Consider the following 57,671-nt stretch of genomic DNA (forward strand, 5'->3'; position numbering starts at 1 on the left):
CGCCCAAGCATCTGGTGAGCACGGTGTTCGGCTTCGGCAGCATGTGCGCGGCCATCGGCGGCATGTTCATGACACAGATCGTCGGCAGCGTGCTGACGGTCACCCACAACAATTATGCGGTGCTGTTCACCATGATTCCGGTGATGTACTTCATTGCCCTGGTGTGGATGTACTTCATGGCACCGCGTGGGATCGAGGCCGCGTAAAGGCCTTTCAGGTTTCCTCTATGGGGCTCTTCGGAGCCTCTTTTTTTGCCTGCAGACAGGCTATTGGACCTTTGCCCTAACTTGGACCGGCCTTGAGGTTTACTGTCATGCGCTGCTTTGCAGCCCTTGCCTGGCAAGCCAGCTTTCACAGAACAACACATACCGAATAGATTTAGCAGGGACCTGTGGGAGCGGGTTTACCCGCGAACACCGGCGAAGCCGGTGCCATACACCGCGGCGCCTGCATCGCCGGCAAGCCGGCTCCCACAGGAGTGGGGACTCGCTTTCGATCTTTGTTCTCTGCGCCGCATAGCGGCCCTTGAGCTCAAACCCGCGCCAATACCGCCTTGGCTTTCTCCAGCGCCATCCGCGCACGCTGCTCGCCGCTCACGCCCTGCTCCAGTAACTGCCGCGTCGGAATCTCCAGGCTCAGCGGTACGGTGGCCGGCAAGCCACGCAACAGGCCGATCAAATCAGCATCGCCATCACCCGGGAAGCGCCGTTCGTTGCGGGCCTGGCGCAGGATCTCGTCCATGTCGTCCGGCACCGGGCCGGCCACGTCGCACAGCTGCGCATAGCGCATGCGCTGCGGTGCCAGGTGGGCCAGGTCGTCGAGTGAGGAAGCCGAGCGGTTGAAATGGAAGGCGTCCACCAGAACGCAGCCGTTTGCCCGGTCAGCGTTGGCAACCACCCGCATGGCCTGGCGCAGGTCGCGAACATCAGTCCAGGGCATGAACTCCAAGTGCGGATGGATGCCATAGCCCGCCGACAGGTCGCACAGTGCGGCAAAGCGCTCCGTGAGGCGTGCCTCGTCCGGGTCGTTACCGGCCACCAGCAGTTCGGTCCCGCCCAGCTCGGCACCCACCGCCAGAATGGCTTCGAAATCGGCAACACAGGTTTCGGGCTTGAGGCGCAGGATTTCCAGGTCGAGTACCTTGATGCCGGTATCGCGCAGGCGCGCCTGGGTCTGCCGGCGCAGCTCAGCGTCGGCCACCAGCGGGAAGTGCTGTTCCTCTGCGGTAGCCGGCACCAAACGCAGGCCCACGTGGCTGTAGCCGGCACGGGCAGCGGCCTCCACCATGGCCGGCGGCGAAAGCTCGAGCACCGTCAGCGCGGCAAGGGAAAAAATACGGTCAGTCATGTTCGTTACCTGAAGGCAATTAAAGGTGTGAAGGGGGCTCGCGTCAGGCGATCGTCTCGGGGGCACAGGCCCGGCCGCTTTCGGCTGCCTGGCGGATCGCCTCGACCAGGGCCAGCGTGCGGCCACCATCTGCAGCGTCGGTCAAGGGGGCCTCTTCACCGCGGGCGACGCGAATGAAGTGCTGCAATTGCAAGGTCAACGCTTCACCTGCCGGCGTTTCGGCGCCACTTTGCAGCAAGGGTGTGTGCCAGCCGGAGCCTGCTTCGCCGTACTGCCAGTGCTTGAGCTGCGGAATGCTCAGCGCGCCGTGGCTGCCGGCCAGCAGGTAGCAGGGCTGGCCGTCCTGACGCGGGTAGATCGGGCTCTCGCCGGACGTCAACTCCCAGCTCCAGGGGGCAGCCACCGCGTCCGAACCCGTCAGGCTGCCCAGCGCCCCGTTGGCGAACTGCAGCAGCACAGCGGCGCTGTCTTCATTGGCATACCCACGCACATCGTTGCGGGTGAACGCCTGCACCTGCACGACCTCGCCGCACAGGTAGCGCAGCAGGTCGAGGTCGTGAATCAGGTTGGTCAGCAAAAAACCGGCGCCCGGCTCGCGGCGCCAGGGGGTGTCGAAGTAGCTGTCGGGCTTCTGCAACTGCCACAGTGCAGTGACATTGATCAGCCTACCCAGCGCCCCCTCGGCGATCAGGCCGCGCGCGCGGGCGATCAGCGGGTTGTGCCGACGATGGTGGCCGACCAGCACTGGCACGCCACAGCACTTGGACGCTTCGACCAACGCACGGACTTCGTCCAGGTGCACGCCCACAGGCTTTTCCACCAGCACCGGCACGCCGGCTGCGATGCAATCGAGCGCGGTGGCCACGTGCAGGTTGTTGGGGTTGGCGACGATCACGGCCTCGGGTTTGACGCTGGCCAGCATCTGCCGGTGATCGGCGTAATAGGCCACCCCGCATTCGGCGGCGAAAGCCTCAGCCTGCGGGCCGGGGTCTGCCACCGCGCACAACTGCGCTTGCGGCAGCTGGCGCAGGTGCTGGTAATGCTGGCGGCCCATGATACCGGCGCCAATCAGGGCGATACGAAGCGGTGCATTCAACGGACTGTCCTCTTGTCATTGTTGTCGGGCACAAATTACGGAACAGTGTTCCAGAATTCATGATCGACAATTTAGAACTCGGGTCCGCTTTACAAAAGCGCCGCCTGCACAGACTGTGCGGTTATCGACCACTAATGAACAGGCGGCGCTTCAGGCAAACAGTTCACTGGCCTGGCTTGCCGCCGACAGTTCGCCCACTGCCGCCAATAAAAGGCTAGCCAGTTCAGGCAGGCGCGCTTGCGCCAGCCGGGCACTGGGGCCGGCAATGCTCAGCACTCCGATCACCTCGTCGGTACGTGGGCGCCGCACCACGGCGGCCAACGCTGACGTGCCCACCGCTGAGGTCTGCTCGACCCAGGCATAGCCACGCTCCCGTGCACGCTGTAGGTAGCCCAGCAGTTCATCCGTGGAACGCGGCGCATTCGGGCCGAACTGTGCCGGGTCGGCGATGCCTTGGCGCAAGACCATCTGCAGCGCCTCGTCGTCGCTCAAGCTGGCCAGCCAGGCATGCCCGGAGGCGGTGTAGAACAGCGGGGCATCGCGGCCCATGTCGGGGTCGTAGCGCAAGCCGGAGCGCGCGCCCTGGGACTTGGCGATCCAGGTCTGGCGGCTGCCTTCGATCACGCCCAGGCGCACCAGCTCACCGCTGTCCTGGGCAAGGCGGTCAAGAATCGGCTGAATGATGTCGGCGCCACTGCTGGACAGGTAGCGAAAGCCCATCGCCACCAGCTTGGCAGACAGCTGATAGCGGCTGTTGTCGCGGTTCTGCCGCACGTAGCCCAGGCGGATCAGCTCGGCCAGCATGCGGTGGGTGGCGCTTTTGGGGATCTCCAGGCGCTCGGCCAACGTCTGCAGGGCAAGGCCCTCAGGCTCTCCGGTCAGGCTTTCTACAAGACTGAAGGCACGTTCGATCTGACTACCAGCCATGGCTAATGTCCCTGAAAAATGGATGAATTCTGGAAGATGATTCCACAGCCACTGCCATCGGCGCAGCAGGCGGGCGTTGAAGTGTCCGGTTATCGACCAGTTCTGCACGGCCTCACTTGCATCCGGCACCGTCTCACATAAAGAATATGGAATCACGTTCCAATAATAATACCGGAGACCCTGCGATGCCTACCGACACCTTGCAAGCCGAATACGACGTTCTGGTCATTGGCTCAGGCGCAGCCGGCCTGGCCGCAGCGGTAACGGCAGCCTGGCATGGGCAGCGCGTGATGCTGGTAGAGAAAGCGCCGGTGTTTGGCGGTGCCACGGCCTGGTCCGGAGGCTGGGCCTGGGTACCCCGCAACCCGCTGGCCCGCCGCGCCGGCATCGTCGAAGACATCGAACAGCCTCGCACCTACCTGCGTAACGAATTGGGCACGCATTACGATGCTGAACGGGTTGATGCCTTCCTCGAGGCCTGCCCCCACATGGTCGCCTTTTTCGAGGAACACACTGCGCTGCAGTTTGTCGACGGCAACGCCATCCCCGACATGCATGGCGACACACCCGGCGCCGCCACCGGTGGGCACCAGGTGATCGCCGCGCCCTATGATGCCCGCGAGGTCGGCGCGCTGTTGCCCCGCCTGCGCAAGACCCTGCGCGAGACCTCGTTCATGGGCATGCCGATCATGGCCGGCCCTGACCTGGCCGCCTTCCTCAACATGACCCGCTCGCCACGGGCCTTCTTGCATGTGTGCAAGCGCTTTGGCCGCCACCTGTACCACCTCGCCCGCCATGGCCGGGCCATGCACCTGGTCAACGGCGTGGCTCTGGTGGCGCGCCTGGCCAAATCGGCCGAAGACCTGGGCGTGCGGCTGCTGGAATCTGCCCCGGCCAAGCGCCTGCTGATTGAGCACGGTCAAGTGCGCGGCGCCGTGATAGGCACACCGCAGGGTGACCTTACCGTCCGCGCGAAAGCCGTGGTGCTCGCCGCCGGGGGCTTCCCCAACGACAGTGCGCGGCGCCGGCAGCTGTTTGCGCGTGATGCCAGTGGCCATGACAACCTCGCCCTGCCCCCGCAGTCCTGCTCGGGCGATGGCCTGCGCCTTGGCGAGTCGGCAGGCGGTGTGGTGGCTACCGACCTGAAATCTGCAGTGGCCTGGGCACCGGTCTCCAAAGTGCCGCACCGCGACGGCAGCGTCGGCCACTTCCCGCACATCATTGAACGCGGCAAGCCCGGCGTTATTGGCGTGTTGGCCAGCGGTAGGCGCTTCGTCAACGAAGCGCACGGCTACTACGACTATGTGTCAGCCATGCTCGAGGCGGTGCCGCCGGGCGAGGAAGCCTGCTCGTGGCTGATCTGCGACCACCGCTTCCTGCGCCGTTACGGCCTCGGTCACGCCCGACCTGCGCCGTTGCCGGTATGGCCGCACCTGCGCAGTGGCTACCTCAAGCGCGGTGCCAGCATCGAACAATTGGCCCGCGCCTGCGGCATCGACCCTGTCGGCTTGAGTGCCACCGTCGCGGAGTACAACAGCCACGCGCGCCATGGCCAAGACCCGGCTTTCGGCCGCGGCTCCACGCCGTTCAACCGCAAGCAGGGTGACCCGGCGTACAGCGGGCCGAACCCATGCGTGGCGCCGATCGAACAAGGGCCGTTCTATGCTGTGAAGGTTCAGCCCGGTTGCTTTGGCACCTTTGCCGGCTTGCGCACCGATGGCCATGCACGGGTACTGGATGAGCAAGGCCAGCCGATTGGCGGGCTTTATGCCGCCGGTACCGACATGGCCAGTGTGTTTGGCGGCTGGTACCCCTCAGGCGGCATCAACCTGGGCCCGGCGCTGACGTTCGGTTACGTGGCCGGGCGGCATATTGCCGGGGCGCAGGCACCGGAATAAGGCCACCGTTTGGCGGTCACCGGGTAAAAACTGTACAAAAAAATCATCCTGTATAGCTTTGCGGCGAAAGCTAAACTATACCTGTACAAGAAAACTTTTTTGTACAGGAAAGTGCATGCACAGCTACCTGCAAACCTTCGCCGAACGCTTTGCCAGCCTCGATGCGCACACCCTCGACATGCTCGGTGACCTGTACAGCGAGGACGTGACCTTCCGCGACCCCCTACACCAGCTCAACGGCTTGCCTGCGCTGAGGGGGTACTTCGCGCAGCTGTACGCGAATGTGCAGGAGGTTCGCTACACCTTCGAGGGTTACGACGAAGTGCAGCCGGGCCACGGGTACCTGCGCTGGACCTTGCATTTTCGCCACCCTCGCTTGGGCAATGGCGCGCTGATCAGCCTGCAAGGCTGCAGCCACCTGCGTTGGCACGAGCGGGTTCACTTTCATCAGGATTACTTTGACGCCGGTGCGCTGCTTTACGAGCACGTCCCGATCATGGGCAGCGCGGTCCGCTGGCTCAAAGGGAGGCTGGCATGAGCCGCTGCTGGGTGACCGGTGCCAGCAGTGGCATCGGCGCGGCGCTGGCCCTGCGCTTGCTGGAGCAGGGGCACCAGGTGGCCTTGGGTGGCCGTCAGGCCGAGCGCCTGGCACCTTTAGCGTCGCGGTTTGCGCAGCAGGCCATGCTGGCCATCGGCGATAACGACGAACCGGGCCAGGTCGCCAAGGTCGCCGAGCAGATCGAGCATGCCTGGGGTGCACTCGACCTGGTGATCCTCAACGCGGGCACCTGCGAATACCTGGAGCCGGGGCACTTCGACCCGGCGCTGGTCGAACGGGTGATGCGCACCAACCTGATCGGCACCAGCCACTGCCTTGCCGCTGCCCTGCCCTTGCTGCGCCGTGGCCAGCGCCCGCACCTGGTGGTGGTGGGCAGCTCGGTGAACTGGCTGGCCCTGCCCCGTGCCGGCGCCTATGGCGCGTCCAAGGCGGCCCTGCGTTACCTGGTGGAGTCGCTGCGCATCGACCTGGTCCGCGAGGGCATTGATGTCACCCTCGTCAGCCCTGGCTTCGTCGACACGCCCTTGACCCAGCGCAACGACTTCCCCATGCCACAGCGCTGGAGCGCCGAGCGCGCCGCCGGGCACATCGTCGCGCGCCTGGCCAAACGCCCGCTGGAAATCAACTTCCCCGGCGCTTTCACCTGGGTGTTGCGCCTGCTCGGCGCATTGCCGGTGCGCTGGCGTCTGCAGCTAGGCCAACGCCTGGCACGAAACCCACGGGAATAGCACGCCATGCGCATCGCAATCATCGGCAGCGGTATCGCTGGCCTCACCTGTGCCCACTTGCTCTCACGCCAGCATGCGCTGACGGTGTTCGAGGCGGCTGACTGGGTGGGTGGCCACACCCACACCGTCGACGTGAACTGGGGCGGCCAGCAGTATGCGCTGGACACCGGGTTCATCGTCTTCAACGACTGGACTTACCCGCATTTCATTCGCCTGCTCAAACACCTGGGGGTGGCTTCGCGGCCGACCCAGATGAGCTTTGCGGTGCATGACCCCGCCAGTGGCCTGGAGTACAACGGCCATGACCTCGACACCTTGTTCGCCCAACGGCGCAACCTGTTGTCACCTGGGTTCTGGGGCATGCTGCGCGACATCCTGCGCTTCAATCGCCAAGCCCTGGCCGACCTGGACAACCGGCGCATCGAAGAAGACACCACGCTGGGCAGCTACCTGCGCACACACGGCTATGGGCGGCGCTTCATCAACCACTACATCGTGCCCATGGGCTCGGCGATCTGGTCGATGTCACGCGCCGACATGCTGGGCTTTCCGTTGCAGTTTTTCGTGCGTTTTTGCCGCAACCACGGTTTGCTGTCGGTCAACCAGCGCCCGCAATGGCGGGTGATCGAAGGTGGCTCGCGCAGCTACGTGGCACCGTTGTGCCAGCCCTTTGCCGAGCGTATCCGGCGCAACTGCCCCGTGGCCCGGGTGATCCGTGACGCCGACGGCGTGACTGTGATCAGCGCTGCCGGTACCGAGCGCTTCGACAAGGTGGTGTTCGCCTGCCACAGCGACCAGGCCCTGGCCCTGCTGGCAACACCCAGTGCGGACGAGCGTGCGGTGCTGGGTACCCTCACCTACGCCAGCAACGATGTGGTGCTGCACACCGACACTCGCCTGCTTCCGCGTCGGCGTAAAGCCTGGGCCAGCTGGAACTATCGGCTGGGCGGCGCCGAGCAGGCACCTGCGGCACTCACCTACAACATGAACATCCTGCAGGGCATCGACGCCCCGGTCACCTTCTGCGTGAGCCTCAACCAGACGGCGCAGATCGACCCGGCCCAGGTGCTCGCCCGCTTCAGCTACAGCCACCCGCAGTACAGCCTCGCGGCCTTGGCTGCACAGGCCCGCCAAGGCGAACTGCAGGGCCGCCAGCACAGCTACTACTGCGGTGCCTACTGGGGCAACGGCTTCCATGAAGACGGCGTGCTCAGCGCGTTGAAAGTGGCAGAACACTTCGGAGAGTGCTTGTGAACAGCAGCCTGTGTCATGGCTGGGTCAGCCATCGGCGGCTGACCCCGCGGCACCATGCATTCCGCTACCGGGTCGGCATGTTCTACCTGGACCTGGACGAGCAAACACACTGGCGCGGCCTGTCGCGCTGGCTCGCGCGTTCGCGGCTGGCGCCCTTGTGCTGGCGGGAAACCGACTACCTGCCCGCACTGACCGCGCGTGGCATACCGTTGGCCCAGGCCGCCCGCCAGCTGGTCGGCCAAGCAACCGGGCACGCACCCGAAGGCGCGGTGCACCTGCTCACGCAACTGCGCTGCTGGGGGCTGTCGTTCAACCCGGTGAGCGTCTACTTCTGCCATGACCGCGACGGCCACCTGGTGGCGATACTGCTGGAGGTCCGCAATACACCTTGGCGGCAGCGCCACCACTACGTGCTGCCGGTGCAAGACGGCCAACCCGACGCATTTAGCCTGGCCAAGGCGTTTCATGTATCGCCGTTCATGCCGCTGGACATGGACTACCGCCTGCGCTTCGTGCTCGACGGCCAGCGCGTCCACGTGCACATGGCGAACTGGCGCGATGGGCACAAGGTATTCGAGGCCCACCTGGCGCTGCGCCGCGAACCGCTGGACCGGCCCGCCTTGCACCGCTACATCCTGAGCTTCCCGTGGATGAGCCTGCGCACAGTGTCTGCCATCTACTGGCAAGCCCTGCGCCTGCTGCTCAAGCGCACCCCTGTCTACAACCACACCGCCTGCCAGGGCAACCTGAGCCTTGGCCACGCCTGTAAGGAACCTGATCATGTCCGACCCCACACTGAGCGTTAGCAAGTCGGCCGGCCTGACGCCGGTGCTTGGCAGCCTGGCCCGGATGGCCGTGCTGGCGCAATTGCGGCGCTTGAGCCAAGGCTGCCTGCGTTTGATTTGCAATGACCAGCACTGGAACTTCGGTGACGCCGGCAGCGCGCTGTATGCCGAAGTCGAGATCGTCGATGATGCCGCCTGGAGCCTGATCGCCGGCAACGGTTCGATCGGTGCTGGGGAGGCTTATATCCATGGCTACTGGCGCACCCCCGACCTGGCGGCGGTAACCCGCCTGTTCGTGGCCAACCTGGACGTGCTGGATGCCCTTGAAGGTGGCCTGGCGCGCTTCGGCCGCCCCGCCCTGCGCCTGCTGCATCGCCTTAACCGCAACAGCCGGCGCGGTGCGCGGCGCAACATCCTGGCCCACTACGACCTGGGTAATGCGCTGTTCGAACGGCTGCTCGACCCAACCCTGATGTATTCCGCGGCACAGTTCGACAGCCCCGAGCAGAGCTTGGAGCAGGCCCAGCTGAACAAGCTGGAGCGCATCTGCCAGAAGCTTGAGCTCAAGCCCCACGAGCACCTGCTGGAAATCGGCAGCGGCTGGGGCAGCCTGGCCATCCATGCCGCTACCCGCTTCGGCTGCCGCGTGACCACCACGACGCTTTCCGAGGCGCAGTACGCGCACACGCTGCAACGTGTGCAGGCGGCAGGCCTGGAGCAACGTATCACGGTACTGCGCGAGGACTACCGCGACTTGAAAGGGCGCTTCGACAAGTTGGTGTCGATCGAAATGATCGAAGCCGTCGGCCATCGTTACCTGCCCCTGTACTTTCGCCACTGCGCCGCGCTGCTAAAGGACGACGGCCTGATGCTGTTGCAGGCCATCACCATTCGTGACCAGCGCTACGAAAAGGCCCGGCGTTCGGTGGACTTCATACAACGCTACATCTTCCCCGGCGGCGCCCTTCCCTCACTAAGCGTCCTGCTCGACACCGCCAGCCGCCAGACGGCGCTGAACCTGGTGCACCTGGAGGACTTTGGCACCGACTATGCGCGCACCCTGCGCCATTGGCGCGACAACCTGCGCCATGCGCGCAACGCGTTGATGGAGTTGGGCTATGACGAAACCTTCCAGCGCCTGTGGGAGTTCTACCTGTGTTATTGCCAGGGCGGTTTCGAAGAGCGCGCCATTGGCGTGGCACAGCTCCTATGGGCCGCGCCCCAGGCCCGCCGCGCACCCCTACCAGGCGCCTGACCAGGCAGGCAAAGGCTGCACACTTCCCGGTAGGAGCAGCCTTGTGCTGCGAAGAGGCCAGTGAACATTGCGAAGATCAACGGTGCTGTCGCCGGCCTCTTCGCAGCACAAGGCTGCTCCTACAAAGGGCGGGTCATGTGATCACTGCGGTATCGGCATCGCCAGGTTGATTCAGAAAACAGGCGCCTGACCAGGCAGGTAATGGCTGCACACTTCCCGGTAGGAGCAGCCTTGTGCTGCGAAGAGGCCAGTGAACATTACGAAGATCAACGGTGTTGTCGCCGGCCTCTTCGCAGCACAAGGCTGCTCCTACAAAGGGCGGGTCATGTGATCACTGCGGTACCGGCATCGCCAGGGTGATGCAGAAAACAGGCGCCTGACCAGGCAGGCAAAGGCTGCACACTTCCCGGTAGGAGCAGCCTTGTGCTGCGAAGAGGCCAGTGAAAATGACGAAGATCTACAGTGCTGTCGCCGGCCTCTTCGCAGCACAAGGCTGCTCCTACAAAGGGCGGGTCATGTGATCACTGCGGTACCGGCAACGCCAGGTTGATGCAGAAAACACGTGCCTGAGCCTGGCAGGCAATGGCTGCACACTTCCCGGTAGGAGCAGCCTTGTGCTGCGAAGAGGCCAGTGAACATTACGAAGATCAACGGTGTTGTCGCCGGCCTCTTCGCAGCACAAGGCTGCTCCTACAAAGGGCGGGTCATGTGATCACTGCGGGAGCGGCATCGCCAGGGTGATGCAGAAGGTAGTACCCGCCTGCTCGGTCGATGTGACCGAAACTTCACCTGCATGCGCCTGGGCTATCTGCCTGACAATAAACAGCCCCAGCCCAATGCTGCCGGCCTTTGCAGCCCGTTGCTGGCCGCGTACCAGCGGCTCGAACAGGCGCCCAAGCAGCTCGGCAGGGATGGGTACGCCCCAATTGTGTACGCTCACGGTAGCTGCACGCCCATAACTGCGCGATGTCACTTGTATGGGCGCACCGCGCTCGCCATAGGCGACGGCATTGGCGACCAGGTTGCCTACGGCTTGATGAAGGCGGTCCTTGTCGAACAGGGCGCTGCGCTCGCCCAGGTGCAGGTGAATCAAGGGGTAATCGGGGCAGGTCAGGCGCAGCTCTTCCACGCACCTCGCAACAGCCTCTGACAGGTCGCACAGCACAGGATGCAGGGCGATGCCTCGCCCTTCTTGCAGCAACGTGTAGTCCAGAAGGTCCGCCACCAGCCGCTGAGCCCGCGCCACCGAATCGCTGATGGTGCCCAGCAGCTTGAGCGTATCGGCAGTGTGCTGGCGACGCGACAGCAGCTCTGCAGCCATGTCACGGCCTGCAGCGGTGTACGCAGGTCATGGCAGACCATGCCCAGCATCTGCTGGGGCGACACGGTCGGCTTGTACATCGGCGCCGGTAAAGGGGGCATCAGGGCGAGGGAAAGCACGGGGCAAACTCCTATGGCGGAACAGGTTCAACGGGAGGCAGGAGCAGCATGTGCCCGCTACCCGGGCGGGTCTGTTCGCTACCGTACAGACCCAGCCTGCCTGCCCCACGCACACTGCTTATCTACCGGCCAGCTCACGGCACCCGACACCCATGGACAACCCTTGGCTTCGCGCACTCAGCTACGTGCAACGCCTGGCCAACCGTGCCCGGCGCTGGCGCGCGCCACGGCACGCGTTCACCTACGAAAGCCTGCTGCGCTCGGAGCTGTACAGCGCCAAGCAACTGGCCGAGCACGGCACCTGGCTCGCCAGCCAGCACCGCTTGAGCCAGTTGCCTGCCGACGATTCGCTGCTCGACCGCCTGGCCGATAACGAACGCATGCTCTACGCAAGCTGCACCGCCCTCGCCGCCGCCCCGCCCGACTCACGCCCGACGCTGCCTGCCGCGCAGTGGCTGCTCGACAACTTTTACCTGGTCGAAAGCCATATCCGCATCGCCAAACGCCACCTGCCCAGCGATTACAGCCTGCAACTGCCCCGGCTAGACAATGGCGCCTCTAGCGGCTTGCCGCGGGTCTATGACATTGCACTGGAAACCATCTGCCACGGCGATGGCCGGGTCGACGTCGAGAGCCTGAGCCACTTTGTCGAGGCCTATCAGCAAACCGCCACGCTGACCCTGGGCGAGCTCTGGGCGATCCCGATCATGCTGAGGCTGGCGCTGATCGAGAACCTGCGCCGTGTGGCCGCCCGGGTCATGGCCAACGGGGCGGACCGAGACCTGGCCAATGGCTGGGCCGACACCCTCAACGAAACCGCCGAACGCGATGCCAAAAGCGTGGTACTGGTGGTGGCCGACATGGCCCGCTCGGAGCCACCGATGACCGCCGCCTTCGTCGCCGAGCTGGCCAGGCGGCTGCAGGGCCACAGCAGCGCGTTGACCCAGCCACTGGCCTGGATCGAGCAACTGCTGGGCGAGTCGGCAATGAGCATCGAGCGCCAGGTGCAGCTCGATGCGCAACAGCAGGCCATCGACCAGGTCTCCATCAGCAACAGCATCGGCAGCCTGCGGCTGCTGTCGACCGTGGACTGGCGGCTGTTCGTCGAACACCTGAGCCATGTCGAGCAAGTACTCGGCCAAGACCCAGCCGCCGTGTACGCAGCCATGGACTTCGCCAGCCGTGATCACTATCGGCACATCGTCGAACGGCTCGCGCGGCACAGCGCCTTCAGTGAAGAACAGGTGGCGCATACCGCCATCGAACTGGCGCGTGCCGCAAGCGCGACGTCGCACTCACAGGCAGCCCACGTCGGCTATTACCTGGCAGGCGCTGGCCTGGCGTTGCTGGAACAGCGCCTGGGGGCGCGGGTGGCGCTTGCCGAGCGCTGGCAGCGCCTGTTGCACCGAGCACCGCTGGCGTTCTACCTGGTGCCGTCGGCACTGCTCTCGTGCCTGCTGGCCTGGGGCTTTGTCGCGGGCATGGCCGCCGAGGGCTGGCCTGCCTGGGCAGTGGCGGCCATGGCCCTTCCTGTGCTGCTGACCACCAGCCGGCTTGCCATCGGCCTGGTCAACTGGCTGGTGACCCTGACCGTGAAGCCTGCGTTTCTGCCACGGCTGGACTACGCCGCGGGGATTCCCGTCGAGGCCCGCACCCTGGTCGTGGTGCCGAGCCTGCTGGGCAACGCGGCCGACGTCGAAGAGCTGGTCGAAGGCCTTGAGGTGCGCTACCTGGCCAACCGTGATGACCACCTGCATTTCGCGCTGTTGAGCGACTTCATGGACGCCGCCACCCAAACCCGCGCCGAAGACACCGCCCTGCTCGACCTCGCCAGTGACGGTATTGGTGCACTGAACAAAAAATACGGTGAGCGCTTCTTCCTGTTGCACCGGCCGCGGCTGTGGAACCCCACCGAGCGATGCTGGATGGGCCACGAGCGCAAGCGCGGCAAGCTCGCAGCGCTCAATGCCCTGCTGCGCGGACGCGGCGCCGAGTGCTTCATGCGCATCGTCGGCGACCTGCGCACGCTCGATCGGGTGCGCTACGTCATCACCCTGGACACCGACACCCAGTTGCCACGCGATGTGGCGCAGAAGTTTGTCGGTGCCATGCAGCACCCCTTGAACCGCGCCTGCTTCGATGCCGACAGCGGCCGCATCCAATCAGGCTACGCGATCCTGCAACCACGGGTCGGCATCAGCCTGCCCAGCGTGTCGCGCTCCCCCTATGCCCGCCTGTTCGGCAGCGATGCCGGGGTGGACCCTTACACCCTGGCGGTGTCGGACGTGTACCAGGACCTGTTCCTCAGTGGCTCCTTCATTGGCAAGGGCATCTACGCCGTGGATGCCTTCGAGCGGGCCCTGGACGGGCGCTTTGCCGACAACCGTGTACTCAGCCACGACCTGATCGAAGGCTGCTACGCCCATGCCGGCCTGCTCAGTGACGTGCAGTTGTTCGAGGCGTATCCGGCGCGTTACAGCGCCGATGTAAAGCGCCGCCACCGCTGGATACGCGGCGATTGGCAACTGCTGCCGTGGCTGGTGCCGTGGCTGCGCACCGGCGTCGAAGGCCAGGCGCAGCGCCCGCTGAGCGCGCTGTCGCGGTGGAAGATCTTCGACAACCTGCGCCGCAGCCTGGAGCCGGCAGCGCTGCTGACGGCATTGCTGTGGGGCTGGTTGGCCAGCACCACGCCGCTGCTATGGACCGTCGCGCTGCTGGGCCTGCTGCTGACCCGCCCACTGTTGGACACCCTGCTCGAACTGGTGCGCAAAACCACCGATGTGCCGCTGGCCGAGCACCTGCTTGCCGCCCTGCACACCTCGGGCATCTACTTCGTGCGGGCCGGGTTGTCGCTGGCCTGGTTGCCGTTCGAGACCCGCTACAGCCTGGATGCCATCGCCCGCACGCTGTGGCGGCTAACCGTGAGCAAACGCCGGCTGCTGCAGTGGAACCCCTCGCGGGAGGATGAACGCAACAGTGCCGATACCCTGCAGGCGGTGTATCGCGAGCAATGGGTACAGCCCGCCCTGGTGCTGCTGCTGACGGGCGCCTTGGCGCTACACCCCAGTGTCCTGCTGCTGGCGTCGCCCATTCTCGCGCTGTGGCTGCTTGGCCCGGCCCTGGCCTGGTGGCTGAGCCGCACGCGCGGGCGCAGCGTGTTTGCACCGCAGGCCCAGGACTTGCGTTTTCTGCACCGGCTGGCCAGGCGCAATTGGGCCTTCTTCGACCGCCATGTAGGCCCTGCCGACAACTGGCTGCCGCCCGACAACCTGCAGGAGCAGCCCTTCCCCAACATCGCCCACCGCACCTCGCCTACCAACATCGGCATGGCCCTGCTCTCGCACTTGGCCGCCCATGATTTTGGTTACCTGACGGCCGGCCGCCTGCTCCAGCGCCTGACCCCGATGCTCGACAGCCTGGACCACCTGGAGCGCTACAAGGGGCACTTCTACAACTGGTACGACACCCAGACCCGCGCGCCCTTGCACCCGCTGTACATTTCTGCGGTGGACAGCGGCAACCTGGCGGCCCTGCTGCTGACGCTCAAGCCCGGGCTGCTGGCGATGGCCGATACCCCCGTGCTTGACCGCCGCCTGAGCCAGGGCCTGCTGGACACGCTCGATATCCTGCACGAAACGTTCGCCACCGCAGGCCGGGCTGGCGAACCGCTGGAAGCGCTGGGCAAACAGCTGCGGCAAGCCCATGAGCAACCGGCCCCGTTGCCTGCCTCGTTGATGCAACAGCTCACCGAGCAAGTACAAGGGCTGATCCAACAATACGCCCCGCCCGCTACCGAGGCCGACGATTGCCTGTTCTGGCTGGAGGCCCTGCATCAGCAATGCCTGGACCTGGCTGGCGAGCTGCACGCCTTGCAACTGCCACCCGGCAATGCGCCGGCGCTTCAGGCAGCGTTGAGCTGGCGCCAGCTTGCGCAGCTAGAGCCGGACCACTGGCCCGCCGACGAACGCCTGGCCGTGGCCACCGTCCGCACGCAGGCCTGCCAGCGCATCGAGCAAGCGCACAGCCTGGCGCAGCGGATCGCCGCCATCGCCAGCATGGACTTCAGCTTCCTCTACGACACCCAGCGCGACCTACTCGCCATCGGCTACAACGCCGATGAACATCGCCTGGACACCGCGTTCTATGACTTGCTGGCCTCGGAAATGCGCCTGACCAACTTCGTGGTCATCGCCCAGGGCCAAGTCCCCCAGGCAAGCTGGTTCGCCTTGGGCCGGCTACTCACCAGCAATGCCGGTGTGCCAGTGCTGTTGTCGTGGTCGGGGTCGATGTTCGAGTACCTGATGCCGCTGCTGGTGATGCCGAGCTACGAAGGCACCTTGCTCGACCAGACCTGCCGCGCCGCAGTCGAACGGCAGATCGACCACGGCAACCTGCTGGGCATCCCCTGGGGCGTTTCTGAGTCGGCCTACAACGCCCTGGACGCTCACCTGAACTACCAATATCGGGCGTTTGGGGTACCCGGCCTGGGCCTCAAACGCGGCCTGGGCGAAGAACGCGTGGTCGCCCCCTACGCCAGTGCGCTGGCCCTGTTGGTAGCGCCGGGCGCCGCCTGCCGTAACTTGCAGCGCCTGAGCACACTGGGGCTGGCTGGCCGCTTCGGGCTGTACGAAGCCATTGACTACAGCGAGGCGCGCCTCCCCCCGGGCCAGAGCGCCGTGGTGATCCGCTCGTTCATGGCTCACCACCAGGGCATGAGCCTGCTGGCCCTGACTTCCTTGTTGCTGGACAAACCCATGCAACGGCGCTTCACCTCCGACCCGCAATGCCAGGCCAGCCTGCTGCTGTTACAGGAACGCGTGCCGAAAACCGCCGCGCCGTACCTGCATACCCTGCAGGCACCGGCCGTGGACGCGGCAGGCCACACAGGCGAAACCCGGCTACGGGTGTTCAGCGAACCGAATCGGCGCCACCCCGCCGTGCAACTGCTTTCCAATGGCCGCTACCACGTCATGGTCAACCATGTCGGCAGTGGCTACAGCCAGCGCAATGGCGTGGCCGTGACCCGTTGGCGCGAAGACGCCACCCGCGATGACTTGGGCAGCTTCTGCTACCTGCGGGACGTCGCCAGCGGTGCATTCTGGTCAACCACTTACCAGCCCACGCGGCACCGCGGCAGTAATCAGGAGGCTATTTTCAGCGATGGCCGCGCCGAGTTCCGCATCCGTGAAAACGACTTCGACTGCCATACCGAAATAGCCGTGTCCCCCGAAGACGACATCGAACTGCGGCGCCTGCACCTGACCAACCACAGTGACCAGCCGCGCACCCTGGAGCTGACCAGCTACGCCGAAGTGGTGCTGGCACCGGCGCTCAGCGATGCCCTGCACCCGGCATTCAGCAAGCTGTTCGTGCAGACCGAACTGGTCCGCCCGCTGCAGGCCATCATCTGCACCCGGCGGCCGCGCTCGCAGCAGGACGCGGTGCCGTGGATGTGCCATGTGCTGGCCGTGCATGGCGCCGACATCGATGCGGTGTCTTACGAAACCGACCGTGCGCGTTTCATCGGCCGTGGCCGCACACTGGTGGCCCCGGCGGCACTGGACCGCCACACCGAGGCCTTGTCCGACAGTGCCGGGGCAGTGCTCGACCCCATCGTGGCGATTCGCTGCCGCATCAGCCTGGCGCCTGGCCAGAAGGCCACGGTCGACCTGGTCACCGGCGTGACCGACAGCCGCGACGCCTGCCTGCAGCAGATTGCCAGGTACCGCGATCGGCACTTGGCCGACCGGGTGTTCGACCTGGCCTGGCCACACAGCCAGGTGCAGTTGCGACAGCTGAATGGGTCGCTGAACGATGCCCGGCTGTTCGAGCAGATGGCCGCGTCGGTGCTCTACCCCAACGCGGCGCTGCGGGCCAGCGGCGCCCTGCTGGCCAGCAACCGGCGCAGCCAGTCGGGCCTGTGGGGCCAGGGTCTGTCGGGGGACCTGCCGATCGTGCTGGTGCAGATTGCTGACCCAGCCAACCTGCACCTGGTGAAGCAAATGGTGCTCGCCCATGCCTATTGGCGACAGAAGGGTTTGGCGCTGGACCTGGTGATCTGGAACGAAGACCAGGCCGGCTACCGCCAGCAATTGCAGGAGCAGATCATGGGCATCGTCACCTCCGGCAGCGAGGCGGCGCTGCTCGATCGCCCCGGCGGGATCTTCGTGCGCCCGGCGCAGCAACTGTCGGCAGAGGACCGCGCCCTTACCCTGTCGGTGGCGCGGCTGGTGCTCAGCGACAGCCACGGCACGCTGGCCGAGCAATTGCATCACCGCCACGCGCCGCCAGCCCCCGCCGTGTTCGAGGCGACCCTGGCCTACCCCCCGAGCAAACCCGATAGCCGCTCGCTGGCAGAAGCACCGGCGCGGGTGCTGGGCAATCGCTACGGCGGTTACAGCGCCGATGGCCGTGAGTACCTCATCGCCCACGCTGATGGCCTGCCACCCCCGGCGCCGTGGGTCAATGTCCTGGCCAACCCGCAGTTTGGCAGCGTGTTGTCGGAGGCCGGCAGTGCCTATACCTGGTACGAGAACGCCCACGAATACCGCCTGACCCCTTGGCACAATGACCCGGTTTGCGACCCCAGCGGCGAAACCCTTTACCTGCGTGACGAAGACAGCGGGCAGTGTTGGTCGCCCACCCCGATGCCTTGCCCAGGCCCTGGCCGTTATCGCACCCGGCATGGCTTTGGCTACAGCGTTTTCGAATACGCCGACGACGGCCTGGACAGCGAGCTGTGGGTGTATGTCGCGCTGGATGCGCCGATCAAGTTCAGTCGGCTCAAGTTGCATAACCGCTCGACGCAGGCGCGACGGTTGTCGGTGACCTGCTTTGTCGAGTGGGTGCTGGGCGACCTGCGCAGCAAGTCGGCCATGCACGTGGTGACTGAAATCGACCCGGCCAGCGGCGCCGTGTTTGCCCGTAACCGCTATGCCGAGGCGTTTGCGCGGCATGTGGGCTTTGTCGATTGCGACCTGCCCTTGTATGGCATTACCTGTGACCGCAGCGAATTCCTCGGGCGCAATGGCGATTGCCAAGCCCCGGCAGGCCTGCGCCAGGCGCGGCTGTCAGGGCGCACGGGCGCCGGGCTGGACCCGTGCACGGCCGTGCAGGTCAGCGTCCTGCTGCAAGCGGGTGAAAGCCGCGACGTGGTGTTCCGCCTGGGTGCCGGGCCAAACGCCGAGGCCGCCAGCCACTGCGTGCAGCAATACCGAGGGCTGCGCGCGGCCCTGGACGCTCTGGCAAAGGTCCAGGCCTACTGGCGCGACACCTTGGGCAGCGTGCAGATCGAAACCCCCGAGCCGTCCCTGGATGTGCTGGCCAACGGTTGGTTGCTGTACCAGGTGATTGCCTGCCGTTTCTGGGCGCGCAGCGGCTTTTACCAGTCCGGCGGCGCCATCGGTTTTCGCGACCAACTGCAAGACAGCATGGCCATGCTCCACGCCACCCCAGCCCTGGCCCGCCAGCACCTGCTGGCGTGCGCTGCGCACCAGTATGCCGAAGGCGATGTGCAGCACTGGTGGCACCCACCGCTGCAGCGCGGGGTGCGTACCCGCTGCTCCGACGACTTGCTGTGGCTGCCGCTGGCAACCAGCCGCTATGTGGCACTGACAGGCGACCACGCGGTGCTGGACGAGCCGGTCGGGTACCTGCAAGGGCGTGCGCTGAATGCCGGCGAAGAGTCCTATTACGACCTGCCCACCCAGGCGAACCTGGTCGAGAGCCTGTACCAGCATTGCCAACGCGCCCTCGGCCATGCCCTGCAATATGGTGCCCACGGCCTGCCGTTGATGGGCAGCGGGGACTGGAACGACGGCATGAACCGCGTCGGTGAACAAGGCCTGGGCGAAAGCGTGTGGCTGGGGTTCTTCGGCCACGAGGTGTTGCGGGCGTTCGCCAGCGTCGCCCTGGGCCACGGCGACAGCGCCTTCGCCCTGCAGTGCAGCCGCCAGGCCGCCACCCTTGCCGAGCACCTGGAGCAGCATGCCTGGGACGGTGGCTGGTACCGCCGCGCCTGGTTCGACGACGGCCAGGTGCTCGGTTCGGCCAGCAACCTGGAGTGCCGCATCGACTCGCTGGCGCAGAGCTGGGCAGTGCTGTCCGGGGTTGCCCCGCATGGACGGGCACGGGCCGCCATGGCCGCGCTGGACAAACACCTGGTGCGCCGCGACATCGGCATCGTCAAGCTGCTCGACCCACCCTTCGACCACGGCGATCTCGACCCCGGCTACATCAAAGGCTACCTGCCCGGCGTGCGCGAAAATGGCGGGCAGTACACCCACGCGGCCATCTGGGCGAGCATGGCCTATGCCAGCCTGGGCGATGCCGCCAAGGCCTGGGAACTGCTGCGCTTGATCAACCCGGTGCGCCAGGGCAGCAATGGGTTGATCGAAACGTACAAGGTCGAGCCCTATGTGATGGCCGCCGATGTCTACGCCGTCGCACCCCACGCAGGGCGCGGCGGCTGGAGCTGGTACACCGGCTCCGCTGGCTGGATGTACCGGCTGATTTTGGAGAGCCTGCTAGGCCTGCAACGCTGCGGGGACACCCTGCGGATTCAGCCGCTGCTGCCAGCGGACTGGCCCGGTTACACCCTGCACTACCGATTCGGCAGCACCCCGTATCGCATTGAAGTACGCAACGGCGCTAATGCCGAACTGACCCTGACCCTCGACGGCCAGCGGCTGGCCCAAGCGGTACTGCCGCTCAAGGATGATGGCGTACTGCACCAGGTGATCGCCGAGTACCAGCCGTCCCCTTTGCCCATTAACTGAGGGCCGACGGGTATGCAGCACGTGCCAGTGGGGGCTAACCTTGTTGCGACAACCGCTGCCCCCGACGGTCCCGCGCATGCAACCCACCTCCAACCCCCGGCAAAATCACCTGTTGGCCGCGCTGACCGCGGACACGTTCGCCCGGTTGGAGCCGCACCTGGAACGGGTCAGCCTGCCCCTTGGCAAAGCGCTCTACGAGTCCGGCGACACCCTGCGCCATGTCTACTTCCCCACCGATGCGATCGTCTCGTTGTTGTACGTAATGGAGAACGGCGCCTCGGCGGAAATCTCGGTGGTGGGCAATGAAGGGCTGGTTGGCATCGCCGTGTTCATGGGCGGCGAAAGCACCCCCAGCCGCGCGATCGTGCAAAGCGCCGGGCATGCCTATCGCCTGCCATGTCAGCGTTTGAAGGACGAGTTCAACCGCCATGGCGAGCTGATGATGTTGATGCTGCGCTACACCCAGGCATTGATCACCCAGATGGCGCAAACGGCGGTGTGCAATCGGCACCATTCCATCGACCAGCAACTGTGCCGCTGGCTGCTGCTGTCGCTGGACCGCCTGCCGGGCGACCGGCTGTGCATGACCCAGGAACTGATCGCCAACATGCTGGGCGTGCGCCGCGAAGGGGTGACCGATGCCGCTGGCAAACTGCAGCGGCTGGGCGTGATCGAATACAACCGGGGGCATATCAGGGTACTCGACAGGGCACACCTGGAGCAGCTCAGTTGCGAGTGTTACGCGGTGGTCAGGAAAGAGACCGAACGCCTGCTTCCCTACCTGCCGCCTGTTCGTCCTGCCGTATAGCCAAGCGTTATGGCCTGATTTTCTGCTTCGGCTGATAGCTGTACCGCTCTGCCGCAGAGGCTCTGGACGGGTCGGGATGGCCGGAACCTCTTTGGCTTTCCGTCGGCGTCTGCACCTCGGTATCGTCTTCATCTTTCCCGGTTGGCCAGTCTTCGCCGTGCCCTGGTTCGACAGCGGGGGCATCAGCCTCTGTGAAGCGCTTGCCAGTGGTCATACACACCTCTCAATGCTCAGATGATCTGAGCTACAGCCAGTGTGCGCCTTCCCGGTGGGCAGCAGTTTTATATCGGACCAGAGACCGCCAAGGCAATTGCCGCGCGCGCGTATTGCAGGGCTGCCCAAGCCGTATATATGATAAGCATTATCGTTTGCAACAATGACCCCTGCGGCGGCCGCACTCCATGCTCCCTTCCCCTGATCCCCTTCTGTGCGATGTGGCCCTGCTCTATCGCCAGCAACACAGCTGGCTGACGCGCTGGCTAAGGCTGCGGCTGAACTGCTCGCATAGCGCAGCGGACCTGGCGCAAGACACCTTCCTGCGCCTGTTGAACAAACAGAACGTGCCACAGTTGCATGCACCCCGCACCTTCCTGGCGAAGGTGGCGCAGAGCGTCTTGTGCAACCATTTTCGCCGGCAAAAACTCGAACGCGCCTACCTCGAGGCGCTGGCGACCCTGCCCGAACAGGTCGCGCCCAGCCTGGAAACCCAGGCAATCCTGCTGGAAACCCTGATCGCCCTCGACGCCGCCCTCGACGGCCTCGAGCGCCCGGTGCGCGAAGCGTTCCTGCTGTCGCAGGTGGATGGCCTGGGGCACGCGGACATTGCCGAGCGGCTGGCCGTGTCGATTACCACGGTGAAGCGCTACATCGTCAAGGCCGGCGCCCTGTGCATCATGCTCGATCACAGCCTGGACCTGCCATGAACGGCCAGGGCTCAGCGTCGATCCCCGGCGAGGTGGCCGAGCAGGCCATGCAGTGGCACCTCGAACTGCAAGAGCCAGCCGTCAGCGCTGCCACCCTGGCCGCCTGCATGAGCTGGCGCCAGGCGCACCCGCTGCACGAGCACGCCTGGCAACGGACCCAGGTGTTCGCCCAACGCATGCAGGACATGCGCAGCCCAGGCCAACGCCCCTTGGCCCACGCGGCGCTGCGCCAGCAGCCGTCGCGGCGCACGGTGCTCAAGCAACTATCGCTGCTGATGGCCGCAGGTGCCGGCGCCTGGTACCTGAAAGACGCCGCGCTGGTACAAGACTGGCGCGCGGACTACCACAGCCGCATCGGCGAGCAACGGCGCTTGACGCTGGCCGATGGCACCCAGGTACAGCTGAACACCGACAGCGCCCTTGATGTGGCGTTCGACCATCAGGCACGCCGCTTGCGGTTGCTGCGCGGCGAGGTGCTGATCAGCCGCTCGCCCCGCGCCGATAGCCGGCCACTGTGGGTGGACACCGTACATGGCCGCCTCGCATCGACACTGGCGCAGTTCAATGTGAGGTTGCACGCTGAGCTCACCCAGGTCAGCGTGTATCAGGGCAGCTTGTCGGTGCAACCTGCCTTGCAGCCCCATCCACCCCTTCTGCTCAGTGCCGGGGAGCAGGCCAGCTTCAGCCGCCAGGGCGTGCTCGACCGTGAGTCCGTGCCCCCCGGTACCCCCGCCTGGAGCCAAGGCATGCTGGTTGCCCAAGGCCAACGCTTGGCGGCCTTTCTCGACGACGTCAGCCGCTATCGCCGTGGGCACCTTGCCTGCGACCCCGCCTTGGCGGACCTTCGTGTGTCAGGCACATTCCCGCTGGATAACACCGAAAAAATCATCACCGCAGTGGCGGACACCTTGCAGCTCGACGTGCAGCATTTCACCCGCTACTGGGTGACGTTGAAGCCGCGAATGGCCTGACGCAAAAAAAGTTGCGCAGAGGTGGTCCGATTTCGCGTCTCACGAGACTTAACCCTCAGCACTTCAAATCAATGGGGGAACACTCGTGAATCGCACCGCACGCAAACGCCAGGGCTGGCAGTTATCGGTTACGCAAAAACTTGCCGGCGCAGTGGTCCAGGGCATCGCTTGCATGAGTGCAAGCGCCCCGCTGCTGCTGACGCCCGGCTGGGCCACCGCTGCCGAGCAGGCGCAGGCCGATTTCGATATCGCTGCCGGCCCACTGGCGCCCGCATTGGCCCGCTTTGGCCAGACCGCGCACATTCTGCTGTCTTATCCCACGGCATTGACCGAGGGCCGCAGCACCAGCGGCTTGCAGGGACGTTTCGATATCGACCAGGGCCTGGCGATGCTGCTGGCTGGCACTGGGCTTGAAGCCAGCCGCGGTGTCAACGGCAATTATTCGCTGCAAGCCACTACCACCGGGGCCTTGGAGCTGAGCGCGGTGTCCATCTCTGGCAAGGCGCCGGGTTCGACCACCGAAGGCAGCGGGCTCTACACCACCTATTCGTCGAGCAGTTCCACGCGCCTCAACCTCACCCCCCGCGAGACCCCGCAATCGCTCACCGTGATGACCCGCCAGCGCCTGGATGACCAGCGCCTGACCAACCTCACCGACGCGCTGGAAGCCGCCCCAGGCATCACCGTCGTTCGCGATGGCCTGGGCTCTGAGAGCGATTCGTACTGGTCGCGCGGGTTTGCCATCCAGAACTACGAGGTCGACGGTGTGCCGACCAGTACCCGCCTGGACAACTACTCGCAGAGCATGGCGATGTACGACCGCATCGAAATCGTGCGCGGCGCCACCGGCCTGATCAGCGGCATGGGCAACCCCTCGGCGACGATCAACCTGATCCGCAAGCGCCCCACCGCCGACGCCCAGGCCAGCATCACCGGCGAAGCGGGTAACTGGGACCGCTATGGCACCGGTTTTGATGTGTCCGGGCCGCTGACCGAAACCGGCAACGTGCGGGGGCGCTTCGTCGCCGACTACAAAACCGAAAAAGCCTGGATTGACCGCTACAACCAGCAATCGCAGCTGATGTATGGCATCACCGAATTCGACCTCAGCGAAGACACACTGCTGACCGTGGGCTTCAGCTACCTGCGCAGCGACATCGACTCGCCGCTGCGCTCCGGCCTGCCTACGCGTTTCTCGACAGGTGAACGTACCAACCTCAAGCGCTCGCTCAATGCCGCGCCAAGCTGGTCGTACAACGATCACGAGCAAACCAGCTTCTTCACCTCCATCGAGCAGCAACTGGGCAACGGCTGGAGCGGCAAGGCCGAGCTCACCCATGCCGATAACAAATTCGACGAGCTGTTCAACTTTGCCATGGGTGAGCTGAGCCCGGAGGGCAGCGGCCTGACCCAGTTGCCCGTGCGTTTTTCCGGCACCCCACGCCAAGACAACCTCGACCTGTACGTCACCGGCCCATTCAGCCTGTTCGGGCGTGACCATGAGTTGATTACCGGCATGACCCTGTCCCAATACCGGGAAAACACCCCAAGCTGGGGCGGCTGGCGCTATGACTACGCCGGCTCGCCAGCGGGTGTGATCGACAACCTGTTCACTTGGGACGGCAAGTCTGCCAAGCCGGACTTCGTCGAAAGCGGCAAGTCATCGATCGACGAAGACCAGTACGCGGCGTACCTGACCTCGCGCTTCAGCGTGACCGACGACCTCAGCCTGATTCTTGGCAGCCGCTTGATCAACTGGAAGCGCGACACCTCGGACAGGCCGTATGGCGGCGACGAAACCGAAGTGAACCGTGAGGAAAACGGCGTATTCATCCCTTATGCCGGCGTGGTCTACGACCTCGACGACACCTGGTCGCTGTACGCCAGCTACACCAAAATCTTCAACCCGCAGGGCTCGTGGGTCACCGACGAGAGCAACAAGCCGCTCGACCCGATGGAAGGTGTCGGCTACGAGCTCGGCATCAAGGGCACCCACCTCGATGGCAAGCTCAACTCAAGCCTCGCGGTGTTCAAGCTGGAGCAGGACAACCTGGCCATCTGGCAACACGACAACGTCTACAGCGCCGAACAGGACACCACCTCCAAGGGCATCGAACTGGAGCTGAACGGCGAGCTGGCCGAAGGCTGGCAAGCATCGGCCGGTTATGCCTATTCGGTGACCACTGACGCCGACGACCAGCGCATCAACACCAACCTGCCGCGCAACAGCTTCAAGACCTTCACCAGCTACCGGCTGCATGGGCCACTGGACAAGATCACGGTCGGCGGTGGGGTGAACTGGCAGAGCAAAGTCGGCGCCGACCTGCACACCTTCAGCCAGGGCAGCTACGCGGTCACCAACCTGATGGCCCGCTATGACATCAACCAGCACGTGAGTGCATCGGTGAACCTGAACAACGTGTTCGACCGTGAGTACTACAGCCAATCCGGCCTTTACGGCGTATATGGCACCCCGCGCAATGTGATGACGAGTTTCAAGTACAGCTTCTGATTCGAGCCACAGACACGTCAAATCCCCGCTCAACCCCAATCCCGGTAGGAGCAGCCTTGTGCTGCGAAGAGGCCCGCGACAGCAACGAAGATTGATGGTGTTGTCACGGGCCTCTTCGCAGCACAAGGCTGCTCCTACAGGGGGGTGCGTCCCCGGCAGGTGCGCCTATGTGTGCAAGGAGAATTGGGCGTTGGGTAACGGCATCGCTAAAAATCAGGGCAACCGCTTCTCCATCGGCTGATAGACCAGCCCGGCAAACTCGCCCACGTCGCCTGTCAGAACGAACCCATAGCGTTCGTAGGCGGCCACCGATGACAACGAGGCCCTGACCGTCACCACCGCCTCCCTCGCCTGCGCCAGTGCCGCGTTCATCAGGCGCGTACCGATGCCCCGACGTTGCCAGCCCGGTGCGACGAACAGCATGGCCACGTGGCGGCCTTCCTTGAATTCGATCAACCCGGTGAGGGCGCCGTCCGCGACGCACACCAGCATCAGGTTATCGCCCTCCATACGCTCGGCAAACGCCTGTGCCGCCGCCACCTTGGCGAAGGTGTCCACACCCTGCGCCGACAGTGAAGGTGCAACGGCCTGCATGAATGCGTTCAGGCACAGGGTGCTGGCAGAGGGCAGGTCGTCGTGGATCAGTTGGCGTATGTGCATGGTCGTCATCCGTGGCGAGTCAAAGCAGGATAATGCCCCGCCGCAAGCAACCCTAGCAATCAAGGGCCTGGCCGCGATCCGTTCGGCTCATGCGAGTGGCTGCGATAGTAGGACAACGAAACCCCCGTCTGGCGTTTGAAATACCGGCACAAATACGACGCGTCGGCGAAGTTGAGCGTGTCCGCGATTTGCCCAATCGCCAGGGTACTGTATGAAAGCAGTGCCTTGATTTCCAAGGTCACCTGGCGGTCAATCAAGCCTTTGGGGGTGTCATTGAAAAAAGCCTTGCTGAGCTGCGACAGATAAAACGGCGTGATCGTCAGCGCATCGGCATAAAACTTCACCTCTCGGTGGCGCATGCAGTGCTTGCCTATCAACTCCCAGAAACGCCAACTGAGTGTTTCCTGGCGGCTGAATTGCCGGCCCGCCTGGTACTGCGCCGGAAGTTGCTCGGCGATCTTCAGAAACAGGTTTTGCAGGTGATTTCTGAGCATGATGTGCTGGTACGTGGGGCAGCGCTGCGCAATGTCCCGCATGTGCGCCAACCAGCCCCCCAGCAGCGGCCTGTCAGCATTGGCCGGCACGCAGTGAGGGTGGTCATGCAAGAAAACGAACAAGGGGTTTGGCAGTTGGTAAGCCACCTCCGCAGCAAAGCCTTTGGGCATCAGGCAAAAAAATACCCTGAAACTGCGTGAGCGACGTTTGAGCAACGCGATCGTGTCCTCGGCCAACACCATCACATCACCACGCCTGACCGCCTGGTCCTTGAAGTTGAATGCGAAGGCGGCACTGCCGGACAAGCACACCAGCAGCGTAATGTAGGCATGGCCGAAAGACAGCGGCACGCCTACCCCTTCAGCGAGTGTGGTGTCACCCAACCGGGGCGGATCGCCCGGTGTAACCAGTTTCGGAATGTGCTGCATGGTGGCTCAACGCTGCCTGCTTAAACTTCGCAAAGCTTATCACCGCTCGCTGATGGAGTTTCGAAAAGTACCGAAACTGCCGAGGTACTGACGTGTACCCATCAAGCGCCGCGCACTACCCTGTGACGCCCGAGCAACCCAGGATGAGTACAGGACATGCGACTTGAAACACAACGGCTGCGGCTGCGCCCTTGGCAAGATACAGATGCCGCTGACTTATACGAATACGCCAAGGACGAACGCGTTGGCCCTGTCGCGGGGTGGCCACCGCACACCAGCGTTGCGCACAGTGCCGAGATCATCCGCACCGTGTTCAATCACCCGGAGGTGTATGCCGTCGAACTGAAGGAGAACGGCCGTGCAGTGGGATGTGTGGGCGTTCTGATAGGCGGCAACAGCCACTTCGAGATCAGCGAGCAGGAAGGCGAAATCGCCTACTGGATCGGCGTGCCGTACTGGGGCAAAGGCCTGATTCCCGAAGCCGTGCGTGAAGTGATGCGGCACGGGTTTGAAACCCTGAAACTCAAGGCGCTCTGGTGTGGCTATTTCGCTGACAACACCCAGTCTTTTGTTGCCCAATCGAAGTGCGGGTTCCGCCATCACCACACCGAAGAAAACAAATACAACCCGTCCCTTCAGGATTATCGAACCGAACACATCAGCTGCATCACTTACGCGCAGTGGCTCACGCCGGCTGACCACCCATGACGGGCGTACTAACAGCCAGGTGTGATGTGCGGTGATCGCTTAGCCAACCACTTTCAACCACGGCCAGCGCTCCCGGTAGCTGGCCGCTTTTTGCTCGAACAAGCCAGGTTGCAGGTTCAATGGGTTGGGCCTTAGCAGGTCGTGCTGAAGATCATCCAGCCCATGGGTGCTGTAGAGCACGCCGGTGTGGACATCTATGCCCAGGCAGGTCGAGCTGATCAGGTAGCGGTCGATGCCATCGGTTACCCGTTGCAATGCCGGGTAAGTGACGCCGAACTTCGAGGCGTACCACAGGTGAACACGGGCCTGGTTGCGCGCCTCGACATTGACGCCAAGGTGTGCGCAGGCCTGCTGAACCCGTGCGATCACCCGGTCTTCAGCCTCCCACGACAAGTCTTCATCGAAGTAGGCAATGTCGTAATCCTTGATGCCCCACGCTGCCGGTTGCCCGGAGCGATGGTTCCAGAAGGTCTGGAACAGGCACCCCGCTGTCAGCATGCAGTGCGGTATATCCAGCGCCGGCAACAGTGACAGCAAAGCCCGGTTGATGGGGTTTTCCTGGGCAATGGCCAGTACCTGCGCGTGGCTCAGTGGCTGCATCGTTACCTCCCTGGTGATTACGGGGCTGACGATAAGCCTACCTGAGCGTCAAGACATTCGCACTGCGCTCGGCGTCGCGAGGTGATCATCATGGAAGGTCAGTGAGTTGATTGCCCTGCCCTTGGGTCATGCGCGACCCGTGTAGGAGCAGCCTTGTGCTGCGAAGAGGCCGGTGATAACACAGTAAATCTTCAGTGCTATCACCGGCCTCTTCGCAGCACAAGGCTGCTCCTACACCGGGCGCGCGTGGCTGGGGTGCGCAGTCCGCTTTTCAAGCGCGCAGCTGATACCAGGTGGTCTTGAGCTGTGAGTACTTGTCGAACGAATGCAGCGACAGGTCGCGACCAAATCCCGACTGTTTGCCACCCCCAAACGGCACCGTGACATCCAGCGCATCCACCGTGTTGACCGAAACGGTGCCAGCCTTCAGCGCCCGCGCAACGCGATGCACCTGGTTGAAGTCGTCGCTCCACACCGACGCCGCCAGGCCGTAGACACTGTCGTTGGCCAGGCGCACGGCCTGCTCCTCGCTGTCGAACGCAGTGACCGCCAGCACTGGGCCGAACACTTCCTCCCGGGCCAGGCTCATGCTGCCATCGACGCCGGCAAAGATGCTCGGTTCGATGTAGTTGTCCGAGCCGTCAATGGTGAGGCGCCGGCCACCGCACACTAGCTGGGCGCCCTGCGCGTGCGCACGGTCGATGGCGGCCTTGATGCGACCGGTCTGCTCGGCATCGACGATGGCACCCGCGCGGCTTGCCGGGTCGAGTGGGTTGCCGGGCATCCATTGGCGGGCTTTGGCTTGCAAGCGCTCGATGAACGCATCGTGGATCGAGCGCTGCACATACAGGCGCGAGTTCGCCGAACACACTTCACCCTGGTTGAAGAAAATGCCAAACGCTGCTTTTTCCGCAGCCAGGTCCAGGTCCTGGCAGGTGTCGAACACCAGGTTCGGGCTCTTGCCGCCACACTCCAGCCAGACCTGCTTGAGGTTCGACTGCGCCGAGTACTGCATGAAGTACTTGCCTACCTGAGTGGAGCCGGTGAACACCAGGCAATCGACGTCGGGGTGCAGCCCCAGCGCCCGGCCCGCGTCTTCGCCCAGGCCCGGCACGACATTCAGCACGCCCTCCGGCAAACCGGCTTCCAGCGCCAGTTGCCCCAGGCGCAGCGCCGAGAACGGCGATTGCTCGGCGGGTTTTAGCACCACGCTGTTGCCGGCCGCCAGCGCCGGCGCAAGCTTCCAGGCCGCCATGTCGAGCGGGAAGTTCCACGGCACCACGGCGGCGACCACGCCCAGCGCTTCGCGGGTGATGGTGGCGAGCGCGTTGGGCGCGGTGGGCGCTACCTGGTCGTACAGCTTGTCCAGTGCCTCGCCGTACCAGGCAAAGACATGCGCCGAGCCGGGGACGTCGATGGTGTAGGCATCCATGACCGGCTTGCCCATGTTCAGCGAGTCCAGCAGCGCGAGCTCTTCGCGGTTGGCCATGATCAGCTCGGCCAGGCGCAACAGCACCTTCTTGCGTTCGATCGGGGCCATGCGCGACCACGGGCCTTGCTCGAAGGCACGGCGTGCGGTGGCCACCGCCAGGTCGACTTCAGCCTGACCACAGGCGGCGACCTGCGCCAGCACCTGCTGGGTGGCCGGGTTGATGGCGGCGAACGTGGCGCCGCTGTTAGCGCTCACCTGCTGGCTGCCGATCAGGGCCTTGTCGGGCAAACGCAGGCTTGCAGCGCGCGTTTGCCAGTATTCGAGACGCTCCATTTTCACTCCCTATGACTGTCTTGGATTCTGGGGCTGCGCTGCAGCCCATTCGCGGCGCAAGGCCGCTCCTACAGACGATCGCCTGCACGTGTGGGAGCGGCCTTGCGTCGCGAATGGGGCGCAAAGCGCCCCCACTGGCTCAGAGCCTGCCCACTAACCGGGCAGTGCGGTCTACAGCGATACGTGTCTTGTCGACCAGTTCGTCCAGCTCGGCGTGGTTGGCCACCAGTGCCGGCGCCATGATCATCCGGCCCAAGGTCGAGCGAATGATCACGCCTTCTTCGAAGCCGAAGGTGCGGCACTGCCAGGCCAGGTCGTTCTCATTGGCAAAGCGCTTGCGGGTCGGCTTGTGTTCAGCGAACTGCAGCGCCGCCACCAGGCCCGCACCCTGCACCTGGCCAATCAAGGGGTGATCGGCAAACACTTCACGCAGGATGCGCTGCAGGTACGGCCCGGTGTCATCCTTCACCTGGCGCACGATGCCTTCATCGCGCAGCGCCTTGAGGTTGGCGATGGCCACGGCCGCCGCCACCGGGTGGCCTGAGTAGGTCAGGCCGTGGGCAAACACGCCGCCGCGTTCCACCAGGGCTTCGGCGATGCGCTTGCTCAGCACCAGGCCGCCCATGGGCACATAGCCGCTGGTCAGGCCCTTGGCGATCGACAGGGTGTCCGGCTCGAAGCCGAAATACTCATGGGCAAACCATTCGCCGGTGCGGCCAAAACCGCCGATCACCTCGTCGGCGCACAGCAGCACGTCGTACTGGCGGCAGATCCGCTGGATCTCGGGCCAGTAGCTTTCCGGTGGGAAGATCATGCCCCCGGCCCCCTGGAAGGGTTCGGCGACAAAACCGGCGACGTTTTCCGCGCCCAGTTCGAGGATCTTTTCCTCCAGTTGCAGCGCGCAGCGGCGGCCGAACTCGGCCGGGGTCAGCTCGCCACCTTCGGCGTACCAGTACGGCTCGTCGATGTGCGCCACGTCCGGGATCAGCCCACCCATCTCGTGCATGAACTTCATGCCCCCCAGCGCCGTGGCCGCCAGGGTCGAGCCGTGGTAGCCATTCCAGCGGCCAATCATGATCTTCTTGGTCGGCTGGCCAACCACCTGCCAGTAACGGCGCACGGTACGGATCAGCACCTCATTGGCCTCGGACCCGGAGTTGGTGTAGATCGCGTGGCTGTAGTGGCCAGGCAACAGGCTGAACAGCAACTCGGACAGCTCGATCACCGCTGGGTGGGTGGTGTGGAAAAACATGTTGTAGTAGGCCAACTGGTCCATCTGCGCGGCGGCGGCGGCGGTCAGGTCCTTGCGACCGTAACCCAGCTGAGTGCACCACAGCCCCGACATGCCATCCAGGTAACGCTTGCCTTCGCTGTCCCACAGGTGCAGCCGCTCACCTCCAACCATGACCCGCGGGCCTTCGGCATTGAGTGCCTTCTGGTCGAGAAAGGCATGGATGTGGTGCGCGGCGTCGGCGGCCTGGTAGTCACGGGTCTGGCGTTGGGGAGCGAAAGGCGCATTCATGGGTGGTTTTCCTTGTTGTCGGTGGGTGTTGCAGGGCTGCGGCGCTTAGCGCAGCTTGCCCATGTAGCTTTCCAGCGGGTCCTTGCCCAGCACGCCCTGGGCATTGGCCAGCGCGTCGATGAACAAGGAAAACAGTTCGGATTGCGTGCCGATGTCGAGCTTGGCATAGACGTTTTTGCGGTGGGACTTGATGGTGTCTTCCGACACCCCCAGGCGCTCGGCTAGGGACTTGGTCGAATGGCCACGCAGGATGAGCTGGGCGATACGGCACTCGCGCTCGGTCAGCAACGAGCTGCCAAAGTTGTTGAGCGCGGCATGGATACGCTGCTCCAGCACGTTCTCGAAACGCCCCCCGCGGCTCCCCAGCCCGGCGAAGTGCTTGTTGAGCACCGCCAGCACCCAAGGCGTGACACGGCCGAACAGCTCGCGGCTTGGCACGTCCAGTTTGTCGGTGAAGGCCAGCGACACCGCCAGGCTCTGGCCGGGTGCGACCTGCAGGATGTAATTGAGCTCATCCTCCAGGTGCGAATGGCGGTAGAACGACTGGTAGTACTCACTCACTTCGAAGTGGTCAGGGGCCACGTCGAACAGGCCGTAGCAGCCAGACTCGACGCGCTCCACGCAGGCACCGTAGAACGGGTCGAGCAGGTAGAACCCGGAAAGGTAGCGGCTGACATTGCCTTCTGGCAGCCAGGGCGCCTTGTCATCCTGCTCGAACAGCGCGCTCGGCATGCCGTCATGGGGGTAGAGGTAGACGGTGGTGGCCTGGATCGGCCGGATCAACCCGAGCGCACCGAACAAGGTGGCGGCAAAGCCCGGTTGGCCGATCATGTCGGTCACCTTGGCCATGTGCTCGAACCACTGCTCTGAAGCCAATTGGTCACTGTTCACTGGAGTTCTGCCGGTAGCGGGAAACGGTATCGCCGTCGGGGCGGCGCGTTGTTTGCAAATACTCCCACGGCCAGGCAGAGACCGAAATCACCCTTTGGGGTGAGCGTTTTCAGGCGACGACCGGCTCACCCCAAAGGGTGATTTCGAGTGTGCCCGGGGTGTGGGAGCATCGTCCGGCCCCACCCCTGAGGGCCGCGCACCGCACGCTGGCCCAGCCTCCTTTCATGACACCACACGGTATCGAGCCCACTCGCCTACCGCGGCGTCCTGCATCCGATTTCAGGAGTTAGCAATGCATACAACAACAACTACAGCCCAACCCGCCCATGCTGCGTCGTCCTCCAGCCCTTCGGGCCGCTTCAGAAAATCCATGGGGCTGAGCGCCCTGGTGCTGTTCGGCCTTGCCTACATGGTGCCACTGGCGGTATTCACCACCTATGGCCTGGTTACCCAGATGACCAAGGGGCACCTGCCCACCGCCTACCTGCTGACCCTCGCCGCCATGCTGCTGACTGCCTACAGCTATGGCCGCATGGTGCAAGCGCACCCCTATTCCGGCTCCGTGTACACCTACACCCGCAAAGCCTTCGGCACCCACATCGGCTTCATGACCGGCTGGACGCTGCTGCTCGACTACATCTTCTTGCCGTTGCTCAGCTACCTGCTGATCGGCATCTACATGTCGGAGTACTTCCCGGCCATCCACGCCTGGGTGTGGGTCGCAGGCTCCATCGCCCTGGTGACCTTCCTCAACCTGATCGGTATCGAATCGATTACCCGGGTGAACTGGATTCTGGTGGTCGTCCAGCTGGTGTTCATCATCGTCTTCGTCGGCTTGTCGATCAGCAACCTGGCCGGCCAGTCGGCACCTGTGTCATTGCTTGCGCCCTTCCACCATGAGGGCTTCAGTGTGCCACTAATCATGACCGGCGCCGCGGTGCTGTGCCTGTCGTTTCTTGGTTTCGATGCGGTCTCGACCATGGCCGAGGAAACCAGCAACCCGACGTTTCGCATCCCACTGGCGATCATGGCCGTGTCACTGATCGGCGGGCTGCTGTTTCTGGTGGTGTCGTATTGCGCGCAGATGGTCTTCCCGGAGTGGGGCAGCTTCGCCGACCCCGACTCGGCCTCGGTGGACGTGATGCGCCGGGTGGGCGGTGAACTGTTGGTGACGGCGTTTACCGCCACCTATGTCGCCGGCTGCTTCGCTTCGGCCATGGTCTCCCAGGCAAGCGTGTCGCGGGTGCTGTTCGCCATGGGGCGCGATGGGGCGTTGCCGGCGGTGTTTGGTCAACTGGTGACGAAAAAGCGCGTACCGGCGGCGGCGATCATGCTGGTCAGCCTGCTGTCGCTGATCGCCCTGTTCATCACCCTCGACACCGTCGCCAACATGATCAGCTTCGGCGCGTTGTTCGCGTTTTCCGCCGTGAACCTGGCCGTGGTCAAGCACTACCTGGTCGACCAGAAGCTGCGTGGCACGCGCAACTGCCTGCTGTACGGCGTGGTTCCTGGGCTGGGGTTTCTCAGTACGCTGTGGCTGTGGAGCAGCTTGTCGAGCCTGTCGTTCACCATCGGGCTGTGCTGGATGGGCGTGGGGTTCGCCTGCCTGCTTGGGCTGACCCGGGCGTTTCGGGTGAAACTGCCCGAGCTGCAGATGGCCGAATAAGGCTCAGAGCGTCATGAGCATTTCGTGCCAGGCCATGCCACCGTGCTCCGAGGGCGATGGCTGCACGTAGGTGTAGCCCAGCTTTTGGTACAGCGCGACATGCTGCTCTTTGCACATCAGGTGGATGGTCTGCTTGCCCTGGGCCTTCATGCGCTGGATGAACTCGCTCATCAGCCGTTTTGCATAGCCTTTGCCCTGGTGTGCGGTGTCGACCACCACCGACATGATCACCACGTTCGGTGCCGCTGGGTCATGGCCGACCAGCTCCTTGAAGGCCTCGTCAGACATGACCACGTCATGCGCACAGCCACTGTTGATGAAGCCGACGGTTTCGCCCTCGGCTTCGAGCAGCAGAAAACCTTCCGGGTACTGGGCAATGCGGGTGCGGATTTTTTCCAGGGTTGCCGCTTCATCCCCTTCATAGGCGCCGATTTCGATCGCGTAGCAGCGTTCGGCGTCGGCGGGCACGGGGTTGCGGAACTGAGGGGCGCTCATGCGCTGACTCCTTGGGGTAATGACGACAGGCTGCATGATAAATCACTGCCGATTATTTTCAGCATGACAGGATCGTTTCCTGGGCTGAGCGATCTGATTACCATGCCACCCTCGCCACCTCGACACGGAAACGCCCAATGACTGCTACCGCCACGTGCCTCACCGAACCCGGCCGCTGTGCACGCCTGAAAGCGTCCAGCAGCCGCGACCACGACAGTGTCGATGCACTGGTCATGGCCGCACGCCCCTTCGAGGACCGTGAGCGCTATGCCCGCTTCCTGCAGGTGCAACACCGTTTCCATGGCAGCCTGACGGCGTTGTACCGCGACGAGCAGCTGAATCGACGGCTGCCGGGGTTGGTGCATTTATCGCGGTTCGAAGCGGTGGAGGCAGATCTGCAAGCCCTGGGGTTGCCGCTGCCTTCTGCGCCGCAACGGGTTATTGCCAGCCCTGCCGAGGCGCTGGGTTGGCTGTATTGCAGCGAAGGGTCGAACCTGGGGGCGGCGTTCCTGTTCAAACAGACCCAGCGCCTGGGCCTGGATGGCAACCTGGGCGCTCGGCACCTGGCGCCCCACCCCGATGGCCGCGGCCTGCACTGGCGTGAGTTTGTCGCCAAGCTTGATGGGTTGGCACTGGAGGCTGATGAGGAAGCGGAGGTGGTTGCCGGGGTGATTGCCGCGTTTGACAGTTATCGGGGGCATGTGCGGGCTGTGTTTGTGGCGGGTGGGGGTTGATAGTGCGTTGGGGCTGACAGGTGGTTGGCTGGGGATTTTTGGCGCGTTTGAGATCGAGCGCCGCCCGCGCGGCGCTCGATCTCATAGGCGCCAAATCAATCACCCCTATCACCTCTAGAACTTTTCCCTATTTAAAGGTCTATCTGCACAGGTAAATAGAACCAGAGGTTGGCTTCGCTCATGAAAATGCATGTCGCACGGTTGATGCTTCTCAGCCTGTTCACGTTCGCGGCGGTGGGCTCGGCATCAGCATCACAGATGAAGACCTCGAACGCGGTCTCCCCGGCGGCAACCGTTCAGGCACCGCAGCATCCGGCAGAAAACCCGTGGCCGACCGTGGCCAGCCTGGCGGGTGAACACACGGCGCCGTTGCTCGCCCATGATGACCGCGACTGGCACGATGATCGTTGGCACGATCGCAGAGGCGAATGGCGCCGCGAACAATGGCGCCGCGAGCAAGCCCGCCGCGAAGCCGAGCGCCGACGCGATTGGGAACGCCGTCGTGATTGGGAGCGCCGCCATGAACGGGCGATGCATCACCGCTATCAGGACGATCACCGCTACTATCGCCGTTGATGCGCGGCCCCGGTAGGAGCAGCCTTGTGCTGCGAAGAGGCCAGTGACAGCAACGACGATTTACTGGGTGGCTACCGGCCTCTTCGCAGCGCAAGGCTGCTCCTACAGGGAAATGCTTAACGGCCGATGGTCTGGCCGGGTCCCATTCTGTTTTATCAGCTCGGCGATTCGACAACTGTGGTTTCGGCAGCCTCTGCCAGCTTCAACCGGTCAGCTTTGCTGATGTACTTGGGCTTGCTTTTCGGCGCCAGCTTGGCACTGGCTTTCTTGGCATGCGCCTGCATCAACTGTTTGATCTTCTTACGACGGTTCATGGTTCCACTGGGCCTGTAGGTCTGGTTACGCTGTAGGCATCATACCTGTACGCCTGAGAAATCAAACCCGCGAATATCCGCTACGAAAACTGCCCGGCGTCAGCCCCACCACCTTTTTGAATGCCCGGTTCAAATGGCTCTGGTCGAAGAACCCGCACGCGATGGCGGCATCGGCGATACTCAGGCCTGCACGCAACAGGCGCTGGGCGTGGGCGACCCGCACCTGGATCTGGTAGCTGTGGGGCGAGATGCCCACGCTCTTCTTGAATACCCGGATTAAGTACAACGGCTCAAGGCCTACCAGGCTGGCCAGGTGCTCCAGCGAGACGTGCTGGTCGTATTCGTCTTCGAGCTTATGCCGCACCTGCTGCACGGCCTGCTTTTCGATGGCCTCGGTGGCTGCATCGCACAGGCTGCTGGGCGCGAACAACAAGGGCAGCAACTCCAGCAACAGGCTTTCTCGCTCCAGACTACAGTGCGACGCCTCGAGCGCTTGATGGTGATGCAAAAACGTGCGGGCCAGTGCCGGGCGCTCGGCGAACGCAGCCCGGAACAGGTGGATGAAGTCGCTGGCCTGCTTCGGCATCAAGGTGCCATTGAGCCAGTGTGGGTCCACATACAGCATGCGGTACATCCAGCCCTGCTCATGGGCGGGCACGCCATCGTGGATCTCCCCGGGGCTGATGGTAACCATACTCCCCGGCCCGCCCAGGTCATGGCGACCGCGGTAGTACATGCGCTCCATGCCGGCGCTGATAACGCCCACGGCATAGCGATCATGCGAGTGGCGGCCGAACGCCTGGTGGCTGTATCGCGCGGTCAGCAGTTCACACCCCCCTTCAGGTATGCGCCTGAACGCAGCGAAATCCTTGTTCACCTTGTCCCCCTCTCCCAAGCTCAACCACCGCGTGTGCAGTTTTTTACAATACGTTCCGACGGTAGCTGGCTACGTTATCACGCCTTAAACAGGCACTGATCAACGGGAACCCTCATGTCGACCAACAACAACCGCGCAATCCTCGAACTGACGTTCGGCGGGTTGATGCTCAGCCTTTCCGCCTTGACTGTCGCATTCGCCCAGATAGGCGCCGGCGGCGCGGGCTTCTACCGGATGCTGTTTGCCTCCATCCTGTTCTTCCTGCTGCTCAAGGCGCGGCGTACGCCGGTCATGCTCAAGGGCTTCAAGGCGCAGCTGTACACCGGGCTTGCGGGCGTGTTTCTGGCCATCGACCTGGCACTCTGGCACCAGAGCATCTACATCGTCGGCCCTGGCATCGGTTCGATCCTGACCAATTGCCAGGTGTTTTTCATGACCTTCCTGGGTTTTTACCTGCTCAAGGAACGGCCCTCGGCCAACTTCCTCGTCTCGATCACCCTGGCCTTTATCGGGCTGTACCTGTTGCTGATGCCAGAAATGAGCAGTGCGCTGGGCATGAAGGGCGTCATCTATGGGGTACTGTCGGGGCTGGCCTATGCCGTCTGTGTGTACTTCCTCAAGGTCAACACCCAGTTGCCCGACGGCGGTGGCGACAAGATCGCGCAGATGCTCAACCTGAGCCTGTGGGCTGCGCTGGTCTTGCTTGGCTACGCCCTGGCCAACGGTGAGAGCCTGGCGATCAACGATGGGCAGACCTGGCTGATGTTGGTGATCTATGGCGTGCTGGTGCAGTTCGTCGGCTGGCTGTTGGTCAACCGTTCGATTGGCGCGATCAGCCTGGGCCTGGCGGGCTTGATCCTGCTGCTGGAGCCGGTGATCACCTACTTCATCGACATCGCCTTCCTTGGCAAGGCCAACTCGACGCTCCAAGTGTGCGGCGCGTTACTGACCATTCTGGCGGTTTACATCGGCTCGATACGCCCCCCGAAAAAAGCCGACGCAGCCCTGCCCGACGCCACCTGAAACGCCCCGGCCGGGCATGCATCCCGTCTCATTGCGCTGCGCCTTGACGTTATTTTCACAACCTTCAGATTAGCGTCACGCCCTTTCCGGCCACGCGCGCATTGGGTGGCTGCCAAGGTTCTACGAGGCATACGTGTCAGCTATTAAAAAAATCCCCACGCGCAAAGGCGTGGACTGGGCCGGCCTGGGCTGGCTCCTGCTGTTCTTCTGGTATTTCTCCGGCGTTACCCAGGCGCTGCTGCTGTTCAGTGGCACCACCGGCTTTGCCGGCTTTCGCGATGCGCTGTTTCTCAGCAGCCTGTGGCTGGCCCCTGTACTGCTGCTGCCGCGCTTTACCCGCGCCACAGCGGCAGTCATCGGCCTGGTGCTGTGGGCCGCCTCGCTGGTCGGCCTGAGCTACTTCGGCATCTATCGCCAGGAGTTCTCGCAAAGCGTCATCTTCGTGATGTTCGAGTCCAATACCGCCGAGGCTGGCGAGTATTTCAGCCAGTACTTCAGCCTCTGGCTGGGCCTGGCGCTGCTGCTGTATACCGTGGTGGCCGTGCTGCTGTACAAGCGCGTGCGCCCGGTCACGCTGACCTTGCGCAGCCGCATTCCGGTGGTTGTCCTGCTGCTGGTGGCCAACCTGGTGTACCCCTTCTACAAACAGATGGTCACCCAGGAACGCAACTTTGCCGACGCTGCCGAAAAGGTTCAGCAACGCATGGAACCTGCCGTGCCGTGGCAGTTGCTGGTCGGCTACAAGCAATACCGCCAACAGTTGAACAACATGCAGGAACTGCTGGCGCAGAACGCTGCGCTGCCACCCTTGCAGAACCTGCGCAACAGCAGCGGTGACGCGCCGCGCACGTTGGTCCTGGTGCTGGGCGAATCGACCACCCGCGAGCACATGCACCTGTACGGCTACCCGCGCGATACCACGCCCAACCTTGATGCGCTGGCCGCCAGCGACAAGGGCCTGACGGTGTTCAGCAACGTGGTGTCGCCACGCCCCTACACCATCGAAGTGATGCAGCAGATCCTGACCTTTGGTGACGAACAGCACCCGGACCGCTTCCTCACCGACCCGTCGCTGATCAACTTGATGAAACAGGCAGGCTACAAGACCTTCTGGATCACCAACCAGCAGACCATGACCAAGCGCAACACCATGCTGACCACCTTCTCCCAGCAAACGGACGTGCCGGTCTACCTGAACAACCAGCGCAACCAAAACGCCAGCCAGTACGACGAAGTGGTGCTGGACCCGTTCGAGAAAGCCTTACAAGACCCTGCACCGAACAAGTTCATCATCATCCATCTGCTGGGTACGCACATGGATTACCGCTACCGCTACCCGAATGCCTTCCAGCATTTCAGCGATCGCCAGGGCGTGCCGGCCAAGCTTTCGCCCAGCGAGGTGGAAACCTACAACTTCTATGACAACGCAGTGCGCTACAACGACCACGTGGTGTCGAGCCTGATCAAGCGCTACTCGGCCACCACCCCCAACGGCTTCTTGCTGTACCTCTCCGACCACGGTGAGGATGTTTACAGCTCGGGCGATCACGACCGCCTGGGGCGCAACGAAGGCGCCCCGACCCGGCCGATGTACACCATCCCGTTCCTGCTGTGGACCTCACCCAGCTGGCAAGCGGCCCACCCGCGCGACCTGCAGGCCACGGCCAACCGTGCCTACAGCAGTTCGCACCTGATTCACACGCTGTCCGATCTGGCCGGGCTCAGCTATGACCTGTACGACCCTGCCAAAAGCATCGTCAACCCGCAGTTCGAGGTTGTGCCGCGCTGGATCGGTGACCCCTACCGCAACAACGGCCTGCGCGAGTTCGACCACCTGCCACAGGACAAGGCCGAGCCTGTGCAGGAGACGGCCAGCAACGTGAAATAACCCCCTCACAACCACCGGGAGCGGCCTTGAGCCGCGCCCGGTCGGCGCTTAAATTAAATTTAAATTGATTTTAGACTAAGCCTGTTACAAGCTCTGCCTACTCCCTACAGCGCAGAGCCCACCATGCCCGCAGCCCCCCGAGAACCCCGCAAGGACGGTGCCGTCACCCGTACCCGGATCCTGGAATCCGCCGGTGAACTGTTCGCCGCGCTCGGTTATGCCGAAACCAGCAACAAGGCCGTGGCCGCCAAGGCCGAGGTCGACCTGGCGTCGATCAATTACCACTTTGGCAGCCGCAACGGCCTGTATCTGGCCGTGCTCGACGAGGCGCGCCAGCGCTTTCTGGATATCAGCGACTTGCAGCGGATCACCCAGGGCACACAGCCGGCGGCAGAAAAACTGCGGGTATTGGTAGAGCTGGTGGTTCGCAAGGCCTCCCAGGCCCAGGACAATTGGCACCTGCGTGTGCTGGCCGCCGAAATCCTCGCCCCCAGCCCCCACGGCCAGGCCCACCTGCAGGCCGCAGCGCCGCTGAAGCTGGCGCTGCTGAAAGGGCTGTTCAGCGAAATCACCGCCATCCCCGTGGACGCCCCTGCCCTCACCCGCTGCATCCTCTGCGTCACCGCGCCCTGGGCCATGCTGCTGATCGGCCCGCGCGGCGGGTCGGGGGCGCTGCACGAGATTCTTCAAATGCCCGGCGATGCAGTGGCTGCCCAGCTGTACAGCTTCGCCCTGGCAGGCCTGCAGGAAGTTGGCCGCCAGTATGCCCAGGCGGGCGTCAACTGATCACGCACGGATCGCGGCTCCCACGAACGCCTCACTCAGTTCAGGTCAGCCCCATGCACTCGACAGCCGATAACACCTCCCCCACCGCGCAAGCCGCAGCGGATACGCACACGTCTATCCCGCTGCTGCTGGCCGCACTGATGCTGGTGATGTTCCTCGCGGCCCTCGACCAGACCATCGTCTCGACCGCGCTGCCGACCATCGTCAGCGACCTTGGCGGGCTGCGCTGGCTGTCCTGGGTCGTCACCGCCTACCTGCTGGCGTCTACGGTGGTGGTGCCGTTGTACGGCAAGTTCGGTGACCTGTATGGCCGCAAGCGGGTATTGCAGATTGCCATCGTGCTGTTCCTGCTCGGTTCGGCGCTGTGCGGCGCGGCGCAAGACATGGCCCAGCTGATCGCCTTCCGGGCCCTGCAAGGCTTGGGCGGCGGCGGCCTGATGGTGGTGGCGATGGCCGCGATCGGCGATGTCATCGCGCCGGCCGAACGCGGCCGTTACCAAGGCTTGTTCGGCGGCGTGTTCGGCCTGGCGACGGTGGTGGGCCCGCTGATCGGCGGTTTTCTGGTGGAGCACCTGTCCTGGCACTGGATCTTCTATATCAACCTGCCGCTGGGCCTGCTCGCGCTGCTGGTGATCGGCGGCGTGTTCCGCCCACACGTGGCTCGGGTCAAACACGTGGTCGACTACATCGGTGCGTTCTTTCTGACCGTGGCCCTGGCGGCCGTGGTGCTCATCACCAGCCTGGGCGGCAGCCTGCTGCCGTGGGCCTCGCTGGATGTGCTGTGCCTGGCGATGTTCGCCCTGATCGGCCTGGTCGGCTTCGTTTTCGAACAACGCCGCGCCGCCGAACCGATCATGCCGCTGCACCTGTTTCGCCATCGCACCTTCGTGCTCGCCGGCCTGATTGGCTTTATTGTCGGGGTGTCGCTGTTCGGTGCGGTGACCTTCCTGCCGCTGTACATGCAGGTGGTGAAAAACGCCACGCCGACCAGTGCCGGCTTGCAGATGCTGCCGTTGATGGGCGGCCTGCTGGTGGTGTCGGCGATTACCGGGCGGCTGATCAGTCGCTGGGGCCGCTACCGGATCTTCCCAATCGTCGGCACCCTGCTGCAGGTGATTGCCCTGGGCCTGCTCAGCCGGCTGGACCTGCACCCCCCCATGGCGTTGATGAACGTCTACATGGGCCTGCTGGGTGCCGGGCTGGGCATGGTCATGCAGGTGCTGATCCTGGCCGTGCAGAACAGTGTCGAGCCTCGCCACATGGGCGTGGCGACGTCTGGCGCCACGCTGTTCCGCTCGATTGGCGGCTCAATCGGCGTGTCACTGTTCGGCGCATTGTTTTCCCATGCGTTGCTGGGGCAACTGAGCGGCGACTTCGCCAGCCAGGCTGGGGCAGCGGCCAGCCTGTCACCCACCGCGGTGCATGCATTGCCGGCCGCCTTGCAACAGACTTACCTGGAAGCGTTTTCTGCCGCCATGCACGAGGTGTTCCTGATGGCCTGCCTGATTACCAGTGTGGCATTCGCCTTATCGTGGCTGCTGCGCGAGGTGCCACTGCGCCGGGCTCAAGCGCCTGACAAGGCTGCCCCCGTCGCTGTGCCCAGCCGTCGATAGCTGTAAAGCGCCACCAACGCGACCGCCACTCCCGCGACCACCGCGACTTGATAACCCGCCTTGGCGCCCAACAGGTCGACCACCTGCCCTGACGCCAACGCCCCCAGCGCGACACCGACATTCAACCCCGCCAGCAGCCAGGTCATGCCCTCGGTGAGCTGCTGTGCGGGCACACGGCGCTCCACCAGCGACATAGCCACGATCAGCGTCGGCGCAAAGAACAGGCCCGCCAGCAGAACGGCAGCAGCTAGCCCAAAGACGCTGTCAGCCAACAGCAACGGCAAGGTCGTCACTGCTGTCGCCAGGCCGCCCAGCAACAGCAGCCGGTGCAAGGGCGTTGGCAATTTCAAGGCCCCGAATACCAGGCCAGCAGCGCAGGAACCGACGGCATAGCACGCCAATACCACGCTGGCCGCTGCCGGCATGCCGGCCTGTTCGGCAAAGGCCACGCTGACGATGTCGACGCTGCCCACGATCACGCCCATGGCCACCATCAGCAACGCCAGCAGCCGAACATCCCAGTGCTGCAACACCGAGCCCTGGCCTTTCGATGCACCCGCGTCTGCATCCACGGGCGGTTCGCTGCCGGTTTGGGCGACCAGGGCGAACACCCCGATCGCCAACAGCAGCGCAGCAGCCAATGGCCCGGCATGGGGCAGCACACCCACGCAGAGCCCCACCGACACCGGTGGCCCAGCAATGAACGTGACCTCGTCGAGCACCGTCTCCAGGGAATACGCCACCTGCAACTGCGGCGTGCCCCGGTACAGCGCCGTCCAGCGCGCACGCACCATCGCCGACATGCTGGGCATGAAGCCCGCCAACGCGGCCCCGACGAACAGCCCCCAATCGGGCGCTTGCCACCAGGTACAGGCCAGCAGCACCAACAGGCCCACCACACACAAGCCTGCAGCGGCGGGCAGCACACGGCGCTGCCCGTGCCGGTCGACCAAGCGGGACACCTGCGGTGACATCAGCGCATAGGTCAACACGAACGTCGCCGCCACGGCCCCCGCCAGGGCATAGCTACCGCGTAGCTGCGAGAGCAGAGTGATGATGCCGATGCCCGTCATTGGCAAAGGCAAACGTGCCACCAGGCCTGCCAAGGCGAAGCCGGCCGTGCCTTTTGCCTGGAACAGCTGGCGGTAAGGGTTGAGCATGATCGACTCTCCGTATCGAAAAAAGCGGCTTACATACAAGCCGTATGATTAAAACCCTATTATCATACGCACTGAATGTAAAGCCGCATTTCCAGGAGCCCCAATGGTCAGACGTACCCGCGCCGACATGGAACAGACCCGCGCCACTCTGCTGGAGACCGCTCGCCAGGTTTTCAGCCAACGTGGTTATGGTGAAACATCGATGGACGACCTGACGGCCCAGGCCAACCTCACCCGTGGCGCCCTTTATCATCATTTCGGCGACAAGAAGGGCCTTTTGGCCGCCGTTATCGCGCAAATCGACGCAGAAATGGACGCGCGGCTGCACGCGATTTCCGACACGGCCAGCGACCCCTGGGAGGGCTTTCGCAACCGCTGCCGCGCCTACCTGGAAATGGCCCGCGAGCCGGAGATTCAGCGCATCGTGTTGCGTGATGGGCGTGCCGTATTGGGTGCCCCTACCCCGCAAGCGCAGCTGCACTGCGTCGCGTCGCTGCGCAGCATGCTGGAGCAGTTGATGGCGCAGGGCGTGGTCGCCCAGGCCAATCCACAGGCGTTGGCGTCGCTGATCTGCGGGGGCCTGGCAGAAACGGCATTCTGGATTGCCGAAGAAGAGGGCCAAGGCCAAAGGCTGGAGCAGGCCCTGGACGCCATGGAACTGATGCTCAAGGGGCTGCGCAACCCCTGCTGAAAAACCGCGCAGGCGGACTATCCTGTGAGAGGGGGTTCACGCCCACAGGAGGTGTGCCATGCGTTCGCTCACATGGAGTTACCTGCTGGTGCTGCTGTGCACTGCACCTGCCGCCCAGGCGCAGTCAGTGGTACCGCTGAAAGGCCAGAGCAGCCAGCAGATGCAACTGGACATCAATGATTGCAATACCGTCGCCACCAATGCCGCGAACAGCGCCTCGACATCCAGCGATGCCCACGTTGGTGGCCGGGTACGCGGCGCGGCAGCTGGCGCAGCTGCAGGTGCCGTCGGCGCGCAGGTCCGCGGCAATCAGCATGAAGAGCTATACGACCGGGCCAGCGACGATGCCAAGCAGCAATACCGGCAAAACCGCGCCGGTGAAACCGCCGCTGCCGGTGCGGCAGTGGGTGGCATGCGCCAGCGCCAGGATCGCCGCCAGGACCGGCGTACCCAGGGCGAAGCGCAGAGCTCGGCCCATGCCAGCGCGTACAGCGGTTGCCTGCAAGGGCGTGGGTACCAGGTCAACCCTTGAAGGTTTGATGCACCAAGGTCAGGCCGACGGCAGGCATTAGAACTTGGCCAGTTCTTCCCGGCAAAACTCGACAAACAGTTGTGCCGGCTTGGTCAACTGAACCCGCTTCAAGCGGGCTGCCGCCAGCCCCGACAGCGCCACAGGTTCGGCGATATCGACCATGGCCAGACGCTGCCCATCGTAGGTGCATTCCGAATGTGGGCGGGTCACCAACAGCGAAAAACCGAACCCCTGCCCCACCATCCCGCGCACCATCTCGATCGACGGCGAGCTGAAGACGATGTTCGGGGTCAGGCCCATTTCGTTGAACAGGCTGACGAAGTAAGTCCGGCTGGGTGCCACGTCCAGCAAAATCATCGGCTCGGGGCAGAGATCGCGCAGCGAGACCTGGCTTTGCCCAGCAAAGCGGTGCTTTTCGGGCAACAGCACATAGGGTTTTTGCGGCGGCATCAGCGGCTCGGCCTCGATGGTGCCGTCCAGGTCGTGGTCGTAGAGAAACGCCAGGTCGAAGGTGCCGGCGGTCAGGCCCTGAATCAGGTCCTGCTGCTCGCCATCGCGCAGGCGAATGTCGACGCCAGGGTAGCGTTCGCGAAAGCCGGCGATCAGGCGCGGCAGGTACAGTGGCGCCACTGTCTCGAAACAGCCGATATCGATTTGCCCAGCCACGGTGTCGTTGTCGGCCAAGGCGTTCTGCTCGAACTCGTGGGCCATCTGTAGCAGCGATTTGGTCTTGGCGTAGAAGCGCTTGCCGCTGGGTGTCAGCGACACACCTTGGGCGTGGTGGCGGATGAACAGTTGCACGCCAAAGCTTTCTTCCAGGCTTTTGATGGCCGTGGAGATGGACGGCTGGGCGATGTACAGCTGGCGCGAGGCCTCGGCGACGCTGCCGGCCTCCACGGTGGTGACGAAGTACTTGAGTTGTCGCAAGGTATAGGAAGCCACAGGCACCTCTCCGGCGCCGCCTGGGCGCGCTGGTATTTTGCCTGTCACTTTAACGTGGCGCCTGGCTGCAGGGGGATCGGGCTATGAAGGATTTACCTATGGCTTGAGCATGTTTTTTAGTGGGAGGCGCATGGCGCCCCCCCCTGCTCGGATCACTCAAAGTCAATGTTCGCAGGTACGCACTCGTCTCCGACGCTCTTGAACCCTGGCGCGCAAGGCATTCCGACGACAGGTGCTACACCTCTTGTACGCCATGACAGGGTTTTCTGCATCGCGACTTCCTCAACGTGTTCAAGGCCATCAAGGGATGGCGATTCATTCTTCGGTTCATCTTGCATGGTCATTTCTCCGGTTTATGTGAATTGCCCATTCAAGCTACAACCTGCTCGCGCCCATACCCACCGGGAAATGCCCCAACCGCTGCACACTGAAATGAACCCCGGCGCGGCCCAAAAGGTCTTTACTGAAAGTGGACAAGTCCCCAAAAAGGGTGTGCGCCTATGAAGATCGTTGTCACCAGTATTCTTGTCGACGACCAGGCCAAGGCCTTGGCTTTCTATCACTACGTGCTCGGCTTCATGCCCAAACATGACATCCCCCTGGGCCGGCACCGCTGGCTTACCCTGACCTCACCCCACGAGCCAAACGGCGTCGAGCTGCTGCTGGAGCCTGATGCCCACCCTGCCGCCAAGGTGTACAAGGCTGCGCTCAAGCAGGACGGCATCCCTGTAACCTCGTTCGGCGTGCGCGACATCCAGGCTGAATACACCCGTCTGTGCGCGGCCGGCGTGCAGTTCACCCAACCGCCAACGGCCGCAGGGCCTGTCACCGTGGCTGTGTTCGACGACACCTGTGGCAACCTGATCCAGATCGCTCAGAAACACTAACAGTCCCCCCGCCTGGCGGGCACCCGTGGCCCGCCGTCCGCTATAGTTGCCTTTGCTTACTTGCGCAGCCAACAAGGAAAACAAATGCGCCACGAATTCAGTGAGGTCCTCAACGACCTGATCGATTACTTCCTGGTCGGCGACATTCAGTTGCTCGAGCGTTTCAAGCAAGACAACGACCTAGCGGACGACCTGGCCCACGCGTTCACCCATGACGACAGCGGTGACAAGGCGGTGCGCGAAGGCGTGGTGCTGCCCATTGCCGGCATCGATAACCTGCCCTATCGGATCATCTTCACCCTCGATGGCCACACCCCTGCCCTGCGTGAGCCGGGTAGCCGACTGAAGCATCAGCGTTCCGGCTATGTACTGCGCGTCGAGCACCGCGCGTTGATGCTGTACACCTGGCGCATCCTGCAGCATTTCACCAATAAGGCCCTCGGCGATCTGCTGGCACGCTACCAGGCGCCTGGGCGGCCGATCATCGAGCTGGACAACGGCTGGTATGACGTGGAGGTGCTCGGCGGTGCGGTGGTGCGGGATGGGTTGTACGAGCCGGCGTTCGAGTTCGTTTTGAAGAAGCGCTGGAGCCGCGGGGAAGCCACCGGGGTGGATACCGGGTACGCCTTTACCCTGCGAGGGTATTTTGACTGAGGCGGGCCATGCACGCTTCGGTAGGAGCAGCCTTGTGCTGCGAAGAGGCCGGGGATAGCAACGGAGATCTTCGCTGCCGTCACCGGCCTCTTCGCAGCACAAGGCTGCTCCTACACGGGTTTAATGGCCTGACTCAGGTGTGGCTGATATCCCGGTCCTTGGTCTCCGGCATGAAGAAGATCCCCAGCACTGCGGGGAAGCCACCGGGGTGGATACCGGGTACGCCTTTACCCTGCGAGGGTATTTTGACTGAGGCGGGCCATGCACGCTTCGGTAGGAGCAGCCTTGTGCTGCGAAGAGGCCGGGGATAGCAACGGAGATCTTCGCTGCTGTCACCGGCCTCTTCGCAGCACAAGGCTGCTCCTACACGGGTTCAATGGCTTGAATAAGGTGTGGCTGATATCCCAGTCCTTGGTCTCTGGCATGAAGAAGATCCCCAGCACTGCGGGGAAGCCACCGGGGTGGATACCGGGTACGCCTTTACCCTGCGAGGGTATTTTGACTGAGGCGGGCCATGCACGCTTCGGTAGGAGCAGTCTTGTGCTGCGAAGAGGCCGGGGACAGCAACGGAGATTTTCGCTGCGATCACCGGCCTCTTCGCAGCACAAGGCTGCTCCTACACGGGTCCCATAGCCTGACTCAGGTGTGGCTAATATCGCGGCAAGATCCCCAGCACTTCGGGGAAGCCACCGGGGTGGTTACCTGGTACGCCTTTACTCTGCAAGGGTATTTTGACTCAGGCGGGCCATGCACGCTTCGGTAGGAGCAGCCTTGTGCTGCGAAGAGGCCGGGGATAACAACGGAGATCTTCGCTGCTGTCACCGGCCTCTTCGCAGCACAAGGCTGCTCCTACACGGGTTTCATGGCCTGACTCAGGTGTGGCTGATATCGCGGTCCTTGGTCTCTGGCATGAAGAAGATCCCCAGCACCGCCGTCATCAGCGCAATCACGATCGGGTACCACAAGCCGTAGTAGATATCCCCGGTTGCCGCCACCATGGCAAACGCCACGGTCGGCAGGAAGCCACCGAACCAACCGTTGCCGATGTGGTACGGCAGCGACATCGAGGTATAGCGGATGCGCGCCGGGAACAGCTCGACCAGCCAGGCCGCAATCGGCCCATAGACCATGGTCACGTAGATCACCAGGATGGTCAGCAGCAACAGCACCATCGGGTAGTGAATCTTCGCCGGGTCGGCCTTCTCGGGGTAACCCGCCTCCTTCAGCGCCCCGACGAGGGTGGCGGTAAAGGCATCGCTCTGCGTCTTGAGGTCGGCGGCGGCCAGGCTGCGGCCATCAAAGCTTGGGATCACCCGCTCGCCAATACGGATCTGCGCCACGCTGCCGGGCTCGGCCTTCTCGTTCGAATACGGGATCGCCCGCTTGGCCAGCAGGCTCTTGGCGATGTCGCAGGAGCTGGTGAATTTGGCCTTGCCCACCGGGTCGAACTGGAACGCGCACTGGCCAGGGTCAGCTACCACCACGACCGGGTTCTGCTCCTGGGCGACGAACACGTCCGGGTTGCCGTACTCGGTCAGCGCCTTGAAGATCGGGAAGTAGGTCAGCGCAGCGATGATGCAACCGGCCATGATGATCTTCTTGCGGCCGATGCGGTCCGACAGGCTGCCAAAGATGATGAAGAACGGCGTGCCGATCAGCAGCGAACCTGCGATGAGCAAGTTGGCAGTCTGCGGGTCGATCTTGAGCGTCTGCAACAGGAAGAACAGCGCATAGAACTGCCCGGTGTACCACACCACCGCCTGGCCGGCGGTGCCGCCAAGTAGCGACATGATCACCACCTTGAGGTTTTCCCAACGGGCGAACGACTCGGTCAATGGCGCCTTGGACGCCTTGCCCTCGGCCTTCATCTTCAAGAACACCGGCGACTCGTTGAGCTGCATGCGGATGTACACCGAAATGGCCAACAGCAGGATCGACAGCAAGAACGGAATGCGCCAGCCCCATGCCTCGAACGCCTCGGTGCCCATGGCCGTGCGGCAGGCCATGATCACCAGCAGCGACAGGAACAGCCCCAGCGTCGCGGTGGTCTGGATCCAGGCAGTAAAGAAGCCACGCCGGCCCTTGGGTGCATGTTCGGCCACGTAGGTCGCAGCGCCGCCGTATTCACCGCCCAGTGCCAGGCCCTGCAACAGGCGCAGGCTGATCAGGATGACCGGCGCCGCCACGCCAATCGACGCATAGCTGGGCAACAACCCGACCAGCGCCGTGGACAGGCCCATGATGACGATGGTGATCAGGAAGGTGTGCTTGCGCCCGATCAAGTCGCCGAGGCGGCCGAACACAATGGCCCCGAACGGCCGCACGGCAAAGCCTGCGGCAAACGCTAAGAGGGCGAAGATGAACGAGGTGGTTTCATTGACGCCGGCAAAGAAGTGCTTGGCGATGATCGCGGCCAGTGAGCCGTACAGGTAAAAGTCGTACCATTCGAACACCGTGCCCAGGGATGATGCGAAGATGACCTTGCGCTCCTCCCGGGTGATACCACGTTGGGGCGCGCTACTGCCCGTGGATGCGCTGTCGAGAACCGCCATGGGTTGCCTCCGTCTTGTCGTTATCGCAGGCCGGAGTACCTCACACCCATTTCACCGTCGCACCCAGGCCCTAGGGCTTGCATTGGTTGCGCGAAGCACGACGAGGCAGGCCGCCTCGAATCGCAGCAAGGTATCTGAAGCATAATCGGCTTTGCCGGGATATCCACTCGCCTTGATGGCGAGCGGCCACAGGGTGGACTGCCCCCGAAACTCGAACAAGACAGTTACCCCCACAAGTGAAGTGAATTCTCAAGACATACGCTATCCCTGTGGGAGCTGGCTTGTCGGGGCGCCGAACCGCAGCGGCCCTTTGAGCTCGACCTGGTTGCCATCGGGGTCGAAGCAGTACAACGACGGCCCTTCGCCCTCTGCGCCGTAGCGTTTCTCGGCAGGCTCCACCGTTACACCCGCAGCGCGCAGGTAAGCGGTCAAAGCCGGCTCATCGAAGGGCTCGATACGCAGGCACAAATGATGCAGGTTACGCCCCTCTGCGCCCGGCGCGGCGCCACCCGGCTGCCCCAGCACACCGTCCAGCGTGACCAGGTCGATCATGGCAGTGCCCGTCGCCAGGTGGACCATGCCCAGGTCTTTACGCACCTTCCTGACCGTGCAGCCCAGCACGTCCACATAGAAGGCGAGGCTGCGCGGCAGGTCGCTGACCCGCAGGACGAGGTGGTCGATGTGCTTGATGGCGAACGGTTGCATGCCGGGGACTCCTTGTGGCGTGTGCGCGAGGGTCAGACGCCACCATAGCCCACTATTCAGCGTGCTCGCTACTCATTGACCAAGCGCTGTAACTGGCCACCTTCATGACGTGCCAACAGCCGCAGCAACTGATCGACCAAAGCCCGGTCCGGTGCCTCAAGGTGGAAGTGATGCCCACCTGGGTGCCATGAAACCCGCGCATGGCCAGGCAAGGCCGTTTCACGCTGGGCGTACGCGTTGCCGCTAAAGGCCCCTTGTCGGCCGAACATCAGGTACAGCGGGCATTGGATCTGGCTGAGCAGGTCACAGGCTTCGCGCTCGGTCAACGGCATGGGTTCGGGCAGCACCAAGCGTGGATCGTGGCGCCAGCAATAGCCGTCGCCAACCTGCAGCAGGTCACGGCGGGCCAGCAACCGCGCAGCGTCCTCCGACAGCTCGCCGTCCAGGCGGTGGCGGCGCTGCTGCAAGGCCGCTTCAATCGTGTCGAAGCGGCTCGCGTCGGGTTCGCCAAAACCCTGTAGCTGGCTGCGCTGGACCATCCGTTTAAGCCGGTAGGAGCGCGCCAGATGCTGCACGCGGTCATCCTCCGCGACCGTGAACGGCGCGCCCATGCCATCGAGGAAGGTCATGCTGGAAATGCCGCTGGACAGGGCGGCGAGCAACGAGGCGATACCGCTGCCCATGCCGTGGGCCAGCACATGGAAGTGCGCGAGGCCCAGGCTGTCGACCACCGCCAGCATGTCCTCGGCATGCTCCCAGAGGTAATAGCCGCTGTCGTGACGGCGATGGCTGGAGCGGCCGTGGCCGACCAGGTCCGGCGCCACTACGAAACAGCCGTCGAGCAATGGCCCGAGGCGATCGAACGAGGCGGCATTATCCAGCCACCCATGCAAGGCCAGCACCGGGATACCGTCTTCCGGCCCCCAGGTGCGTACCGCTATTTCAATACCGTCGAGGTCAAGCAAATGATCCTTGGGACCGCACAGCGAACGCATAGAAGCTCCCCTTGGCTGCAAACCGGCCGCCATGGCCTACCCCACCCTCTCGCAGATGCACCTGCACTGTTGGCCCCTCACCGACCCGTACATGCGCGAGACCGACCGCTGCTGGCAATTATCTACCGCCACTCGGCACCCGGATGAGTGTCGACTACCGCCTCCCTACTCAAGAGGTCGGTACCATGACAAGCACCCCACCCTTACATCACGCGCAGATCACGCGCACGCTGCCGCTATGGAGCAAAGCCCTGCACCCCGACCATGCCGAACGCGTCGTGCAGCGGGTACGCAAGGATTACCTGACGGCCGATGGCACGCCTTACAGCTGGTACGCCAGCGCCGAACCCGAGCAGCGCCTGCAACTGCGCCTGCTTGTCGAGACCCGCGACACTTGCCTCGCCCAGCTCCGTCAGGCACTGCCCGGCTTCAAAGGCATCATCGAATTCTGCCAACCGCTGCTGACCGAGCGCCTAGGCCTGAACGTGGCCGTGGACCAGGCCCAGTACGTGTTCCAACCCTTCGAGCCGATCAGCAACCCGTGGGTCGGCGTGCCCGACCCACAATACCCGTTGGTGCCGGAGCAGCCGGTAGACGTGCTCGCAACCCGCCCCGTCGGCGCGCCGCAAGCGCGCAGCTTGCTGGAAGCGGCCCTGCACAACTTCGAGGGCCTCACGGAAGTCGGTGCCTATAGCCGGCTGACCCGCGCCGCAGGCGATGAGTCCCCCTTGCAGGGCCTGAACCTAGCCAGTTTCGTTCAGCAATGCCGGGCGCTGGACCTGGGCCAACAGTATCAGGGCCACCTGCAGGCTACCCATGAAGGCGCGAACCGGCTGGAGGTCGAGCGCCTGTCGATTCAAGCGAGCCGCGAGTGCTTGCGGGTGCAGGCGCAGGTTGCCTGGCTCAAGGGCTTGCTGAGCGAACGCGGGCGCACCGCACTGATGCAACTGTGCAGCAATGTGACCGCCCCGGCCTATGGTGAACACAATCTGCAGTGCTGGCGTTTAAGCCTGTTCGATACCCCACTGCACGAAATCCTGCTTATCGGGCCTGATGCGCCGCACCAGAGCAACCCTTGCATCCTCTACATCCCAGACGACAGCGAGCACCCAGTGCGCGAGTTTGTCTCGATCCAGGCGGTCGGGCAGCACCTGCGGCACCGGCTGCAGCGCAGCGAATTCCGCCGTGCCTTGCTGCAGTTCGCCTACAAAGACCGGCAAGTGGAACTGTCGGCCAAACTGGAACACGCGCTGTTCGAGGTGGATGCGAACGGCAACCGCACGCTGCGCAGCAATCCGCTTTTGCACGTTACCCCTTCGCCTGTGGGCAATGCGCCCTGGCCGACGTTGTACAGAGCGCACCTGGCACGCATGAAGGCCGACGCCAAAACCATCGCTGTGCCCACCACCGAGGTTGATGCCAAGGCGCGTAACGCGCGCCTGCAGCACTGGTTCGAAATGGGCATGAACGTACTCAATGTCGCCGCGTTCTTCGTGCCGGGCCTGAACACCGCTATGCTCGGGGTATTTGCCTATGACCTGATGAGTTCGGTGTTCACCGGTTTCGAAGCCTGGGAGGAAGGCGACACCGCGCAAGCGCTGCAGCAGGTGCAGTCGTTGGCCATCAATGCCGCAGTGATCGCCGGGTTCGCCGCAGGCGCCAAGGTTATCCAGGCGTCCGGTTTCGTCGATGCGCTGAAGGCGGTGTGGCAGGAAGACCGCGAACTGCTGTGGCACCCAAACATGGCGCCGTATGCCAGCAATGTAATGCTTGCTGAAGGTGCAAAGCCCGATGCGCTCGGGCTTCATCAACACCAGGGCAAGGCTTACATGGCGCTGGAAGGCACCCTGTATGAAGTGTTCCAGGACCCTGAACAGCACTGGCGCGTGCGTCACCCCGACTCCCCTCAGGCTTATGCGCCACACGTGCGGCCGATTGGCGATGGCCGCTGGCAGCTGGCCCATGAACATGCTCACGAGTGGGACGACATACAGCTGCTGCGCCGTCTCGGCCATCGCAGCCAGGGGCTGGACGATGCGCAATTACTCACTGCCCTGCGCAGCACCGGCACCGACACGGCCAGCCTGCGCCGTGCCCATGCTGCTGGCTTACGCCCCCCGGCATTGCTGGCCGACACGCTGCTGCGCCTGCAGCTGGATAATGAAGTGGGCACCCTCATAGAACACGTACGCCACGGCCTGCCGCTCGCGGCCCACAAAAACTATGCCCTGCCCGAACTGCTCAACCTGCCGAAGTGGCCGCAGGATCACGTACTCAAAGTCTTCGAAGGCCCAGAGCCGTGGGGCAAGGCAGTGCGCTATGGACCGCCTGCCGTACCAGGGCAGACAGAGATCGAGATCACCCGCGCCGACCTCGACAGTGGCGCACTGAGCCAGACCGTGTTGGCGCAGATGGATGAGCCCACGGTGCAATCGATGCTAGGTGATACCCCACACGCACAACGTGCCTCGGTACTGAACGACACGCTCGCTGAGCATCTGACCCACCGCCGCAAGGCGATATTCAACAGTTTGCAGCAAGGCCATCGTGAACCGCAGAGCCCCGCAGCGCAGGCCCTTGCCCGCCAGTTCCCGGGGCTGCCGGACAGCGCCCTCGACGAAATCCTCGACCATGCCAACAGCACTGAGCGTCAGCGCCTGGGCGCAGGCCGAGTACCCCTGCGCATCGGCGAAGAAGCCCGCTTGCTGCAAGCTCGCACCAGAATAGACCGAGCCCTCATCGGGCTGTATCGGCACAGCCTGGCCAACACGGACAGCCAACTGCTGCTGCAAGCATTGCAGGCCGAACACCCCCAGGCCATAGCGGTCGAACTGTTCGAGATCGCGCTTGCCGATCGGCAGCACTGTGCTGCCTTGCTGGGCCAACAGCCGATCAAGCCAGGGTTCCGCTCACCCCTTCGGCTGGCCAATGGCAGGCTCGGTTACCCGCTCAGTGGCCGTGGTGAGACGGGGGCGGCGGCACGCCGTTTACGGGTGCTCTACCCAGAGCTCGACAACGCACAAATCAGCGCATTGCAAACCGAGCTGACAGAAGCCGGCGACCTGGGCACAGCGATCAACCGCTTGGAAGCTGAGCAACGCAGCTTGGACCGTGATCTCGGCCGCTGGATCGAGACCGCGCAAGACCTGGAAGACCGCCGAAGCCGCCAGCAATGTGCCGAGCGCCTGATGAGCGCCTGCCGCCGTGAGGGCGGTGAACAACGCAACCTGTTATGGCTGGAGCGTATTCGCTTGCGCGAGTTGCCAACCCTCACTGCCGCCATGCCGCATATCCATGAATTGCGGCTCGACGGCTTGCGCCTGGAGCGCATGGAAGGCGCTTTCCTGGCCAACTTCCCTCACCTGCAAGCATTGGACGTGATCAACAATCCGCACATGAATGCCGAAGCCTTGTTCGAGGCGCTGCGGTCCGCCCCCCGGCTGCGCGATCTGAACCTGACCGGCAATGCGTTACGGGCCCTCACGCCTGCGGCTCGGCAAGCCATTGGCGCGATGCCGGGCCTGCGCATACTCAATTTGCGCAGTAATTTTCTGGAACTGGATGACGCCAGTTTGCAATTTCTGACCCGCTTGCGCCTGGACGCACTGGGCCTTGGGGACAATCACATCACCTTGGATCAAAGGCTTGCCGCACGCTTCCAGGACATGGTCCATCCACAGGTCTTGCACCTGGATTTCAACCCGCTACACGTGGCCCCCGACCTGCGCTTCATGGCCCGCCTCAGCCACCTCAACCTGCACCGCTGCGACTTGCAGCAATGGCCCGAAGGCCTGACCACCCTGATGAGCCAGCCACAGTACCGGCTGCGCTACCTTGACCTGTCTTACAATCGCATCCGCAACGTGCCCGACCTACCTGGGGTTCTACGTACACCGTTTGCCCGTGATGTCTCAGCGCGTTTGCCTGAACACCGCTGGCTGTTCAACTACAACAACCTGGAGGCCGAAACACGTACACGCCTGGGTGACAGCGGCGTCAACGTTTTTGAACACGCGGGGGCGATGCCCGAGTGGCAAGCGCTGTGGCGCAACCCGGCGAGCGACGCCCAGGAGCAACTATGGCGCGATCTGTTCGAGCAGGGGGAGAACAACGACCTGCAAGGGGTCTTGGAACGCCTGAGCCAATCCGCTGAAGCACAGCGCGATGCGCAGAGCCTGCGCAACCGTGTCTGGGCCTTGCTGGAAAAAGCGGCTGGGGACAGTGCGCTGCGCGAACGCCTGAACACGGTGGCCCAAGACTTCCCGCCCACCTGCGGGGATGCCGGGGCCGACGCCTTCAGTGCCCTGGAGATCGAAGTGCTGGCTTACGAGGCGGCGGGCGGCGCCGGTACTCGCCCTGGCGAGTTGCTGGCGCTGTATCGCAAGCTGTACCGGCGCGATCAGGTCAACCAGTTGGCTGACCGCATCAGTGTCCGCCGGTCGTTACGCAAACAGGCGCTGCAGGACCATGTATTCGACGAGGCACTGCCGCCTCATGATGTGCTGGATGATCCCGCAGCGTTCCCCGACGGCGAACTGCAAAACGGCCTGGTGGACGATATCGAGCTTCGCCTGGCGTTGCGCCAGTCACTGGCCGAGCCGCTGGGCTTCCCGGAGCCCAGCCACGGTATGCGCTACCGTGACACGGCCCAAGTCAACCAGGTCATCATCGACCGGGTCGAGGCCGCCGTACTCGCCCTGGACGCCGACACCGATGCCCGGCTGCAATGGCTTATCGAGCAACCGGGGTGGGTAAGCTACCTGAAGCGCGAGTATGCCGCGCAGTTCATGTTGCTCACCGACTTCTGGCGACAGGGCCACGACTACCTCTTCTACTGCCTGGATGAGACCCAGGAAGCCGTTACTCGCTTGGACAGTTCGGTGATAGGTGCGTTGAGCGACGCCCTGCCAACGTCGCCCGTGGACGAGCTGGGCAACCTTCACCGCGTGCCACTCAACGATGGACAGTTCGACCGCGCCATGCGGGCATTGACCGCTGAACAGCAAGCGGTGGAAGCGGGCCTGCTGGCCAGCCTCACCCGACAGGCGCAAACCCTGGGCGGCTAAGCAGCCCTCACTGGCCGCGCAGGTCTTCGAAGAAGGCCTGCCGGCCATCTACCTGGCTCGACGCACGCGGCGCCGCCGGCGCTTCGCTGTTGGCCGCTTCCACGTGCCAGTAGCAGTGCCTGACCGCACGCGTGACCGCCACGTAGGCCAAGCGCTGTACTTCTTCCTTCTGCGCAGTATCGAATGCCTGGGCATCACCGGCCTTACCCAGGCCGGCCAGGCGATAGACCTGGTTCTTGTAAGGCGAGCTGGTCAGGTACTGGCAGTCACCAAGCATGAACACCGCATCGGCCTGCAAACCTTTGGCGCTGTGGTAGGTCAACTGCCGCAGCCGGCGTTGCTCGGCCGGCAGCGCTGCCTCAGCGTGCAACACGGCCTGCAGGTGGTCGTTCATCAGGGCTTTGTCGCTGCCCTTGCGGTACAGCATCATCACCGACTCACCGCGTTGATAATGCTCGATCAGGGTCTCGCCCAGCGCGGCCTCGTCGCGGTCGAACACCTTGACTGGCGAGCCCGGCAACTCGGCTGCCGGGCCACTGGCGCGGGCCTTCTTGCCAGTAATCGCGGGCGTGCCCTTGACCAGGAATTCCGCCGCATCGATGACCTGCTGCTGGCACCGGTAGTTCTCGACCATCATCACCCGCGTGTTGGCCGGTGACACAAAGGCCTTGGTGAACTCCATGAAGTACTTCGGCGAACTGCCGCGCCAGCCATAGATCGATTGCCAGTCGTCACCCACGCACAACAGCGACGAATGCTGGGCATTACGGCCGGTGTGCATCGACGGCCCACGCCGGCGGATCTCGGCAAGGCAGGCACGCAGCCAACTGACGATTTGCGGCGAAACGTCCTGGAACTCATCGATCATCAAATGCGCCAGGGGCCTGAGCAAGGGGTCGGGCAGCAGTTGCAGGTTTTCCGGGTTGTTCTCGCTAAACAGGGCAAACATGCGGTTGTAGCTCATCACCGGCGGCGACTGGTCCAGCAGGTGTGCCTCCAGGGCCTTCCAGTACAGCGCCAGGGCTTCGAAGAACAGGCCGTCGCTGTCGCCTGCCGGGAAGCTCATCGCCGCCACGGCGCCGTTCACGTCAAGCCCCAGGTTCTCGATGAAGTTGGCGGCACCGACAAAGGCATCGAGCAGCGGTGCCGGGGCCAGTTCGCCCTTG

44 protein-coding genes (2 of these 44 cut by a window edge) are annotated in these 57,671 nt (G+C 63.7%); 25 read left to right on the forward strand and 19 right to left on the reverse strand.

Annotation, left to right across the window (positions count from 1 at the left end; translation table 11 throughout):
- Window positions 1–206, forward strand: the final stretch of a protein-coding gene (locus QOS90_RS08540; protein ID WP_085273158.1) for an MFS transporter. It extends 1,120 nt beyond the left edge of the window; 206 of the gene's 1,326 nt are visible here — the last part of the coding sequence; its start codon lies off the left edge, out of view; the stop codon is at window positions 204–206.
- A gap of 325 nt (window positions 207–531) precedes the next feature.
- Here the strand turns inward: QOS90_RS08540 and QOS90_RS08545 are convergent, their stop codons facing one another.
- The 3 genes from QOS90_RS08545 to QOS90_RS08555 all read right to left on the reverse strand — a co-directional run bounded on the left by QOS90_RS08545 (window position 532) and on the right by QOS90_RS08555 (window position 3,370).
- The gene (locus QOS90_RS08545) at window positions 532–1,347 is read right to left on the reverse strand and encodes a sugar phosphate isomerase/epimerase family protein (protein ID WP_085273157.1); all 816 of its coding nucleotides are present in this window, start codon (window positions 1,345–1,347) and stop codon (window positions 532–534) included.
- A 43-nt stretch (window positions 1,348–1,390) separates the two neighbouring features.
- Window positions 1,391–2,443: a Gfo/Idh/MocA family protein gene (locus QOS90_RS08550; protein ID WP_085273156.1), complete on the reverse strand. Its 1,053-nt coding sequence runs from the start codon at window positions 2,441–2,443 to the stop codon at window positions 1,391–1,393.
- Window positions 2,444–2,593: 150 nt separating this feature from the next.
- Window positions 2,594–3,370: an IclR family transcriptional regulator gene (locus tag QOS90_RS08555; RefSeq protein WP_085273155.1), complete on the reverse strand. Its 777-nt coding sequence runs from the start codon at window positions 3,368–3,370 to the stop codon at window positions 2,594–2,596.
- A 185-nt stretch (window positions 3,371–3,555) separates the two neighbouring features.
- Between QOS90_RS08555 and QOS90_RS08560 the strand changes: the two genes are divergently transcribed.
- The 6 genes from QOS90_RS08560 to QOS90_RS08585 all read left to right on the forward strand — a co-directional run bounded on the left by QOS90_RS08560 (window position 3,556) and on the right by QOS90_RS08585 (window position 9,849).
- On the forward strand, window positions 3,556–5,268 hold the full coding sequence (locus tag QOS90_RS08560; RefSeq protein ID WP_085273154.1) for an FAD-dependent oxidoreductase: 1,713 nt from the start codon (window positions 3,556–3,558) through the stop codon (window positions 5,266–5,268).
- Window positions 5,269–5,383: 115 nt separating this feature from the next.
- Window positions 5,384–5,806, forward strand: a complete 423-nt coding sequence (locus QOS90_RS08565; protein WP_085273153.1) for a nuclear transport factor 2 family protein — start codon at window positions 5,384–5,386, stop codon at window positions 5,804–5,806.
- A complete protein-coding gene (locus tag QOS90_RS08570) occupies window positions 5,803–6,555 on the forward strand; it encodes an SDR family NAD(P)-dependent oxidoreductase (protein ID WP_085273152.1) in 753 nt (250 codons plus the stop codon). The genes QOS90_RS08565 and QOS90_RS08570 overlap by 4 nt, the downstream gene beginning before the upstream one ends.
- Before the next feature lie 6 nt (window positions 6,556–6,561).
- A complete protein-coding gene (locus QOS90_RS08575) occupies window positions 6,562–7,809 on the forward strand; it encodes an NAD(P)/FAD-dependent oxidoreductase (protein WP_085273151.1) in 1,248 nt (415 codons plus the stop codon).
- On the forward strand, window positions 7,806–8,615 hold the full coding sequence (locus QOS90_RS08580) for a DUF1365 domain-containing protein (protein ID WP_085273150.1): 810 nt from the start codon (window positions 7,806–7,808) through the stop codon (window positions 8,613–8,615). Before QOS90_RS08575 ends, QOS90_RS08580 begins: the two co-directional genes overlap by 4 nt.
- Window positions 8,590–9,849, forward strand: a complete 1,260-nt coding sequence (locus tag QOS90_RS08585) for an SAM-dependent methyltransferase (protein ID WP_085273149.1) — start codon at window positions 8,590–8,592, stop codon at window positions 9,847–9,849. The genes QOS90_RS08580 and QOS90_RS08585 overlap by 26 nt, the downstream gene beginning before the upstream one ends.
- 712 nt (window positions 9,850–10,561) lie before the next feature.
- Here the strand turns inward: QOS90_RS08585 and QOS90_RS08590 are convergent.
- Entirely contained in the window at window positions 10,562–11,170 is a 609-nt protein-coding gene (locus tag QOS90_RS08590) for a sensor histidine kinase (RefSeq protein WP_256577387.1), read from the reverse strand.
- A gap of 271 nt (window positions 11,171–11,441) precedes the next feature.
- On the opposite strand from QOS90_RS08590, the gene QOS90_RS08595 reads away from it, so the two are divergent.
- From QOS90_RS08595 to QOS90_RS08615, 5 genes are all read left to right on the forward strand, one after another.
- Window positions 11,442–20,066 carry a GH36-type glycosyl hydrolase domain-containing protein gene (locus tag QOS90_RS08595; protein ID WP_085273148.1) on the forward strand — a complete coding sequence of 2,875 codons (8,625 nt, stop codon included), beginning with the start codon at window positions 11,442–11,444 and terminating at the stop codon, window positions 20,064–20,066.
- Between the two features lie 76 nt (window positions 20,067–20,142).
- Window positions 20,143–20,874: a Crp/Fnr family transcriptional regulator gene (locus QOS90_RS08600; RefSeq protein ID WP_027596240.1), complete on the forward strand. Its 732-nt coding sequence runs from the start codon at window positions 20,143–20,145 to the stop codon at window positions 20,872–20,874.
- A gap of 401 nt (window positions 20,875–21,275) precedes the next feature.
- Entirely contained in the window at window positions 21,276–21,797 is a 522-nt protein-coding gene (locus tag QOS90_RS08605) for a sigma-70 family RNA polymerase sigma factor (RefSeq protein ID WP_085273147.1), read from the forward strand.
- Window positions 21,794–22,768 carry a FecR domain-containing protein gene (locus QOS90_RS08610; RefSeq protein ID WP_085273146.1) on the forward strand — a complete coding sequence of 325 codons (975 nt, stop codon included), beginning with the start codon at window positions 21,794–21,796 and terminating at the stop codon, window positions 22,766–22,768. The genes QOS90_RS08605 and QOS90_RS08610 overlap by 4 nt, the downstream gene beginning before the upstream one ends.
- Before the next feature lie 172 nt (window positions 22,769–22,940).
- Entirely contained in the window at window positions 22,941–25,280 is a 2,340-nt protein-coding gene (locus QOS90_RS08615; RefSeq protein WP_085273216.1) for a TonB-dependent siderophore receptor, read from the forward strand.
- 213 nt (window positions 25,281–25,493) lie between these two features.
- Here the strand turns inward: QOS90_RS08615 and QOS90_RS08620 are convergent, their stop codons facing one another.
- Both QOS90_RS08620 and QOS90_RS08625 read right to left on the reverse strand, forming a co-directional pair.
- Entirely contained in the window at window positions 25,494–25,940 is a 447-nt protein-coding gene (locus tag QOS90_RS08620) for a GNAT family N-acetyltransferase (RefSeq protein ID WP_027596236.1), read from the reverse strand.
- Between the two features lie 59 nt (window positions 25,941–25,999).
- Window positions 26,000–26,863, reverse strand: coding sequence for a helix-turn-helix transcriptional regulator (locus QOS90_RS08625; protein ID WP_085273145.1), 864 nt, complete (start codon window positions 26,861–26,863; stop codon window positions 26,000–26,002).
- Between the two features lie 156 nt (window positions 26,864–27,019).
- Here QOS90_RS08625 and QOS90_RS08630 point away from each other — a divergent pair, with 156 nt between their 5' ends.
- The gene (locus QOS90_RS08630) at window positions 27,020–27,571 is read left to right on the forward strand and encodes a GNAT family N-acetyltransferase (RefSeq protein ID WP_085273144.1); all 552 of its coding nucleotides are present in this window, start codon (window positions 27,020–27,022) and stop codon (window positions 27,569–27,571) included.
- A 39-nt stretch (window positions 27,572–27,610) separates the two neighbouring features.
- Here QOS90_RS08630 and QOS90_RS08635 read toward each other — a convergent pair whose 3' ends face one another.
- The 4 genes from QOS90_RS08635 to QOS90_RS08650 all read right to left on the reverse strand — a co-directional run bounded on the left by QOS90_RS08635 (window position 27,611) and on the right by QOS90_RS08650 (window position 32,307).
- Window positions 27,611–28,171 (reverse strand): nucleotidyltransferase family protein, encoded by a 561-nt coding sequence (locus tag QOS90_RS08635; protein WP_027596234.1) that lies wholly within the window; start codon window positions 28,169–28,171, stop codon window positions 27,611–27,613.
- A 271-nt stretch (window positions 28,172–28,442) separates the two neighbouring features.
- Entirely contained in the window at window positions 28,443–29,936 is a 1,494-nt protein-coding gene (locus QOS90_RS08640) for an aldehyde dehydrogenase (RefSeq protein WP_085273143.1), read from the reverse strand.
- A gap of 139 nt (window positions 29,937–30,075) precedes the next feature.
- Window positions 30,076–31,458, reverse strand: a complete 1,383-nt coding sequence (locus tag QOS90_RS08645) for an aspartate aminotransferase family protein (protein WP_027596232.1) — start codon at window positions 31,456–31,458, stop codon at window positions 30,076–30,078.
- A 45-nt stretch (window positions 31,459–31,503) separates the two neighbouring features.
- Window positions 31,504–32,307 carry a helix-turn-helix domain-containing protein gene (locus QOS90_RS08650; RefSeq protein WP_050580799.1) on the reverse strand — a complete coding sequence of 268 codons (804 nt, stop codon included), beginning with the start codon at window positions 32,305–32,307 and terminating at the stop codon, window positions 31,504–31,506.
- Window positions 32,308–32,641: 334 nt separating this feature from the next.
- Here QOS90_RS08650 and QOS90_RS08655 point away from each other — a divergent pair, with 334 nt between their 5' ends.
- Complete coding sequence (locus QOS90_RS08655; RefSeq protein ID WP_027596230.1) at window positions 32,642–34,015, forward strand: APC family permease; 1,374 nt, start codon at window positions 32,642–32,644, stop codon at window positions 34,013–34,015.
- A gap of 3 nt (window positions 34,016–34,018) precedes the next feature.
- Here QOS90_RS08655 and QOS90_RS08660 read toward each other — a convergent pair whose 3' ends face one another.
- Window positions 34,019–34,510, reverse strand: a complete 492-nt coding sequence (locus QOS90_RS08660) for a GNAT family N-acetyltransferase (RefSeq protein ID WP_027596229.1) — start codon at window positions 34,508–34,510, stop codon at window positions 34,019–34,021.
- A gap of 137 nt (window positions 34,511–34,647) precedes the next feature.
- On the opposite strand from QOS90_RS08660, the gene QOS90_RS08665 reads away from it, so the two are divergent.
- Together QOS90_RS08665 and QOS90_RS08670 are read left to right on the forward strand one after the other, a co-directional pair.
- Window positions 34,648–35,244, forward strand: coding sequence for a biliverdin-producing heme oxygenase (locus QOS90_RS08665; protein ID WP_085273142.1), 597 nt, complete (start codon window positions 34,648–34,650; stop codon window positions 35,242–35,244).
- A gap of 180 nt (window positions 35,245–35,424) precedes the next feature.
- A complete protein-coding gene (locus tag QOS90_RS08670; protein ID WP_027596227.1) occupies window positions 35,425–35,820 on the forward strand; it encodes a hypothetical protein in 396 nt (131 codons plus the stop codon).
- Window positions 35,821–35,975: 155 nt separating this feature from the next.
- Here QOS90_RS08670 and QOS90_RS08675 read toward each other — a convergent pair whose 3' ends face one another.
- Together QOS90_RS08675 and QOS90_RS08680 are read right to left on the reverse strand one after the other, a co-directional pair.
- A complete protein-coding gene (locus QOS90_RS08675; RefSeq protein WP_081717545.1) occupies window positions 35,976–36,134 on the reverse strand; it encodes a DUF2986 domain-containing protein in 159 nt (52 codons plus the stop codon).
- Window positions 36,135–36,195: 61 nt separating this feature from the next.
- The gene (locus QOS90_RS08680) at window positions 36,196–37,011 is read right to left on the reverse strand and encodes a helix-turn-helix transcriptional regulator (protein WP_256215309.1); all 816 of its coding nucleotides are present in this window, start codon (window positions 37,009–37,011) and stop codon (window positions 36,196–36,198) included.
- Between the two features lie 114 nt (window positions 37,012–37,125).
- On the opposite strand from QOS90_RS08680, the gene QOS90_RS08685 reads away from it, so the two are divergent.
- The 4 genes from QOS90_RS08685 to QOS90_RS08700 all read left to right on the forward strand — a co-directional run bounded on the left by QOS90_RS08685 (window position 37,126) and on the right by QOS90_RS08700 (window position 42,321).
- The gene (locus QOS90_RS08685; RefSeq protein WP_027596225.1) at window positions 37,126–38,034 is read left to right on the forward strand and encodes a DMT family transporter; all 909 of its coding nucleotides are present in this window, start codon (window positions 37,126–37,128) and stop codon (window positions 38,032–38,034) included.
- Between the two features lie 133 nt (window positions 38,035–38,167).
- Window positions 38,168–39,922 (forward strand): phosphoethanolamine transferase CptA, encoded by a 1,755-nt coding sequence (locus QOS90_RS08690; protein WP_218190602.1) that lies wholly within the window; start codon window positions 38,168–38,170, stop codon window positions 39,920–39,922.
- Window positions 39,923–40,045: 123 nt separating this feature from the next.
- Window positions 40,046–40,708 carry a TetR/AcrR family transcriptional regulator gene (locus QOS90_RS08695; protein WP_027596223.1) on the forward strand — a complete coding sequence of 221 codons (663 nt, stop codon included), beginning with the start codon at window positions 40,046–40,048 and terminating at the stop codon, window positions 40,706–40,708.
- 53 nt (window positions 40,709–40,761) lie between these two features.
- Window positions 40,762–42,321, forward strand: coding sequence for an MDR family MFS transporter (locus tag QOS90_RS08700; RefSeq protein ID WP_085273141.1), 1,560 nt, complete (start codon window positions 40,762–40,764; stop codon window positions 42,319–42,321).
- Here the strand turns inward: QOS90_RS08700 and QOS90_RS08705 are convergent.
- Window positions 42,273–43,481, reverse strand: coding sequence for an MFS transporter (locus QOS90_RS08705; protein WP_085273140.1), 1,209 nt, complete (start codon window positions 43,479–43,481; stop codon window positions 42,273–42,275). The genes QOS90_RS08700 and QOS90_RS08705 overlap by 49 nt on opposite strands.
- Before the next feature lie 103 nt (window positions 43,482–43,584).
- Between QOS90_RS08705 and QOS90_RS08710 the strand changes: the two genes are divergently transcribed.
- Both QOS90_RS08710 and QOS90_RS08715 read left to right on the forward strand, forming a co-directional pair.
- Window positions 43,585–44,172, forward strand: a complete 588-nt coding sequence (locus tag QOS90_RS08710) for a TetR/AcrR family transcriptional regulator (protein ID WP_085273139.1) — start codon at window positions 43,585–43,587, stop codon at window positions 44,170–44,172.
- Between the two features lie 58 nt (window positions 44,173–44,230).
- Window positions 44,231–44,704, forward strand: coding sequence for a YMGG-like glycine zipper-containing protein (locus QOS90_RS08715; protein WP_085273138.1), 474 nt, complete (start codon window positions 44,231–44,233; stop codon window positions 44,702–44,704).
- 36 nt (window positions 44,705–44,740) lie between these two features.
- Here QOS90_RS08715 and QOS90_RS08720 read toward each other — a convergent pair whose 3' ends face one another.
- Entirely contained in the window at window positions 44,741–45,646 is a 906-nt protein-coding gene (locus QOS90_RS08720; protein WP_027596219.1) for a LysR family transcriptional regulator, read from the reverse strand.
- 500 nt (window positions 45,647–46,146) lie between these two features.
- Between QOS90_RS08720 and QOS90_RS08725 the strand changes: the two genes are divergently transcribed.
- Window positions 46,147–46,533 (forward strand): VOC family protein, encoded by a 387-nt coding sequence (locus QOS90_RS08725; RefSeq protein WP_027596218.1) that lies wholly within the window; start codon window positions 46,147–46,149, stop codon window positions 46,531–46,533.
- Window positions 46,534–46,617: 84 nt separating this feature from the next.
- Window positions 46,618–47,187, forward strand: coding sequence for a hypothetical protein (locus QOS90_RS08730; protein WP_027596217.1), 570 nt, complete (start codon window positions 46,618–46,620; stop codon window positions 47,185–47,187).
- 872 nt (window positions 47,188–48,059) lie between these two features.
- On the opposite strand, the gene QOS90_RS08735 is transcribed toward QOS90_RS08730, so the two are convergent.
- The 3 genes from QOS90_RS08735 to QOS90_RS08745 form a co-directional block, all read right to left on the reverse strand.
- Window positions 48,060–49,739, reverse strand: a complete 1,680-nt coding sequence (locus tag QOS90_RS08735) for an MFS transporter (protein WP_027596216.1) — start codon at window positions 49,737–49,739, stop codon at window positions 48,060–48,062.
- A gap of 261 nt (window positions 49,740–50,000) precedes the next feature.
- Window positions 50,001–50,444: a VOC family protein gene (locus QOS90_RS08740; RefSeq protein ID WP_085273136.1), complete on the reverse strand. Its 444-nt coding sequence runs from the start codon at window positions 50,442–50,444 to the stop codon at window positions 50,001–50,003.
- A 68-nt stretch (window positions 50,445–50,512) separates the two neighbouring features.
- On the reverse strand, window positions 50,513–51,439 hold the full coding sequence (locus tag QOS90_RS08745; RefSeq protein ID WP_085273135.1) for an alpha/beta hydrolase: 927 nt from the start codon (window positions 51,437–51,439) through the stop codon (window positions 50,513–50,515).
- A 185-nt stretch (window positions 51,440–51,624) separates the two neighbouring features.
- On the opposite strand from QOS90_RS08745, the gene QOS90_RS08750 reads away from it, so the two are divergent.
- Window positions 51,625–56,505 carry an NEL-type E3 ubiquitin ligase domain-containing protein gene (locus QOS90_RS08750; RefSeq protein WP_085273134.1) on the forward strand — a complete coding sequence of 1,627 codons (4,881 nt, stop codon included), beginning with the start codon at window positions 51,625–51,627 and terminating at the stop codon, window positions 56,503–56,505.
- A 7-nt stretch (window positions 56,506–56,512) separates the two neighbouring features.
- Here the strand turns inward: QOS90_RS08750 and QOS90_RS08755 are convergent, their stop codons facing one another.
- A protein-coding gene (locus QOS90_RS08755; RefSeq protein ID WP_085273214.1) for a UvrD-helicase domain-containing protein crosses the window boundary here: on the reverse strand, window positions 56,513–57,671 show its final stretch. 1,313 nt of this gene lie beyond the right edge of the window; only the last 1,159 of its 2,472 coding nucleotides appear in the window; its start codon lies off the right edge, out of view; it ends in the stop codon at window positions 56,513–56,515.

Origin of the sequence: Pseudomonas sp. LAIL14HWK12:I10, assembly GCF_900184205.1 — a bacterium.
GTDB classification, from domain to species: Bacteria; Pseudomonadota; Gammaproteobacteria; order Pseudomonadales; family Pseudomonadaceae; genus Aquipseudomonas; species Aquipseudomonas kermanshahensis.

Excerpts from the sequence above, each read along its gene's own strand:
- QOS90_RS08625 (WP_085273145.1), bottom strand. The coding sequence starts at position 26,863 with ATGCAGCACATTCCGAAACTGGTTACACCGGGCGATCCGCCCCGGTTG.
- QOS90_RS08700 (WP_085273141.1), top strand. The coding sequence starts at position 40,762 with ATGCACTCGACAGCCGATAACACCTCCCCCACCGCGCAAGCCGCAGCG.
- QOS90_RS08670 (WP_027596227.1), top strand. The coding sequence starts at position 35,425 with ATGAAAATGCATGTCGCACGGTTGATGCTTCTCAGCCTGTTCACGTTC.
- QOS90_RS08725 (WP_027596218.1), top strand. The coding sequence starts at position 46,147 with ATGAAGATCGTTGTCACCAGTATTCTTGTCGACGACCAGGCCAAGGCC.
- QOS90_RS08585 (WP_085273149.1), top strand. The coding sequence starts at position 8,590 with ATGTCCGACCCCACACTGAGCGTTAGCAAGTCGGCCGGCCTGACGCCG.
- QOS90_RS08745 (WP_085273135.1), bottom strand. The coding sequence starts at position 51,439 with ATGCGTTCGCTGTGCGGTCCCAAGGATCATTTGCTTGACCTCGACGGT.
- QOS90_RS08710 (WP_085273139.1), top strand. The coding sequence starts at position 43,585 with ATGGTCAGACGTACCCGCGCCGACATGGAACAGACCCGCGCCACTCTG.
- QOS90_RS08735 (WP_027596216.1), bottom strand. The coding sequence starts at position 49,739 with ATGGCGGTTCTCGACAGCGCATCCACGGGCAGTAGCGCGCCCCAACGT.
- QOS90_RS08610 (WP_085273146.1), top strand. The coding sequence starts at position 21,794 with ATGAACGGCCAGGGCTCAGCGTCGATCCCCGGCGAGGTGGCCGAGCAG.
- QOS90_RS08705 (WP_085273140.1), bottom strand. The coding sequence starts at position 43,481 with ATGCTCAACCCTTACCGCCAGCTGTTCCAGGCAAAAGGCACGGCCGGC.
- QOS90_RS08740 (WP_085273136.1), bottom strand. The coding sequence starts at position 50,444 with ATGCAACCGTTCGCCATCAAGCACATCGACCACCTCGTCCTGCGGGTC.
- QOS90_RS08640 (WP_085273143.1), bottom strand. The coding sequence starts at position 29,936 with ATGGAGCGTCTCGAATACTGGCAAACGCGCGCTGCAAGCCTGCGTTTG.
- QOS90_RS08575 (WP_085273151.1), top strand. The coding sequence starts at position 6,562 with ATGCGCATCGCAATCATCGGCAGCGGTATCGCTGGCCTCACCTGTGCC.
- QOS90_RS08545 (WP_085273157.1), bottom strand. The coding sequence starts at position 1,347 with ATGACTGACCGTATTTTTTCCCTTGCCGCGCTGACGGTGCTCGAGCTT.
- QOS90_RS08630 (WP_085273144.1), top strand. The coding sequence starts at position 27,020 with ATGCGACTTGAAACACAACGGCTGCGGCTGCGCCCTTGGCAAGATACA.
- QOS90_RS08750 (WP_085273134.1), top strand. The coding sequence starts at position 51,625 with ATGACAAGCACCCCACCCTTACATCACGCGCAGATCACGCGCACGCTG.
- QOS90_RS08555 (WP_085273155.1), bottom strand. The coding sequence starts at position 3,370 with ATGGCTGGTAGTCAGATCGAACGTGCCTTCAGTCTTGTAGAAAGCCTG.
- QOS90_RS08650 (WP_050580799.1), bottom strand. The coding sequence starts at position 32,307 with ATGGCCAAGGTGACCGACATGATCGGCCAACCGGGCTTTGCCGCCACC.
- QOS90_RS08695 (WP_027596223.1), top strand. The coding sequence starts at position 40,046 with ATGCCCGCAGCCCCCCGAGAACCCCGCAAGGACGGTGCCGTCACCCGT.
- QOS90_RS08665 (WP_085273142.1), top strand. The coding sequence starts at position 34,648 with ATGACTGCTACCGCCACGTGCCTCACCGAACCCGGCCGCTGTGCACGC.
- QOS90_RS08660 (WP_027596229.1), bottom strand. The coding sequence starts at position 34,510 with ATGAGCGCCCCTCAGTTCCGCAACCCCGTGCCCGCCGACGCCGAACGC.
- QOS90_RS08605 (WP_085273147.1), top strand. The coding sequence starts at position 21,276 with ATGCTCCCTTCCCCTGATCCCCTTCTGTGCGATGTGGCCCTGCTCTAT.
- QOS90_RS08595 (WP_085273148.1), top strand. The coding sequence starts at position 11,442 with ATGGACAACCCTTGGCTTCGCGCACTCAGCTACGTGCAACGCCTGGCC.
- QOS90_RS08560 (WP_085273154.1), top strand. The coding sequence starts at position 3,556 with ATGCCTACCGACACCTTGCAAGCCGAATACGACGTTCTGGTCATTGGC.
- QOS90_RS08675 (WP_081717545.1), bottom strand. The coding sequence starts at position 36,134 with ATGAACCGTCGTAAGAAGATCAAACAGTTGATGCAGGCGCATGCCAAG.
- QOS90_RS08730 (WP_027596217.1), top strand. The coding sequence starts at position 46,618 with ATGCGCCACGAATTCAGTGAGGTCCTCAACGACCTGATCGATTACTTC.
- QOS90_RS08600 (WP_027596240.1), top strand. The coding sequence starts at position 20,143 with ATGCAACCCACCTCCAACCCCCGGCAAAATCACCTGTTGGCCGCGCTG.
- QOS90_RS08685 (WP_027596225.1), top strand. The coding sequence starts at position 37,126 with ATGTCGACCAACAACAACCGCGCAATCCTCGAACTGACGTTCGGCGGG.
- QOS90_RS08715 (WP_085273138.1), top strand. The coding sequence starts at position 44,231 with ATGCGTTCGCTCACATGGAGTTACCTGCTGGTGCTGCTGTGCACTGCA.
- QOS90_RS08615 (WP_085273216.1), top strand. The coding sequence starts at position 22,941 with ATGAGTGCAAGCGCCCCGCTGCTGCTGACGCCCGGCTGGGCCACCGCT.
- QOS90_RS08635 (WP_027596234.1), bottom strand. The coding sequence starts at position 28,171 with ATGCAGCCACTGAGCCACGCGCAGGTACTGGCCATTGCCCAGGAAAAC.
- QOS90_RS08620 (WP_027596236.1), bottom strand. The coding sequence starts at position 25,940 with ATGCACATACGCCAACTGATCCACGACGACCTGCCCTCTGCCAGCACC.
- QOS90_RS08570 (WP_085273152.1), top strand. The coding sequence starts at position 5,803 with ATGAGCCGCTGCTGGGTGACCGGTGCCAGCAGTGGCATCGGCGCGGCG.
- QOS90_RS08655 (WP_027596230.1), top strand. The coding sequence starts at position 32,642 with ATGCATACAACAACAACTACAGCCCAACCCGCCCATGCTGCGTCGTCC.
- QOS90_RS08645 (WP_027596232.1), bottom strand. The coding sequence starts at position 31,458 with ATGAATGCGCCTTTCGCTCCCCAACGCCAGACCCGTGACTACCAGGCC.
- QOS90_RS08590 (WP_256577387.1), bottom strand. The coding sequence starts at position 11,170 with ATGGCTGCAGAGCTGCTGTCGCGTCGCCAGCACACTGCCGATACGCTC.
- QOS90_RS08565 (WP_085273153.1), top strand. The coding sequence starts at position 5,384 with ATGCACAGCTACCTGCAAACCTTCGCCGAACGCTTTGCCAGCCTCGAT.